General features: G+C 51.7%; 45 protein-coding genes and 3 pseudogenes (1 of these 48 only partly in view). 25 read left to right on the forward strand and 23 right to left on the reverse strand.

All coding sequences use genetic code 11. The annotated features are described in order from the left end of the window. Together ACLJXE_RS12445 and ACLJXE_RS12450 are read right to left on the reverse strand one after the other, a co-directional pair. Positions 1 to 2,126: the 5' portion of a virulence factor SrfB gene (locus ACLJXE_RS12445; protein WP_410750998.1), read on the reverse strand. It extends 853 nt beyond the left edge of the window; the window shows 2,126 of its 2,979 coding nt (coding positions 1-2,126); it begins with the start codon at positions 2,124 to 2,126; its stop codon lies beyond the left edge, outside the window. Positions 2,127 to 2,130: 4 nt separating this feature from the next. Further along, complete coding sequence (locus ACLJXE_RS12450; protein WP_410750999.1) at positions 2,131 to 3,441, reverse strand: SrfA family protein; 1,311 nt, start codon at positions 3,439 to 3,441, stop codon at positions 2,131 to 2,133. 282 nt (positions 3,442 to 3,723) lie between these two features. On the opposite strand from ACLJXE_RS12450, the gene ACLJXE_RS12455 reads away from it, so the two are divergent. Further along, complete coding sequence (locus tag ACLJXE_RS12455; RefSeq protein WP_410751000.1) at positions 3,724 to 5,322, forward strand: ABC transporter substrate-binding protein; 1,599 nt, start codon at positions 3,724 to 3,726, stop codon at positions 5,320 to 5,322. Positions 5,323 to 5,339: 17 nt separating this feature from the next. Next, positions 5,340 to 5,573 (forward strand): YdcY family protein, encoded by a 234-nt coding sequence (locus tag ACLJXE_RS12460; protein ID WP_286630224.1) that lies wholly within the window; start codon positions 5,340 to 5,342, stop codon positions 5,571 to 5,573. Positions 5,574 to 5,654: 81 nt separating this feature from the next. Here ACLJXE_RS12460 and ACLJXE_RS12465 read toward each other — a convergent pair whose 3' ends face one another. Continuing rightward, complete coding sequence (locus tag ACLJXE_RS12465; protein ID WP_286630225.1) at positions 5,655 to 6,104, reverse strand: DMT family transporter; 450 nt, start codon at positions 6,102 to 6,104, stop codon at positions 5,655 to 5,657. Then, positions 6,101 to 6,619, reverse strand: a complete 519-nt coding sequence (locus ACLJXE_RS12470; RefSeq protein ID WP_410751001.1) for a GNAT family N-acetyltransferase — start codon at positions 6,617 to 6,619, stop codon at positions 6,101 to 6,103. The genes ACLJXE_RS12465 and ACLJXE_RS12470 overlap by 4 nt, the downstream gene beginning before the upstream one ends. 37 nt (positions 6,620 to 6,656) lie before the next feature. Between ACLJXE_RS12470 and ACLJXE_RS12475 the strand changes: the two genes are divergently transcribed. The 4 genes from ACLJXE_RS12475 to ACLJXE_RS12490 all read left to right on the forward strand — a co-directional run bounded on the left by ACLJXE_RS12475 (position 6,657) and on the right by ACLJXE_RS12490 (position 10,069). After that, positions 6,657 to 7,232, forward strand: a complete 576-nt coding sequence (locus ACLJXE_RS12475; protein ID WP_286630227.1) for a helix-turn-helix domain-containing protein — start codon at positions 6,657 to 6,659, stop codon at positions 7,230 to 7,232. Positions 7,233 to 7,301: 69 nt separating this feature from the next. Next, positions 7,302 to 8,336 carry an NADP-dependent oxidoreductase gene (locus tag ACLJXE_RS12480; protein ID WP_410751002.1) on the forward strand — a complete coding sequence of 345 codons (1,035 nt, stop codon included), beginning with the start codon at positions 7,302 to 7,304 and terminating at the stop codon, positions 8,334 to 8,336. Between the two features lie 313 nt (positions 8,337 to 8,649). Continuing rightward, positions 8,650 to 9,711 carry a YncE family protein gene (locus ACLJXE_RS12485; RefSeq protein ID WP_286630230.1) on the forward strand — a complete coding sequence of 354 codons (1,062 nt, stop codon included), beginning with the start codon at positions 8,650 to 8,652 and terminating at the stop codon, positions 9,709 to 9,711. A 136-nt stretch (positions 9,712 to 9,847) separates the two neighbouring features. Next, positions 9,848 to 10,069 carry a YgdI/YgdR family lipoprotein gene (locus ACLJXE_RS12490; protein ID WP_043016274.1) on the forward strand — a complete coding sequence of 74 codons (222 nt, stop codon included), beginning with the start codon at positions 9,848 to 9,850 and terminating at the stop codon, positions 10,067 to 10,069. 44 nt (positions 10,070 to 10,113) lie between these two features. On the opposite strand, the gene ansP is transcribed toward ACLJXE_RS12490, so the two are convergent. Beyond that, entirely contained in the window at positions 10,114 to 11,556 is a 1,443-nt protein-coding gene (gene ansP, locus ACLJXE_RS12495; protein ID WP_137381821.1) for an L-asparagine permease, read from the reverse strand. A gap of 276 nt (positions 11,557 to 11,832) precedes the next feature. Continuing rightward, positions 11,833 to 13,374: a methyl-accepting chemotaxis protein gene (locus ACLJXE_RS12500; protein ID WP_410751003.1), complete on the reverse strand. Its 1,542-nt coding sequence runs from the start codon at positions 13,372 to 13,374 to the stop codon at positions 11,833 to 11,835. A gap of 531 nt (positions 13,375 to 13,905) precedes the next feature. Between ACLJXE_RS12500 and ACLJXE_RS12505 the strand changes: the two genes are divergently transcribed. The 7 genes and pseudogenes from ACLJXE_RS12505 (at position 13,906) to ACLJXE_RS12535 (ending at position 21,275) form a co-directional block, all read left to right on the forward strand. Then, the gene (locus tag ACLJXE_RS12505; protein WP_410751004.1) at positions 13,906 to 14,904 is read left to right on the forward strand and encodes an MsnO8 family LLM class oxidoreductase; all 999 of its coding nucleotides are present in this window, start codon (positions 13,906 to 13,908) and stop codon (positions 14,902 to 14,904) included. Beyond that, positions 14,904 to 16,025, forward strand: a complete 1,122-nt coding sequence (locus ACLJXE_RS12510; protein WP_410751005.1) for an amidohydrolase — start codon at positions 14,904 to 14,906, stop codon at positions 16,023 to 16,025. The genes ACLJXE_RS12505 and ACLJXE_RS12510 overlap by 1 nt, the downstream gene beginning before the upstream one ends. 24 nt (positions 16,026 to 16,049) lie before the next feature. After that, positions 16,050 to 18,308 (forward strand): annotated as a pseudogene (locus tag ACLJXE_RS12515) (NtaA/DmoA family FMN-dependent monooxygenase). A gap of 10 nt (positions 18,309 to 18,318) precedes the next feature. Next, on the forward strand, positions 18,319 to 18,828 hold the full coding sequence (locus ACLJXE_RS12520) for a GNAT family N-acetyltransferase (RefSeq protein ID WP_410751006.1): 510 nt from the start codon (positions 18,319 to 18,321) through the stop codon (positions 18,826 to 18,828). Positions 18,829 to 18,837: 9 nt separating this feature from the next. Then, the gene (locus tag ACLJXE_RS12525) at positions 18,838 to 19,764 is read left to right on the forward strand and encodes an amino acid ABC transporter permease (protein WP_410751007.1); all 927 of its coding nucleotides are present in this window, start codon (positions 18,838 to 18,840) and stop codon (positions 19,762 to 19,764) included. Continuing rightward, positions 19,748 to 20,521 carry an amino acid ABC transporter ATP-binding protein gene (locus tag ACLJXE_RS12530; protein ID WP_286630236.1) on the forward strand — a complete coding sequence of 258 codons (774 nt, stop codon included), beginning with the start codon at positions 19,748 to 19,750 and terminating at the stop codon, positions 20,519 to 20,521. Before ACLJXE_RS12525 ends, ACLJXE_RS12530 begins: the two co-directional genes overlap by 17 nt. A 136-nt stretch (positions 20,522 to 20,657) precedes the next feature. Next, a complete protein-coding gene (locus ACLJXE_RS12535; protein WP_286630237.1) occupies positions 20,658 to 21,275 on the forward strand; it encodes a glutathione S-transferase family protein in 618 nt (205 codons plus the stop codon). A 12-nt stretch (positions 21,276 to 21,287) separates the two neighbouring features. Here the strand turns inward: ACLJXE_RS12535 and ACLJXE_RS12540 are convergent, their stop codons facing one another. Beyond that, entirely contained in the window at positions 21,288 to 22,202 is a 915-nt protein-coding gene (locus ACLJXE_RS12540) for a LysR family transcriptional regulator (RefSeq protein WP_410751008.1), read from the reverse strand. A 345-nt stretch (positions 22,203 to 22,547) separates the two neighbouring features. Here ACLJXE_RS12540 and ACLJXE_RS12545 point away from each other — a divergent pair, with 345 nt between their 5' ends. The 5 genes from ACLJXE_RS12545 to pptA all read left to right on the forward strand — a co-directional run bounded on the left by ACLJXE_RS12545 (position 22,548) and on the right by pptA (position 27,164). Next, a complete protein-coding gene (locus ACLJXE_RS12545) occupies positions 22,548 to 23,516 on the forward strand; it encodes a hydroxyacid dehydrogenase (protein ID WP_410751009.1) in 969 nt (322 codons plus the stop codon). A gap of 26 nt (positions 23,517 to 23,542) precedes the next feature. After that, entirely contained in the window at positions 23,543 to 24,241 is a 699-nt protein-coding gene (locus ACLJXE_RS12550) for an RraA family protein (RefSeq protein ID WP_410751010.1), read from the forward strand. Positions 24,242 to 24,295: 54 nt separating this feature from the next. Beyond that, complete coding sequence (locus ACLJXE_RS12555) at positions 24,296 to 25,717, forward strand: SLC13 family permease (RefSeq protein WP_410751011.1); 1,422 nt, start codon at positions 24,296 to 24,298, stop codon at positions 25,715 to 25,717. Between the two features lie 109 nt (positions 25,718 to 25,826). Next, on the forward strand, positions 25,827 to 26,768 hold the full coding sequence (mdh, locus tag ACLJXE_RS12560; protein ID WP_410751012.1) for a malate dehydrogenase: 942 nt from the start codon (positions 25,827 to 25,829) through the stop codon (positions 26,766 to 26,768). A gap of 168 nt (positions 26,769 to 26,936) precedes the next feature. After that, a complete protein-coding gene (pptA, locus tag ACLJXE_RS12565) occupies positions 26,937 to 27,164 on the forward strand; it encodes a tautomerase PptA (RefSeq protein WP_271455047.1) in 228 nt (75 codons plus the stop codon). A gap of 37 nt (positions 27,165 to 27,201) precedes the next feature. Here pptA and ACLJXE_RS12570 read toward each other — a convergent pair whose 3' ends face one another. Further along, complete coding sequence (locus ACLJXE_RS12570; protein ID WP_410751013.1) at positions 27,202 to 29,178, reverse strand: alkyl/aryl-sulfatase; 1,977 nt, start codon at positions 29,176 to 29,178, stop codon at positions 27,202 to 27,204. A gap of 215 nt (positions 29,179 to 29,393) precedes the next feature. Then, on the reverse strand, positions 29,394 to 29,966 hold the full coding sequence (locus ACLJXE_RS12575; RefSeq protein ID WP_286630244.1) for a flavin reductase family protein: 573 nt from the start codon (positions 29,964 to 29,966) through the stop codon (positions 29,394 to 29,396). A gap of 158 nt (positions 29,967 to 30,124) precedes the next feature. On the opposite strand from ACLJXE_RS12575, the gene nhoA reads away from it, so the two are divergent. Then, positions 30,125 to 30,970 carry an N-hydroxyarylamine O-acetyltransferase gene (gene nhoA / locus ACLJXE_RS12580; RefSeq protein ID WP_410751014.1) on the forward strand — a complete coding sequence of 282 codons (846 nt, stop codon included), beginning with the start codon at positions 30,125 to 30,127 and terminating at the stop codon, positions 30,968 to 30,970. A 51-nt stretch (positions 30,971 to 31,021) separates the two neighbouring features. Here the strand turns inward: nhoA and ACLJXE_RS12585 are convergent, their stop codons facing one another. From ACLJXE_RS12585 to ACLJXE_RS12615, 7 genes are all read right to left on the reverse strand, one after another. After that, a complete protein-coding gene (locus tag ACLJXE_RS12585; RefSeq protein WP_410751015.1) occupies positions 31,022 to 31,915 on the reverse strand; it encodes a PhzF family isomerase in 894 nt (297 codons plus the stop codon). 97 nt (positions 31,916 to 32,012) lie between these two features. Beyond that, positions 32,013 to 32,693, reverse strand: coding sequence for a respiratory nitrate reductase subunit gamma (gene narI, locus ACLJXE_RS12590; protein ID WP_410751016.1), 681 nt, complete (start codon positions 32,691 to 32,693; stop codon positions 32,013 to 32,015). After that, positions 32,690 to 33,385, reverse strand: a complete 696-nt coding sequence (narW, locus tag ACLJXE_RS12595; RefSeq protein WP_410751017.1) for a nitrate reductase molybdenum cofactor assembly chaperone — start codon at positions 33,383 to 33,385, stop codon at positions 32,690 to 32,692. The genes narI and narW overlap by 4 nt, the downstream gene beginning before the upstream one ends. Next, the gene (gene narH / locus ACLJXE_RS12600; RefSeq protein ID WP_410751018.1) at positions 33,385 to 34,929 is read right to left on the reverse strand and encodes a nitrate reductase subunit beta; all 1,545 of its coding nucleotides are present in this window, start codon (positions 34,927 to 34,929) and stop codon (positions 33,385 to 33,387) included. The genes narW and narH overlap by 1 nt, the downstream gene beginning before the upstream one ends. Beyond that, positions 34,926 to 38,666 (reverse strand): nitrate reductase subunit alpha, encoded by a 3,741-nt coding sequence (locus ACLJXE_RS12605; RefSeq protein ID WP_410751019.1) that lies wholly within the window; start codon positions 38,664 to 38,666, stop codon positions 34,926 to 34,928. The genes narH and ACLJXE_RS12605 overlap by 4 nt, the downstream gene beginning before the upstream one ends. Positions 38,667 to 38,703: 37 nt before the next feature. Continuing rightward, positions 38,704 to 40,089 (reverse strand): NarK family nitrate/nitrite MFS transporter, encoded by a 1,386-nt coding sequence (locus ACLJXE_RS12610; protein ID WP_410751020.1) that lies wholly within the window; start codon positions 40,087 to 40,089, stop codon positions 38,704 to 38,706. Between the two features lie 207 nt (positions 40,090 to 40,296). Beyond that, positions 40,297 to 40,875 carry a TetR family transcriptional regulator gene (locus tag ACLJXE_RS12615; RefSeq protein WP_410751021.1) on the reverse strand — a complete coding sequence of 193 codons (579 nt, stop codon included), beginning with the start codon at positions 40,873 to 40,875 and terminating at the stop codon, positions 40,297 to 40,299. 117 nt (positions 40,876 to 40,992) lie between these two features. Here ACLJXE_RS12615 and ACLJXE_RS12620 point away from each other — a divergent pair, with 117 nt between their 5' ends. Next, positions 40,993 to 42,480 (forward strand): MFS transporter, encoded by a 1,488-nt coding sequence (locus tag ACLJXE_RS12620; RefSeq protein WP_410751022.1) that lies wholly within the window; start codon positions 40,993 to 40,995, stop codon positions 42,478 to 42,480. Here ACLJXE_RS12620 and ACLJXE_RS12625 read toward each other — a convergent pair whose 3' ends face one another. The 3 genes from ACLJXE_RS12625 to yddG form a co-directional block, all read right to left on the reverse strand. After that, entirely contained in the window at positions 42,481 to 42,861 is a 381-nt protein-coding gene (locus ACLJXE_RS12625) for a GFA family protein (protein WP_286630422.1), read from the reverse strand. A gap of 143 nt (positions 42,862 to 43,004) precedes the next feature. Further along, positions 43,005 to 44,084 (reverse strand): porin OmpD, encoded by a 1,080-nt coding sequence (gene ompD, locus ACLJXE_RS12630; RefSeq protein ID WP_410751023.1) that lies wholly within the window; start codon positions 44,082 to 44,084, stop codon positions 43,005 to 43,007. A 456-nt stretch (positions 44,085 to 44,540) separates the two neighbouring features. Next, positions 44,541 to 45,422: an aromatic amino acid efflux DMT transporter YddG gene (gene yddG / locus ACLJXE_RS12635; protein WP_410751024.1), complete on the reverse strand. Its 882-nt coding sequence runs from the start codon at positions 45,420 to 45,422 to the stop codon at positions 44,541 to 44,543. A 286-nt stretch (positions 45,423 to 45,708) separates the two neighbouring features. On the opposite strand from yddG, the gene fdnG reads away from it, so the two are divergent. From fdnG to fdnI, 3 genes are read left to right on the forward strand one after another with little or no spacing between them, the layout of a single operon-like run. Continuing rightward, positions 45,709 to 48,756, forward strand: a complete 3,048-nt coding sequence (gene fdnG, locus ACLJXE_RS12640) for a formate dehydrogenase-N subunit alpha (protein WP_410751025.1) — start codon at positions 45,709 to 45,711, stop codon at positions 48,754 to 48,756. 12 nt (positions 48,757 to 48,768) lie between these two features. Then, complete coding sequence (gene fdnH, locus ACLJXE_RS12645; RefSeq protein WP_115258486.1) at positions 48,769 to 49,653, forward strand: formate dehydrogenase N subunit beta; 885 nt, start codon at positions 48,769 to 48,771, stop codon at positions 49,651 to 49,653. After that, on the forward strand, positions 49,646 to 50,302 hold the full coding sequence (gene fdnI / locus ACLJXE_RS12650) for a formate dehydrogenase-N subunit gamma (protein ID WP_410751026.1): 657 nt from the start codon (positions 49,646 to 49,648) through the stop codon (positions 50,300 to 50,302). The genes fdnH and fdnI overlap by 8 nt, the downstream gene beginning before the upstream one ends. 119 nt (positions 50,303 to 50,421) lie before the next feature. On the opposite strand, the gene ACLJXE_RS12655 is transcribed toward fdnI, so the two are convergent. The 4 genes and pseudogenes from ACLJXE_RS12655 to ACLJXE_RS12670 form a co-directional block, all read right to left on the reverse strand. Then, positions 50,422 to 52,137, reverse strand: a complete 1,716-nt coding sequence (locus ACLJXE_RS12655) for an ABC-F family ATP-binding cassette domain-containing protein (protein ID WP_410751027.1) — start codon at positions 52,135 to 52,137, stop codon at positions 50,422 to 50,424. Between the two features lie 308 nt (positions 52,138 to 52,445). Further along, a complete protein-coding gene (maeA, locus tag ACLJXE_RS12660; RefSeq protein WP_410751028.1) occupies positions 52,446 to 54,143 on the reverse strand; it encodes a malate dehydrogenase in 1,698 nt (565 codons plus the stop codon). Between the two features lie 179 nt (positions 54,144 to 54,322). Further along, complete coding sequence (gene sra / locus ACLJXE_RS12665; protein ID WP_410751029.1) at positions 54,323 to 54,463, reverse strand: stationary-phase-induced ribosome-associated protein; 141 nt, start codon at positions 54,461 to 54,463, stop codon at positions 54,323 to 54,325. 195 nt (positions 54,464 to 54,658) lie between these two features. After that, positions 54,659 to 54,972, reverse strand: a pseudogene (locus tag ACLJXE_RS12670) (Tn3 family transposase); the annotation flags it as partial. A 139-nt stretch (positions 54,973 to 55,111) separates the two neighbouring features. Between ACLJXE_RS12670 and ACLJXE_RS12675 the strand changes: the two are divergent. Further along, entirely contained in the window at positions 55,112 to 55,804 is a 693-nt protein-coding gene (locus ACLJXE_RS12675; RefSeq protein WP_410751030.1) for a hypothetical protein, read from the forward strand. A 235-nt stretch (positions 55,805 to 56,039) separates the two neighbouring features. Continuing rightward, a pseudogene (locus ACLJXE_RS12680) lies at positions 56,040 to 56,252 on the forward strand (type VI secretion system tube protein Hcp); the annotation flags it as partial. Positions 56,253 to 56,342 lie beyond the last annotated feature (90 nt).

Genomic DNA, 56,342 nt, shown 5'->3' on the forward strand with positions numbered 1-56,342 from the left:
TCGATAGCCTGTTGGATATAGTTCATCACATTGCGTGTCGGACGCTGTGAAAGCAGTTCGCCAAAGGTGGCGTGTAACCCCGCGACGGGATCGTTAATATCGCTTTGCTCCCAGGCACTTAGCACCGCATGACCCAGTGGCATGAAGAGTTGCAATGCGGTTTGTTGCCGCAAAATAGCCTGAGTATCGATCCGCCCGGAATCACCAAACAGTGTGGCCAGCAGGGCGGCGGCATCGGTCACGCCAGCCTGTTGTAAGCGGGTTTGCAGGGCGGGCAGTATGCAGCGTTGTATGACATCCAACAACATGTCATCCCCGGCGACTTTGAAGCCTTCTCGAAACAGCAGATGCGGCGTAATTTTGACATTCGCCCCAACGCCGTCATCCAGTTGATAATGGACCACGGCCATATCCGTTGTGCCGCCGCCAATATCGATGGAGGCGACGCGCAGAGCACGACCTCTAACTTCACCGGGCTCTGGCTGGCGGTCAGGACGGGCGAGGGCGTTAAAGAACGATTCTGTGTGCCCGTCATAGTGTGAAATCGCTTCGTTGTACAGCCAAACCAACTGTCCGCAGCTGGCCTCATCCCACTCCATCTGGATCTCAGGTACGGGAACGACGCTTTTTTCCTGCTGTTTGCGGGTGGTAAAGTCTTCGTCCTGGGGGTGCCAGCCCATTGCTTTCCAGACCAGAGCAATGGCTTCAAACATCCGCAGACGGAAGATCTCACGTTCCTGTTTTGGCATGGCTGACGGCAGAGTGAGGATCAGCGTGCGCAACTGGCGTGGAGAGGCCGGGAAACCGAGACGCAGCCGCGTCGCTACGCTGTTAATTTGTCCCAGCGCCTGGGCCAGAATCTCGCACAACATATGTGTCATCAGCGTGCTGCGGCTGTATTGGGGTGAGAACACCGGCAGCCGGTCATCTTGTGGCAGGCTGAACAGCGGTTGACCGTCATCGTTCATCAGATTCATCAGCGGGAAGGCGGTAGCCAGCGGCTCACGCTGCGTTTTACTGTTCATCTGGCTAAAGCGCCAGTCGTGTAACACGGGGGTTTCATCCCATAAGTACCGACGTGGGCTGGAGATCCCACTGCTGCCTTCCGTTCCCATACGCTGCATCGCCAGCTTACGGGCTTCATCCCCAACGCGGACAATCGACGGCCAGATAAAGGCATCATCGCGACCGCTCTCAACGGAGAAATGTTGCTTACCAAAGCGCGCCTCGGAAAACTCCAGTCGGCTGGTGAACAGTGGATCGTTGAGGAACTGGGGTTCGCTTAATGAACGCACCTGCAATTCAGCGGTCTGACGCAGACCGTCATTGGCATCGCCATGATCTTCAATCAACACGCCGCAGGTATGCGTATTGCCAATATCCAGAATCAGATCGACAGGAATAGCGGGTGTGCTGAGCGTATGGGTCACCAGCTTCACTTCCGGGACGGAAAGTTGTTCGCCTAACAGGGTCAACACATTCAGCCAGTGCGCCTGGTATTCAAAATTTCGTAGAGCTTGTTGGATCTCCTGCTCAGAACGGTTTTCTTGCTGCGTGACGTGCTGTAAAAAGGACTCGCGTAGCCAGCCATCAATCCACGTCTGGTCGAGGAAATCTGCGATCTCATTATCGTGCCAGGCCAGCGCAAATCGCGTGCCATTCAGCAGATCGTTCTCATTTGGCGTCAATGCTGCCGGGGCGTCAGTCAACTGACTGTCCAGCGCCACCGTGACACGGTGAGTATTGCCGGCACTGTCCGGTTGCGCGAGTTTTCGCACCTGGACGCGCGCCCAGTTATCCGGGCCTTCAACAAATGTGCGCGGCGGGTTAAAACGCAGGAACGGCAGGGGCAACCAGACACCGTCAAGTACGTCCAGAGAATAATGCAGCGTCTGCGTGCTTTCCGGTTTCACTACTTCGGGTTGACCACCGGTATTGCCTGGCAGGGTATAGCGTCCCGATGCCAGATCGAAATCCAGACGCAGTAGGGGACCGTTTGCCGTTTTACGAACAAAACGACCGTGGTGCGCAGATTCCTGTGGTGTCAGCCCAAAATCCAGAAATTGCACACCGCTATTGGCGATGAGCGTTACGCTCTGTTTGTAATCACACAGATTCACCAACATAAAATCAGGCACCTATCTTTTTGATCGTCAAAGGGACTTCCGCGTGTTCGTCATAACGCGCGGTACAAGCTGCGACGTCGTTTGTTCCTGCTTTACAGGTGATTTCGGGCATAGGGTATCGCGAACCGTCCGTGCAACGAGCATTCCCGCGACTCTTAATCATTAATTCGCCCGATTGATGCAGACCAGAGAAAATTTCGGCGCGGCAAACGATATTGTCGCCATGCACGACGCGGGCAGTGCCCTTATTGGCCTGGATTTGATAACGCAGCGACGGGGCTTTACCACTGACGGGATCTTTTATATCGACCAGCACACGCCAGTTGCCGTTAAGAAAACGAGTTGTACCTGCCTTCATCTGGTTAGCATCCATTACCAGTGCATCTTTCGGGATGGCGGCAATCACCACCGGCCCTTCTACGGGCTTCTCTTTTTTCACCGGTGGAATAACTTCAGCCCGATGCAGCGGCAGTGAAGGTGTTAGTTCAGGTAGTTGTTTACTCTCTACCTTTGCAACGTCAATGGGGGCAACCGCAGGTGCGGGAGATTCTGAGTACTGTTTCCACAATAGCGGCCCAGCAATGGCGGCAATCACTGCCGCAGCAACGGGCAGACTCCACAGCGGCAGGCGACGCGTGGGCTTACGCTGTACTGGCGGCGGCGCGATCTCTGGCTCACTCACGATGACCGGGGGAGGGAGTTCGGGTTCAGCGAGTTTCGGTAGCTCGATAGCCGTTGTCAGCAGCGGGGTATCGGCCTCGGCGAAAGTGATTTCCGCCGGGATTTCTTCGGCTTGCGGCTCCGGTTCAGGTGCCAATACAACCGGCGGAACATCGGTATGGCGCAGGCAATCAAGTACATCGTCACGGGTGTTTTCATTCAGATTGACGAAGCCCCAGAACGTAATGACGGGTTTGCCATCAACCAGGAACACGTGGTTCTCACCCGGAAACTGGATGGCTTTGTCGAGTAGTGAACCAAACAGTTGCAGGGACGTTTTACCCGATTGCAGGCTTTTTCGACTCAGAGTCGCGGCATTCTCCAGCGTACTGGACAGATAGCGCAGAGCCCGAAAACGCGCATCTTCATCAGCGGCTTTCCACGCGACAGCCTTTCCTTCAACCGGGGAATACCAGTCCACCCGATCGCCACTGTCGTTAACTTGTGGGATTGCCAGACAATCCGCCATCGCCTGTTGTTTACGCAGACGAAGCGTTTCACGAATTTGTAGTGCTGAATCAAACACGGCCTGACCACCGCCACCCACGGCCTGATAGTCATCCAAATTGCCGCTGCGCAAGAGAGTTTTTGCCACGTAATTGCCCCTTAGACTTCTTCACACATCTACTTTACGGGGAATAAAAGTAAGCAAACGTCGGAAGAGAGGCAAAAAGGGGCGAATTTTCATGGCATAGAGTATCGGGAAAAATCTTGACGTTTTGAAAAAGACTTAAGGTAAATTATTTCGCCTGCGATGATGAATTAATCAGCGAAAACCACCAGATTAGAATAACCTGATAGAGATTTGTTATTAGTGCGTCTTTGCCAGCTATGCTCTGATAGACGAGTAAATAATAAAAGAAGAAGGCTTATAACCATGATTGCAAGGAAAACGCTGCTCGCGCTGGCACTCAGCGCCGTTTTACCAACAGGTGCGGCATATGCCGCCAGTACTGATACCATTGTTTACTGCTCTGAAGCATCACCGGAATCATTTAACCCCCAAATTGCCAGTTCAGGTCCGTCGTTTGTCGCCAGTTCACAGGTGTTGTACAACCGATTGATCAACTTCGATCCGGTCAAAAATACCCCGGTCCCGTCTCTGGCAACGGAGTGGACAATTTCCCCAGACGGCAAGACCTACACGTTTACCCTGCGTCAGGGCGTGAAGTTCAATAGTAATAAGTTCTTTAAACCTACCCGTGATTTCAATGCCGATGACGTCGTTTTCTCTGTATTACGCCAGAAAGATGCCGATCATCCGTACCATAAGGTTTCACAGGGTAGCTATGAATATTTCAACGATGTTGGCCTGGACAAACTGATTAAAGAGGTTAAGAAGGTTGATGATTATCACGTTCAGTTTGTCCTGAACGAGCCCAACGCTGCATTTCTTGCTGACTGGGGGATGGATTTTGCCTCCATTCTTTCGGCAGAATATGCCGATGTGATGCTGAAAAAAGGCACGCCGGAAAACGTCGATAACTGGCCGATTGGTACCGGGCCTTATGTCTTGCAACAGTACAAGCAGGATTCACAAATCCGCTATCTGGCAAACCCGAACTACTGGGATGGAGCGGTGCCAACGAAACATCTGATTTTCTCCATCACACCAAACGTACAGACACGACTGGCGAAACTGCAAACCAACGAATGCCAGATTATTCCCGCGCCAGCACCGGTGCAGTTTGATGAAATCAAAAAGAACAAGGATCTGACGCTGCATTCGGTCGACGCGCTGAACGTCGGTTATCTGGCGTTTAATACGGAGAAAAAGCCGTTTGATAACGTACTGGTGCGCCAGGCGCTGAACTATGCGACAGATAAAAAAGCCATTATTAATGCGGTCTTTTTAGGTTCCGGAACGGTGGCGAAATCGCCAATCCCGCCGAATATGATGGGCTTCAATAAAGACCTGAAAGATTATGATTACGACCCACAGAAAGCGAAAGAACTGCTGAAGAAAGCGGGGCTGGAAAACGGTTTTGAAGCGACATTGTGGTCTATGCCAGTGCAGCGCCCATATAACCCGAACTCTCGTCGTATTGCTGAGATGATTCAAAGCGACTGGGCAAAAGTCGGTGTGAAGGCGAAAATCGTCTCCTGGGAATGGGGGGAATATCTCTCCGGGATGCGTAAAGGCGAGCACGATACTGCGTTGTTTGGCTGGATGTCAGATAACGGTGATCCGGATAACTTTGCCGATGTTCTGCTGGGTTGCGACAGCATAAAAACCGGGTCAAACGCCGCGCGCTGGTGTGATAAAGAGTATAATTCACTGGTTCAAAAGGCGAAACTGGTGAGCAAACCGCAAGAACGCGCCGCGCTTTACCAGCAGGCGCAGGAAATTTTCTATCAGCAGGCTCCTTGGATTGCGCTGGCGAATGGCAAAACCTTCTATGCCACACGCAGCAACGTCAGCGGATACAGCGTTAGCCTGATGGGCAGTGATTTTTCAAAAGCGAAATTAAATTAATGAGTTAAGGAGGGAGTATGTCGCATCTGGATGAGGTCAGTGCACGTGTTGATGCCGCCATTGAAGACAGCGTCATTACGCATATGAATGAATTGCTGATTGAACTGAGCGATGATGTTGCGCTGAGCCGGGAAGAACGATACACCCAGCAACAACGTTTGCGTACGGCAATTGCACATCATGGGCGCCAGCATAAAGAAGATATGGACGCTCGTCGTGAGCAACTGACCCAGGGCGGCACGATCCTCTGATTTTTTTCGTTGCCCGATGACGGTGTAAACACCTTATCCGGCCTACGGGCATGTTATCTGTAGGCCGGATAAGCGCAGCAATTAAAACGAACGTCTTGCCACCAGCCAGGCGCCCACTACCAGCAATATCGCACCACATACCGGACCCACTAGCGCGCGAAGCGGTACACCATGGCTACGCAGAATATCCAGCACCAGACCGCCAATAAGCTGGCTGGCGACCAGCACCGCGATGGTGGTGGCGGCGCCTACGTTTTGGTATCCGCTGATACTGGCAAAAACAAAGAACGATCCCAGTAAACCCGGGATCAATGTCCACCAGCGAACGCTGGAAACCAGTTCGCCAAACCCCGCCGCACCTTGTTTAAACCACAGTATGCTGACAAACAGGACGATCCCGACCAGTGAGTTGAGCAACATAGCAATGAGGATTGTCGATGACGTCTGGGTAATGCGCACCATCAAGGTATTTTGCACCACCAGACCAATACCTGCGGCAATCAGAAAGGAGAGGGTCAGCGTCTGGTTCATCCACGCGCATCCGGTTCGCTGCGGTCATCTAACTGCAACTGCATAAAAGTCAGATCCAGCCAACGACCAAATTTCGTCCCAACCTGGGGCATCTGCGCGGTAATAGTGAAGCCCAGCGTGCTGTGCAGGTGGAGCGATGCCTGATTTTGAGACTCGATACCTGCTACCATAACATGCTTGCCACACGCGCGCGCTTCTTCAATGAGTCTGCTGAGCAGCCTGCGTCCCAGTCCTTGTCCCTGATGTTCCGGGTGCACATACACTGAATGTTCGACGGTATGACGGAAACCGTCAAAGTTGCGCCAGTCGCCAAAAGAGGCGTACCCCGTAACGACACCCTTCTCTTCACTTACCAGCACCGGATACCCCATCAGTTGGCGAGCTTCATACCAGGAGATACGGTTTTCGGCATCGACCGTTTGATCGTTCCAGATTGCAGCCGTATGCAGTACGGCGTGATTGTAGATTTCTGCGATGGCGGCGCAGTCGTCTTTGCTGGCAAATCGAATTGACATGTTGAACCTCAGGGGTTGTTCACTATAGTATTACAATATGAATACTATTGAAGACAGCATAAATCAACGGATCAGTGCAAGAATTCGCATTGAGCGGGAATCTCGCGGCTGGTCGCTGACGGAGCTTGCCGAGCGTGCAGGGGTGTCGCGGGCGATGATCCATAAAATAGAACGCACAGAGAGCAGTCCAACGGCGACGCTACTGGGACGGCTTTCCGGTGCGTTTGGTATCAGCATGTCCACGCTGATTGCCCGGGCAGAAATGCAGGAGGGTAAACTGCTGCGTTTCGCCGACCAGCCGGTCTGGCACGATCCGCAAAGCCACTATTTGCGCCGCCACGTTTCTCCGCGCAGCGATCTGCCAATCGATCTGGTGCAAATCGAATTACCGGCTGGCAGTGATATCCCGATGCCCGCCTCTTCTTACGTGCAGGCCCGACAGCTTCTCTGGTTGCAGCAGGGAGAATTGGTGTTTGTGGAAGGTGATACCCGCCACGAAATGAAAGCCGGGGACTGCCTGGAGCTGGGGCCGCCAAATGACTGTCGGTTTATCAATGAAACCGCACAGTCCTGCGTTTATCTGGTTGTGCGGTTAAATCACGCAGGCAATTAATGTGAAAGCATCACAGAGATAGCGCGTCTACTATTGATGGATTCATGCTAAAAGCAGAGGAGAACATCAATGGGTCAACAAATGCAACGCAATCGTCGCTGGGTTCTGGCGTCACGTCCGCATGGCGCACCGGTGCCCGGTAACTTCCGTCTTGAAGAAGAGGCCATCGCGATCCCCGGTGACGGAGAGGTATTACTGCGTAACGTCTACCTCTCACTCGATCCCTATATGCGTGGGCGTATGAGCGACGAGCCGTCTTATTCGCCCCCGGTTGAGATTGGTGCAGTGATGGTGGGCGGCACGGTCAGTCGGGTCGTGGCATCGAATCATACGGATTTTAAACCCGGTGAATGGGTGTTGAGCTATAGCGGTTGGCAGGATTTCGCCATCTCTAATGGTTCTGATTTGGTAACGTTAGGTGATCACCCTGAGCATCCTTCCTGGGCGCTTGGTCTGCTGGGGATGCCGGGCTTTACAGCGTATATGGGGCTGCTGGATATTGGCCAGCCAAAAGCCGGTGAGACACTGGTTGTCGCTGCGGCAACCGGACCTGTTGGCGCAACCGTGGGCCAGATTGGCAAGTTGAAAGGCTGTCGGGTCGTTGGTGTGGCCGGTGGGGCAGAGAAATGTCGTCATGCTATCGACGTGCTGGGCTTTGACATCTGCCTCGATCATCATGCCCCTGATTTCGCACTCCAACTGGCACAAGCCTGTCCGCAGGGTATTGATATCTATTATGAAAACGTTGGCGGTAAAGTTTTTGATGCCGTTTTGCCGTTACTCAACACCTCCGCCCGTATTCCTCTGTGTGGTCTGGTGAGCGGTTATAACGCCACATCACTGCCGACGGGCCCGGACCGTTTACCGCTGCTTATGGCCACATTACTGAAAAAACGTATCCGCTTGCAGGGCTTTATCATTGGTCAGGATTATGGTCACCGCATTCATGAATTTCAGCGAGAAATGGGGCGCTGGGTTCAGGAAGGCAAGATCCACTATCGCGAGCAGGTCACCGAGGGTCTGGAAAATGCACCGGAGACCTTTATCGGTCTGCTGACTGGTAAAAACTTTGGCAAGGTCGTCATTCGTCTTGCTGAAGAGTGATACCGAGGGGGTAAAGACGGTCACAGCCTGATGGCGCTTCGCTTATCTGGCCTGCATAGTGCGTCAATGTAGGCCAGATTTGGCGTCAATGCCGCCATCCGGCACGGGGTATAGAGCCAATCTGTTTTAATATTGATTTCGCCGCAAGCGAGTATTCATGGAGAAAATAAGAAGGTTTTCACCGAAAGTGAATAAACACTCCACTTTGCGATAAATAATGATTACTATTCTCATTCTTAAAAAGCAAAACCATGATTTTGCTCATTGAAGCACTGTGAAGCAGTAACAACTGAATTTATCAAAGGGAGTCGTCATGTCTTTACGTCATCTGTTTTCACCGCGCCTGCGTGGTTCTTTACTGTTAGGTTCACTGCTGGTTGCATCATCATTTAGCACGCAGGCTGCGGAAGAACTGCTGCGCAAAGGCGTAGGTAAAGGCGCCTACGAAATGGCGTACAGCCAGCAGGAAAACGCACTGTGGCTGGCCACCTCGCAGAGTCGTAAGCTGGATAAAGGTGGGATAGTTTACCGTCTTGATCCGGTTACGCTTGAAGTGACTCAGGTTATTCATAACGATCTCAAGCCGTTTGGCGCGACCATCAATAACGCGACGCAAACGCTGTGGTTTGGTAATACCGTGAATAGCGCGGTGACGGCGATTGATGCGAAAACCGGTGAGGTGAAAGGGCGTCTGGTACTGGATGCGCGTAAACGTTCTGAAGACGTCCGTCCGCTGCAACCTCGTGAACTGGTCGCCGATGACGCCACCAATAAGGTATACATCAGCGGAATTGGTAAGGATAGCGTGATTTGGGTCGTGGACGGTGAGACTGTCACACTTCAGGACACGATTCAAAATACCGGTAAAATGAGCACTGCACTGGCCGTCGACAGCAAAGCTAAACGCCTGTATACCGCCAATGCCGATGGTGAATTCATTACCATCGATACCGCCACCAACAAAATTCTCAGCCGCAAAAAATTGCTGGACGATGGCAAAGAGCACTTTTTCATTAACCTGAGCCTTGATACGGCAGGTCATCGTGCGTTTGTCACTGACTCCAAAGCAGCGGAAGTGCTGGTTATCGATACCCGTAACGGCAACGTGCTGGCAAAAGTTGCCGCGCCGGAATCTCTGGCCGTACTGTTCAACCCGACACGCAATGAAGCCTATGTAACCCACCGTCAGGCCGGTAAAGTCAGCGTGATCGACGCGAAAAGCTATAAAGTGGTTAAAACCTTCGATACCCCGACGTTCCCAAACAGCCTGGCGCTCTCTGCCGATGGCAAAACCCTGTACGTGAGTGTGAAACAGAAATCCACACGCGAGCAGGAAGCGACGCAACCGGACGATGTTATTCGTATCGCCCTGTAATTATTCGGAGGGGGCAACCCCTCCTGTCATTTCTCTATACCCCACGATACGCCTCGTTACACCCCATCGGTAGCCTGACAAACTTCAGAGACTTACACTACGCCCTCAACGGCTAACTGAATAACACGGGAATACCATGAAAAAGCCATTAATCTGTCTTTGTGCGGGCGTAATGCTGTTTACGCTGGCTGGCTGTACCACCGATTACGTCATGACGACGAAAAGCGGACAAACTATTACCACCCAGGGCAAACCGAAACTGGATAAAGATACGGGAATGACCAGCTATACCGATCAGGACGGGAATGCGCGGGAAATTAACAGCAATGATGTTGCTCAGCTAATTGAAGCAAACTAAGTCGCTCAAACGGGTAGGCCAGAAATCTGACCTACCTTAAAGCGTTACGGCGCGGTACGGTGGATTTCCGCGACGCGTTTACGTACACCAAACCAGCCAGCAACCAGCAGAATGGCAATCAGCGGTAATGAGGCGATAGTGTAGGTCCCATTCGGATAGTCAAACGCCATCAGCACCAACACAGCCAGTAAAAACAACAGTGTTAACCAGGACGTAAACGGCGCACCAGGCAGTTTGAAGTGAACGTCTGCCGCTTTGCCATCTTTAATGGCCCGACGCAGACGCATCTGACACACCATAATGAATGCCCACGATGCAATGATGCCCAGCGAGGCAAAGTTAAGCACGATCTCGAACACCTGCGAAGGCACCAGATAGTTGAGGAAAACCCCGACGACGTACACGACAAGCGTGGCAAGTATCCCGGCATAAGGTACGTGTTGACGGCTCATTTTGGCCATAAATTTTGGCGCGGAACCGCCCATCGACATTGAGCGCAAAATACGACCGGTGCAGTACAAGCCCGAGTTGAGGCTGGAAAGCGCAGCGGTAAGCACCACGATATTCATAATACTGCCAATATAGGGAACGCCGAGTTTCGAAAAGAAGGTAACAAACGGACTTTGACCTGCCTGATAGGCATTCCACGGCAGCAGCATGACCAGCAACACCACTGAACCCACATAGAACAGGCCAATTCGCCAGATAACGCTGTTAATCGCTTTTGGCACCATCGTTTGTGGATCTTTGCACTCGCCAGCCGCAGTGCCTACCAGCTCAATGGAGGCAAATGCAAAGACGACCCCCTGAACCAGTACCAGCGCTGGCAGCAGCCCATGTGGGAAAAAACCACCATTATCGGTGATCAAATGAAAGCCCGTGGTGTTACCATCCAGCGGTTTTCCCGTTCCCAAAAAAACCGTCCCGACGACCAGGAAGATAACGATAGCCAGTACTTTGACCAGCGCAAACCAAAACTCCATCTCCGCAAACCACTTTACGCCGATCATGTTCATGGTGCCGACAATGGCCAACGCGCCGAGGGCAAACACCCATTGCGGTACATCACCAAATGCGCCCCAGTAGTGCATATACAATGCTACGGCCGTGATATCCACGATTCCGGTCATCGCCCAGTTGATGAAGTACATCCAGCCAGCCACATAGGCCGCTTTCTCACCTAAAAATTCGCGGGCATAAGAGACAAAGCTGCCGCTGGAAGGGCGGTGTAAAACCAGTTCCCCGAGTGCCCGCAGAATGAAGAATGAAAAAATACCGCAGACCAGATAGACCAGTGCTAAAGCGGGTCCGGCCATTTGTAAACGTGCGCCAGCCCCTAAAAATAACCCGGTACCAATAGCACCGCCAATGGCGATCATTTGTACCTGCCGGTTACCCATCGCTTTGTGATACCCCTCTTCGTGAGCATTCAACCAGCGTCGTTTCGCCGCGTGTTGTTCCGCGGCTTGCGTGTTGTGTGTGTTCATTACGTTTCCTGTTAACCTGACGAATTTACAAAATCCTTTTTGCCGCAGCAGCTGCGGCGAAAACAGCGTTACCCTTCATGGTGTTACCGCGGGAAAACTGTCGGCCGAGCATCCTACATTCAATTGAGAAGTGACGCAAAGCCTGGACACGGGGAAGTGGTTTTTTTCTGTGGCCTGAATTGACGGGATGTGGACTCGATTCAGTAAAAATAGATGAGGGGGCAATGTGAAGGTATGCGCTCATCCTGATCGTCAGCAGAATGAGCGCAGTTTGCTTTATGCCGACACGCCAAAGACCTGTACGGCCTGCTGTAATCGCGATGAGCGTTGCGTTAAATCGGCAGTCGCGTCAGTGACACGCTCTACCATCTCGGCATTATTGTGCGTCATGGTACCGACACGCGAAATTGAATCATTAATCAGATCCAGCGCCTGAGTTTGCTCCCGCGTTGCCAGACTAATGTCTTTAATCATCATCGACATCTGTAACACATCGCTGATCATCCCGGTGAGATGCGTTTCTGTCTGTTCAACCATTTTTACGCCGGTATTGACGTTAGCGACGTTCTTCTCGATAAGCTGTTTGATCTCTTTTGCCGCTGATGCCGAGTGTTGTGCAAGATTGCGCACCTCCGCTGCCACGACGGCAAAACCTCGCCCGGACTCTCCGGCACGCGCTGCCTCAACAGCTGCGTTGAGCGCCAGAATATTTGTCTGGAAGGCGATGCTATCAATTACGCCAATGATGTCGACAATCTGGCCATTATCACGAGAGATTGACTGCATCATGGCGATAGTTTGTTTCATAATATCGCCGCCTTCAGCGGCATTGGTGCTGGTTTTATCGGCCATCGTCATGGTATGTGCCGCAGTTTCTGCAGTTTGCTGCACTGCACTACCAATTTCTTCAATGGCGGCAGCTGTTTGCTGAAGGTCTGCGGATGTTTCTTCAGAACGTGTATGTAGCGCGCTACCTTCTTTTGAAACGCGTTGACTGATGGCCCGAATTCCGGATATTTGCGTACTGACATCTTCAACCAGTGAATTTAGATTAAGTCCGGATTGATTAACCAGTCGCATTAACATGCCAATTTCATCTACGCGATTTAAATGGCAGTTATCGGGTTTTCGTCCGGATACGACTTTCTTCATTTGAGTCAATAGTGTATTAACTGGCTGACAAATTTGGCACTTAAGGTAAATGGCAAATAACAGAAATAACGCCAGCAAACCGCCGGATTGAATAAAGTGATTTATGGGGGCGAAGATTAATAACAAAGAGAGCAGGGCAACGACTCCCAAAGCATAATTGACGCGTTGACTAATGCTCAACCATTTAAACATTGAAGTCCATGCCAATATGCCACGGCGAATGATAATACCCTTAAAAAGACGGAACCCGCTAAGTTGTTGATTATTTATTTTTTCATACAACTGCGCACTCTGAGATATTTCGTCTCGCGAAGGAACCGTACGCACGGAGATGTAACCCGTTAACTTTTCATTGTGCCAAACAGGGGTGACGTTGGCTCGTACCCAGTAGTGATCACCGTTTTGACGCCGGTTTTTCACCATTCCCGTCCAGCTGTCACCTTGCTGCAACGTGTACCACATGTCAGCAAACGCGGCTGGAGGCATATCCGGATGGCGAATAATATTATGCGGTTCACCCATTAATTGACTTTCGTTAAAACCACTGGCATCGATAAACGCGGAGTTTGCATAGGTAATATGACTCTCTTTATCTGTCGTCGATAGCAGCGTCGCTTTACCGTTAAGTGTGTGCTCAATTTGTGTAACGGGCATGTTACTTTTCATAAAGGCCCCATGATGGTATGTATAATTCATACAAAGATCCCCGTAATAATGCCAGGGGATATTAAAAAGCTGTTTTAAACCATTTTAATAAGAAACGCTGCATTCTCTACTAATCATCAGTTCTGTGAAAGTATTTAAAATAAAAAAATTAAGGCGTGTAACCTGTGTCTCTTTCATAAAAATGAAACAATCAATACAAGTGCATAACACGGACAGGTGTTTAGTCTGACTTAAATTAAATTCATTACTGAACGGGAGCGTAAAAATAACTCAAACGGAAAAGGATGTTGCCGTCTTTCCAGTATCAATAAAAAACCTATTATATTTTGTAGTATGTAAATACAAGCCATTTTTTCTGCATTGTGCCGCCTTCAACACCGGAAGTTTGACTCCTGTTGGTATGAACGTTATCCCTGATAGCTGCGGGGTTGGTTATCTGTTTTTTAGCTGAGCAAATGTGAATTAAATGTTTCTATATGGTTATTTGATAATTTAATAATACTGACATGTTAACAAATATAGGCCTGCAACATGTCATACCGCCTGAGTATTCTGGACAAAAGCCCCATCGGGGAAGGTGAAACTGCCGTCACCGCACTGGCCCGCACGCTACGCCTGGCACAACATGCTGAAGAGTGGGGATATCATCGTTTTTGGATAGCTGAGCATCACAATACGCCGCAACTTGCCAGCCCATCACCGGAACTGGTGATCGCCTGGATACTGGGACAAACGCAGCGCATTCGTGTGGGTTCCGGTGGCGTCATGCTGCAACACTATAGCCCCTACAAAGTCGCGGAAAACTTTAATCTTCTGGCTTCACTGGCGCCGGGACGTGTCGATCTTGGGGTCGGGAAAGCGCCAGGCGGCTTACCGCTGTCAACGCAGGCATTGCAGTTGGGTCTTCATCAGGAAGAAAAAGGCAGTTTTGCCGACCAGCTTACTCAACTGAACGCCTGGCTGACGCTGACCGGGACCGAAAGCGGGCAGACAGTATTCCCGACACCGCTCCCGCCTGCGCCGCCGCAAAGATTTGTGCTGGGCGCGAGCGTAGAAAGTGCACGCCTGGCGGCAGAGTCTGACTGGAACTTTATTTTCGCGGCGCACCTGAACGGAGATAAAGCGTTACTGCATGAGGTGTTGAGCTTCTGGCAGGCCAACAGTTCACGTCCAACGATTGTTGCAGTGCAGGTTATTGTGGCTGACAGCAGTGATATGGCTGCGCAACTGGCGGAAGATGTACAAATCTGGGGCGTCGAACTGGAGGATGGACAACGCGTCACCGTTGCCAGCGAAGAGCAGGCGCTGGCTTTCGCCGCGCAGGCGGGCAGCGCACCACGAACAATTGCCCGGCGTGAGCAGGCCTTACTGCAGGGGAGTGCCCAGGAGGTGGTGGCAACACTGCGTTCATGGCAGGTGCAATACGGTATTGATGAATTCATTATCGATACGCCGGTTGCCGAAGGTCATGCGCGTCTGACATCGCTACGCCTGTTGGCACAGGCCCACAGTACGATGGAGGTTGTCTGATGTCATTAGCCTCACAGCTTATCGACTGGCGTCGCGAGTTACATCAGCACCCGGAGCTGTCCCTCCAGGAAGTCGCGACAACAGCACGTATTCGTGACTGGTTGCATGCTGCAGATGTCACGCTATTGCCGTTCAATCTGAAAACAGGTGTCGTTGCCGAAATTGGTCAGGGAGATGATGTCATCGCTCTGCGGACGGATATCGATGCTTTACCGATAGAAGAAAACACCGATGTACCGTTTCGCTCCGTCACACCGGGGGTGATGCATGCCTGCGGACATGATATTCACACCAGCGTGATGCTCGGCGCCGCACTGTTACTCAAGCAGGAGGAAAACACACTACCGGGACGCGTGCGTATTTTGTTTCAGCCGGCAGAAGAAAGTTTTGGGGGTGCTAAAACACTGATCCGTGCCGGAGCCCTGCAAAATGTGGCCGCGATTTTTGGCATGCACAACGAGCCTGGACTGGCGGTAGGCGATTTTGCCACCCGAGGAGGGGCGTTTTACGCCAATGTGGATCGCTTTGTGCTGCGTATTACCGGAAAAGGCGCGCATGCGGCACGTCCACACGAGGGAAAAGATGCCATCCTGCTCGCCAGTCAACTGGTGACGGTATTACAAAGTGTCGCCAGCCGTGAGGTCAATACGCTGGATTCGGTGGTGCTTAGCGTAACCAGAATTCAGGGGGGAAATACATGGAACGTACTACCGGAATCCGTTGAGCTGGAAGGGACGCTGCGGACACATCGCGCTGAGGTGCAACAACAGGTCAAATCACGGGTCAGTGATATTGCCGCTGGGTTTGCCCACGCCTTTGGCGCACAGATCGATGTTATCTGGCACGCGGGGCCTACGGCTCTGGTCAATGACGCGCACTGGGCCGATATTGCGACCAAAGTCGCCAGACAGTCCGGTTACACGACGCATCATGCCGACCTGCACATGGGCGGGGAGGATTTTGCCGTTTATTTGCAAAATACGCCTGGTGCGTTTGTTAGCATCGGTAGTGCCAGTGAATATGGATTACATCATCCGGGGTTTAATCCGGATGAACGGTTAATTGAACCTGCCGCCCACTACTTTGCACATTTAGCAAAAACGGCATTCACACACCTTTAATTTACCTGTTGGGTAGGGGTTACTATGGCTGAAAATCGGCAACTACGGCTGGGCACTATTTTGCATGGTGCCTCGGGGAATATGTCAGCATGGCGTCATCCGGCGGCGCGTGCTGATGCCAGTATTAATTTTGATTTTGTAAAAGAGACTGCGCATATTGCGGAGAAAGGGAAACTGGATTTTATTTTTGTCGCTGACGGCCTGTATATTAATGAAAAATCGATTCCACATTTTTTAAATCGCTTTGAGCCGCTGACGGTATTATCTGCGCTGGCAAGCGTCACCCGTCATCTTGGCCTGGTGGGTACGGTTTCTACCTCCTATAGCGAGCCGTTTACTACCGCGCGACAGTTTGCCAGCCTGGACCATCTTAGCCAGGGCAGGGCTGGATGGAATGTGGTGACATCCCCACTGGAGGGTTCGGCTAAAAACTATTCCCGTGCCCAGCATCCTGAGCACGCTCAACGTTATCGCATTGCCGATGAATATTTACAGGTAGTGAAAGGTCTGTGGGATTCCTGGGAAGATGATGCGTTTGTCCGCAATAAAACAAGTGGCGAGTTCTTTAATCCGCAGAAATTGCACACCCTGAACCATCATGGCGATTATTTCCAGGTGGCAGGGCCATTAAATATTGGCCGAACCCCGCAAGGTCGCCCGATTATATTTCAGGCAGGGGCATCACATGATGGGAAAAAATTGGCGGCGCAGCATGCGGACGCTATTTTCACCCATCAGGAATCGCTGTCTGAAGCCAAAGCATTTTATCAGGATGTGAAAAGTCAGCTTGAAGCCGTCGGACGTCATGCCGATGAGCTGCATATTTTCCAGGGCGTCAGCATTATTGTTGGCGACAGTGACGCTGACGTAGAGCAACAGTATCAGAATACCGCAGCACTGGTGTCGATTACCGACGCGCTGAATTACCTGGGACGCTATTTTGAACATCACGATTTTAGCCAGTACCCGCTGGACGCACCGTTCCCGGATCTTGGCACCCTCGGAGAAAACAGTTTTCGCAGCACCACTGACGAGATCAAGCGCAATGCGCGGGAACGGGAATTAACCCTGCGTCAGGTGGCGCTGGAAGCGGCCAGTCCACGTCCACGTTTTAGCGGAACGCCGGCGCAGGTAGCTGATGGGCTGCAGCAGTGGTTCGAGGAGAAAGCCGCCGACGGTTTCATCATTCAGGGGGGAACGCCAGATACCTTTCCACGGTTTGTCGAACAGGTTATTCCCGTGCTTCAGGCACGCGGTTTATTTCGCCACGACTATCCTGGCACGACGCTGCGCGCAAGCCTGGGGCTGGCAACACCTGCAAATCAATTCACACAATAAGAGAAAAACGCTATGCAGAAAAAATCACTACTTCTTGCGCTGTCACTGGCTTTCAGCGCGACTGCCTGGGCAAATGACGTCACCATCAACGGTACCGGCGTGAGCCTGGAGGCCAATAAAACACCGATTCACACGGCCAAAAATCCACAGGCGATTGCACAGTTACCCGCTAATCTGCACCTGGCTGTACCGGGTAAATTCACGGTCGCTATCGCCGGACTGAGCCAGCCACCGCTGACGGTATTTGCCGATGATAATAAAACGCTCATCGGCAGTGAGGCCGATATCGCTCGCCTGGTTGCCGATAGCCTGGGGCTGGAACTGAATGTCGTACCCACTTCATGGGAAGACTGGCCACTGGGCGTGACGTCCGGGAAATACGATGCGGCGATCAGCAATATCACTGTGACTAAAGCGCGTAAAGAGAAGTTCGATTTCGCCACTTATCGTAAGGACTCCCTTGGTTTTTATGTCAAAACCGGCAGCACGCTGACGAAAATTAACCAGGCGGAAGATATTGCCGGACTGCGCATTATTGTCGGTTCAGGGACTAACCAGGAAGCCATTCTGTTGGCGTGGAACGAAGAGAATCTGAAGAAAGGATTAAAACCGTTTACGCCAGTGTATACCAAAGATGATGCGGCTCAGACGCTGGCGCTACAGTCAGGTCGTGCAGATGCTTACTTTGGTCCGAATGTCATTGGGGCCTGGAAAGCAGCGCTCAATGGTAAAACGCAATTGGTGGGCAGCGTCGATGGCGGATGGCCGAAAGCCGCACATATTGCCGTCACGCTGAAAAAAGACAGTGGCCTGGTGCTGCCGGTACAAACTGCCCTTAACGGTGTGATCGGCAATGGCGACTATGACAAGGTGCTGAATCGCTGGGGGGAAGGGGTAGAACGTATCCCACAATCTGAAGTTAACCCGGCCGGTTTAGGCGACTAAGGAGGTCAATGTGAGCGATCAATTCCGTGTTGTCTCGCCCGAAGCCATTGAGCTACAGCCGATCCTCAACGGACTATTTGGTGAATATGCCGCCCGTTATGGTGATTATTTTTCTCGTGATGCGGAAGTGGAGCTAACCGAATGGTATCTGGCCCCACTGGGGATCTTTGTGGTGCTGGAGCGCGACGGCGAAATTATCGCCACCGGGGCCTACAAACCCTATGACAAAGACACTGCTGAAATTAAGCGTATCTGGACTAAAAGCGGCCTGCGTAAGCAGGGGCTGGCAGCACACGTGGTGCAGGAACTGGAGCGCCGGGCATTACTGGCAGGCTATAGCCGTATCTATCTGACCACGGGCTTTCGCCAGCCAGAGGCCGTCCGGCTTTATTTGAGTCAGGGGTACGATCCGCAGTTCGATACAACACGTGATCCAGAAGAGTATAGCCAGCCGCCCTTTGATGGACGACTGCGCTTCACCAAACTGTTGACTATCGCAGGTCAGGCCAAAATTGCCTGAGGAGAGAAGATGAAAACGACTGCAACCATCAAAGTCGTGCCGGCACGTTACCCGATGCGCACCGTAGGGGCGATTATTGCCCTGTTTGTGCTGGCGGCGATTATTCAGTCTGTCGCGTTTAATCCACGCTGGGAATGGGGCGTGTTTGCTCGCTGGTTCTTCGACCCGGTTATCTTGTCTGGACTTGGGCAAACGCTGTTGTTGACACTCATTGGGACATTACTGAGCGTGGTATTGGGTGGGTTGCTGGCGCTGGCCAGACTCTCATCATCCTGGCTGCTAAACAGCCTGGCGTGGGGATACATCTGGTTGTTTCGTTCACTCCCGCTGATTGTGGTGTTGATCATTTTGTACAACTTCTCCTATTTGTACGACACGCTGGCGATCGGCATACCGTTCACTGCTATCCAGTGGGGCAGCTTTGAGACGATTAATGTACTCGGACAGTTTTCCACTGCGGTTGTTGGTCTGACGCTGGTGCAAAGTGCTTATACCGCTGAGATCATTCGCGGCGGGTTTCTTGGTGTTGATCATGGTCAGTATGAGGCGGCAGCCGCACTGGGATTACCCGCCTGGCGCCGCACGCTGCGTATTATCCTGCCACAGGCGTTGCGCACTATTTTGCCCGCCGGGTTCAATGAAATTATCAGCCTGGCGAAAGGGACGGCGATGGTTTATGTGCTGGCTATGCCGGAACTGTTCTACACCATCCAGATGATCTACAACCGCACCCAGGAAGTCATTCCGCTGCTGATGGTTGGAGCCGTGTGGTATCTGGTGATCACCAGCGTTTTGTCATTAATTCAGTATCTGGTTGAACGCGCGCTGGCACGCAGTGAAAGACGATCCGCGATTAACACCGCCAGGGTGAGTCGCACGGCTAAACGTCGTCGCCAGGTTCCACAGCAGGAGGCTATCCATGTCCCACTCGCCTGAAGGTCATATTTCCATTACCGGCGTCAGCAAATATTTTGGTCGCCATAAAGCGCTGGATAACGTATCGCTGGAGATCCCACCCGGTACGGTCACGGTCATTCTCGGGCCTTCCGGTTCAGGTAAATCAACGCTATTGCGGGCAATTAATCATCTGGAGCGTGTCGATGAGGGGTTTATTCAGATTGACGGTGATTATATTGGCTATCGCCTTCAGGGAGACCGGTTGTATGAACTGAAAGAGGCGGAAATCCTGCGTCAGCGCATCAATGTGGGCTACGTATTTCAGAACTTTAACCTGTTCCCGCATTTAACGGTGCTGGAAAACCTGATTGAAGCGCCTGTTGCACACGGACTGGCTTCGCGCAAAGAGGCTATTGAGCGGGCATTTACCTTGTTGGATGCTGTCGGACTGCGGCAAAAAGCCGATGCCTGGTCGCGGCATTTATCCGGAGGCCAGCAGCAACGTATCGCTATTGCCCGCGCGCTGGCATTAAATCCGCGCGTGATGCTGTTTGATGAGCCGACTTCCGCACTCGATCCTGAACTGGTGGGCGAAGTGTTGGATGTGATTAAGTCACTGGCACGGTCGGGAACCACGCTGGTTGTGGTGACACATGAAATTGGGTTTGCCCGGGAAGTGGCCGATCAGGTGGTGTTTATGGTTGACGGCAAAATCGTCGAGCAGGGTAGCAGCGAACAGGTGCTAAATTATCCGCGTCACACGCGCACGCAGCAGTTTTTGTCGAAAGTTCTGTAAATACGCTGCGGCACAGGGTTGTGCCGCACAGCGATTACAGGGTAACGATGATTTTGCCTACCTCTGAAAAGTTAGTCCAGAATTGATCACTTCCCTACATGCTCTACACTTAGGATTTTAACTTTGAGATTGCAGCATGATTAAGCTCTATGGGGTACCGGGCTGGGGATCGGCCATCAGTGAAGTGATGCTTACACTGGCGGAGATCCCTTACACGTTTATTAATGTGGACGGTTTTGACCGCGCTGGGCCTTCTCGGGAGTTACTAAAAAAAATGAATCCACTGTGTCAGATTCCAACGCTCACGCTGGAAAATGGCGACGTTATGACGGAAACGGCGGCAATTGCGCTGATGATTCTTGATCGCAGGCCCGATCTGGCGCCGCCTGTCGGACATGTGGAACGTCAGCAATTTCAGCGCCTGCTGGTTTGGCTGGTGGCCAATGTCTATCCCACGTTCACGTATGCTGACTATCCTGAACGCTGGACTCCGGATGCCCCGGCGCAGTTGAAAACGGGCTGTATTGAGTATCGTAAATCGCTCTATATGTGGCTGAATGACCAGCTAAGCGCCGAACCGTACGCGTTTGGCGATCAGCTCACGTTGCTGGACGTTTATATTGCCGTTATGCGCACCTGGGGGCCCGGACATGACTGGTTCCAGGACAATACACCCAATATCAGCGCCATCGCGGACGCGGTTTGTCAAATCCCTCGGCTGCGTACTGTACTGAAAGATAACAGAATTATTTGAAGAGATAGACGCTTAAAACATGTCTTGCCCCTGTTCGCGGATCATCCTGATAAGTCGTTCTGTGATGGGAGAGGGGCTGCGATCCTTAAGTCGACCAAGAATAAAATGACGGGAATTTGCTGTTCCTTCCAGCGGAATTTCCCTCAATTGTTTATATACTACGCCGCCCCTGGTTAAATTACGGCGGGGTATGAAGCCCAGTAATTCTTTATTTGCCGCAAGGATTTTTGGCATAAGATGGAACGATGATGTTTCTATCTGGGCTCGTGGCGGCGGAAGCCCCCGGCTAATAAAGAACTGATCAATCCAGCGTCGGGAGGCCGTATTTTTCCCCGATAACAACCATCTGTATTCGACGAGGTCTTTAGGCGTAATTGACTTCAACTCTTGTGTAAAAATAGGATGTTCGCAGCTGCCGACTAAAACCACAGCATCCTCCATTATTGGGTAAATAATGGCGTTCTCATAGCTAATCGTTTTAGTGACAATAATAATATCTAACTGATAATTCTGCAGATTATCCCATAGATAATTATTCACTCCGGGAACAATCTCGAGCATAGCGAGGGGGTTTTCTGTCAGAAAAGCCTGACAAAGTTTAGGAATGAGATATTCAGCGACAGTAGGTACACAACCTATACGTATCTTCCCTGACACCCCGCGAACATAGTTTTCGAGGTCCTGTTCCGTTTGCTCCATAAAAAAACAGAGCTTTCTGGCCCGTTCGCGCATTAACTCGCCCGCGGCGGTAAGCGTTATACCGTGCCCGCTGCGGGTCAGCAATTGTGTACCAACTTCCTCTTCCAGACGCTGGATGCATTTTGACAGCGCAGGTTGCGAGCGCCCAAGGCGTTCTGAGGCTTGAGCGAGGCTACCCACTTCTGCAATAGCATGAAAAAACTTCAAATCGCGAATATTGAGATTCATGACTCACCAGCACCTTTTCCCATCCGCCCGGTATTAGCGTCACAGCATAGTAGAGAATGACGCGCCATTATTTTTTGACCTGACAGTAAAAAGATAACGTTTTCTCTTGCATAAAAAGTAAGAAAATACGGCGAAATTTGTGAACCAGGCCGCCTGTTAGTTCTGCATTATTCCGCAATAACATTCCAGGGAATTAATATAATCAATTGTATTTTATGATGTTTTTAAATTTATTTTGCTTTTTTACTCTTTAACGAAAAGTTATTGCCGCTATCAATATTATTGCCTGTTGCGTCACCTTGTCCTGGGTTAAAAATCTCCTACCCCGACTATGGCAAGGAGAAGATGATGCGTTTTACCGTTTTAATGACGGCACCAAAACTGGCGCCGAAGGGTGTTAAAAAACTAACAGATGCTAACTGTAAAATAATATATGTAAATGATTCAACGGATCCGCAGGCGATCCTGTCGATTTTATCCACTGAGCCTGTTGATGCCGTCATTTCACGCACGATGACGCTAACCGGCGAAGCTATCCGTGCTTGTCCAACGCTGAAAGTCATCACGAAACATGGCGTAGGCGTAAGCAACATTGATGTCGATGCGGCGACGGAACGAAATATTCCCGTCCTGGTGACGCCGGGGACAAACTCACAATCGGTTGCCGAACTGGCATTAGGGCTCATGCTGGCGGCCGCCAGACGCATTGCATCCTATGACCGGGATTTACGCACAGGGAACTGGAGCCGCGCCGGAAACGGCCAACAATTAAGTGGACGCACTTTAGGATTGGTGGGTTTTGGCCAGATAGGACAAACGCTGGCTCAATTCTGTATAGCGCTGGGCATGAAGGTCGTCGCTTACGATCCCATGCTCAAGGCCAGCCCAATCGAACAGGTCACACTGATCCACGATTTACCGGCGTTGCTTCGCCAAAGCCAGGTGCTCAGCCTGCATTGCCCGCTGGTTCCCGCTACCCGAAATCTGATTAACGAAGAGGCGCTTTCACTACTGCCTGATGGTGCAATTCTGGTTAATACCGCCAGAGGGCCGCTGATTGATGAAAGTGCGCTGGTAGCTGCCTTGCAGAGTGGAAAACTTGCAGGTGCAGGTCTGGACACTTTCGTTAATGAACCACTGCCCCTCAGCGATGCCATTGCCTCACAGCCCAGCGTTGTTATGACCCCGCATGTTGGCGGGTCCACACCTGATGCGTTGGACGCGATGGCTGAGCATGCCGCGGACAACGTGATTAATTTCCTTAACGGAAAACCGTTATCCCCGAGTCTGTGTGTTAACCACCTGATTAAATAATATTTACGACGTACTGGAGAACTAAAATGTCTATTGGATTCAGAGTATTTACCCAACGTGAACTGCCTACAGCTGATGTTATCGATGGTTTCAAAACCATACCTGCAGCAAACATTGCCGACTGTATGGGGCGCCTGAGTGCGATGAATTGCCGCATCCGTCGGATGACGGCACCTGCGGAGCAAAATATGGTTGGCGTCGCGCTGACGGTAAAAGCGCGTCCGGGCGACAATCTGATGATGCACAAAGCGCTGAACATGATTAAACCTGGCGACATTCTGATCGTTTCCAACGAAGGGGACAGCAGCCAGTCGCTGATGGGCGAGATCATGGTCGCCTATGCCAAATCTCAAGGCATTGCGGGTATCGTGCTGGACGGGCCAATGCGTGATCTTGATACCATCTATGCAATGGGGGTTCCCGTTTATGCGACAGGTCATACCCCTGGCGGCCCATTCAAAGAAGGTCCTGGTGAAGTCAATGTTCCAGTCGCCTGTGGCAATATTCACGTTATGCCGGGCGATATTATCGTCGGTGACAGCGATGGCGTCATTGTGATCCCTAAACACGATGCGGCAAAATTGCTGGAAGAAGCTCGCAAGTTTTCTGCCAACGACCATGCAAAACTGGTTGCGGCGCAGACCGGAAAAGCCGATCGCAGTTGGGTGGATAAAGCGCTCGCGGCGAAAGGCTGTGAAACGATTGACGCTGTTTATCCGGGTTAACTTTACAGATGCCAGCCACGTTTGTGGCTGGCTTGCTCAAATAGGCTAATAATAATGGCAGAAAAAATAAAAACGTTGTCGTTTAAGAAACGGTGGGGAATTCCGTTAGCGATTCTGGCGATGGCGATTACTTATACATTTCCCATGGCCGGACTCTCTATGGAGGGGAAGCATGCGCTGGTATTGTTTGCGGGTGTTTTTATCCTGTTCTTATCCGAACCTATCCCCATTGTTGTTTCAAGCTTGCTGATTGTTCCTGCAGCTGTATTATTAAAAGTATGCAGCTTAAAAATGGCGCTATCGGGTTTTTCATCATCTTCATCTTATCTTCTGGTCGGCGCATTTATTATGGCTGTGGCGCTAACCAAAACGCGATTAGCGGAACGGATTACTTTTTTAATTCTTAAATTTACCGGCAGTAGTGTGCGTAATTTAACACTGGGGGTAACAATTGCTAATATTGTGCTGGCGTTCTTTATTCCGTCATCCACGCCAAGAGTCGCGATCCTGCTACCCATTTGTCTGAATTTAATTGCGTTATTTAAAGAAGAAGGGCGAACGAAATTTGCAGTAAATTTACTGCTTACCATGTCGTTTACTAATTCCACGATCAGCGGCGGTATTTTGACAGCCAATTTACCGAACCCCATTACCGTTGAGTTTATTCACAATGCCGGCGGGCCAATGATCTCCTATCTTGATTTTTTGATCGTCGGATTCCCGCCAGCGTTACTGATGACGTTTATTACCTGGATCTACCTGCAGTTTGCTTATCCGCCTGAGCAATCGCATATCCCCGGCGGAGAGCGGTTGATTAAAGACAGCCTGGACGGGATGGGAAAAATGTCTGCGGCTGAGTGGAAAACGTTGTGGATTTTCCTCGGCGTGGTCTTCCTGTGGGTCACCGGCGATTGGATAGGTGTCGATTCTACCACGGCCTGTATGCTGGGGGCTTGTCTGCTCTTTTTCCCTAAAATTGGCGTTATTAATTGGTCGGAAGCCAATAAAGGCGTGTCGTGGCAAGTGCTGTTCATTTGCGGCGGTGGTGTCAGTATGGGGGCTATTTTGATGAAAACCGGTGCGGCAGAATGGATATCGATGTTGATCTTTAACCATCTGGGTTTATCCACGCTGAGTACCATCGCCTTGCTGATTGTCGTGCTTATCGTCGTGCAATACATGCATATTTTCTTTGTGGGCACTACGGCGATGGCGGCAGCAATGTTGCCTGTATTGATTGGTATTGCCCATGCTGCAGGTTTGCCACCGGCAATGCTGGCGTTACCGGGTGGGATGATTATTGGGGCTTATCCATTGTTGATGTTTTATAACACCATTCCGGGTGTGTTGGTTTTTGGTACCGGGAAGGTTGCTATCAATGATTATCCGCGCGTGGGTATTGTGCTGTGTGCGATTGCTTGTCTGATTTATGCATTGTGCGCATTGTATTATTGGCCAATGCTTGGCGTATTTTAATTTTCAGAAATAATTACTTATTTGTTGTTAACGATTATTTTACCGTGGTGTTCATCTGAGCCATCGCGTGGTTAATTATATCTATCGATAACCCTGTAAAGGATATTATATGAAAGTTACACTTCTTGGCGCTGCCGGAGGAATAGGGCAGGCTTTGTCGTTACTCCTTAAATTACACATGCCAGAGGGGTCTGAACTAGCACTATACGATATATCAACAGCAACACCAGGGATTGCTGTTGATTTAAGCCATATTCCAACCGATGTGCATATTCACGGATATTGTGGCGCTCAGATCCAACATGCGTTAGAAGGTGCAAATATTGTTATTGTCTGTGCCGGTATTGCCCGTAAGCCGGGAATGGATCGTTCTGATCTCTTCAGTATTAATGCCAATATTATTCATCAGCTTATTGGTGATGTCGCAAAGATATGCCCGGATGCCTGTATTGGTATTATTACTAACCCTGTCAATACCACGGTGGCGATTGCCGCTAATGTCCTGCAAAAGGCTGGCGTCTACGATAAAAACAAGCTCTTTGGTATCACCACGTTGGATGTCATTCGCGCAAATACGTTTGTCGCACAAATGAAAGGCTGCAGCGTTCGGGACATTGAGGTTCCGGTTATCGGTGGACATTCTGGCGTCACGATCCTGCCGTTGTTCTCGCAGCTTACGGAGATAAAACTATCCGATGACGATATCCGTGCGCTGACAGACCAGGTACAAAATGCCGGGACTCGGGTAGTCGAAGCAAAAGCGGGAGCCGGGTCGGCCACATTATCAATGGGGCAGGCAGCCGCACGTTTTTGTTTGTCGTTACTCCGTGCACTGAATGGGGAACAAGGCATTGTGGAATGCGCATATGTAGAAGGCGGCAGCCAATACGCCCGTTTTTTTGCCCAGCCAGTCGAATTGGGCGTCAACGGAGTATCTCGCGTTATTGCGCTAACTGACCTGAGCCGCGCTGAGCAGGATGCACTCGAGGCAATGCAAAGCGAACTGCGTAAAGATATTGCGTTTGGTGAGCGGTTTGTTTGTAAGAATTAACCGTGGCGGTTTTTAAAAAGCCGATCATCGAAATCGGCTTTCAACGTTTGCCAGGCCGGTAACGTTGTGCATCTGAGCATCATTGCAGACGAATGACGTCTGGAGGAATTTTGCTAACTGGCGCATATTACGTTATCGCTTTTTTGCCAAAACAATAAGGAACCTGCAATGCCGCATATCGATATTAAATGTTTTCCTCGCGCCCTTACCAACGAACAAAAAACCGCACTGGCGGCGGATATTACAGATGTCATTATTCGCCATTTGCAAAGCAAAGACAGCTCAGTCAGCGTGGCGTTGAATGAAATTGAGCCTGAGGCGTGGCAAGCCGTATGGGATGCGGAAATCGTGCCGCAGATGGACACGTTGATTAAAAAACCCGGTTACAGTATGTGAGAAAAACGGGCGAGTGATTCGCCCGTTTTTAATGCTGTTATGGTGTGACAATATTGAACCAGAATTCAAATTTATCCATGTAACCGAGCATGGCGTCGAGCCTGGCGCTGTCACCGGTAATTTTCACGTCACCGCTGTCCTGCGCCTGCTTCAGCGTCACTTCCTTGAGGATGATTTTGTTCAGCGTATCGCGATTGAGCGCGATAGTGGCATCCGCATCTTTCGCTTCGGAATTCGCGGTATGGTTCAGAACACCGTTTTCCAGCTCCAGTTTGTATTTACCACCATCGCTACCAAGGTCGATATTGAATACTGATTTCGCATCACCCGCTTTCTGCCCGTTAATATGTACCGCCAGGTAGTCGAAGAACATTTCTGGCGTCATGGCGCGGACGGTATCCGGACTGGCCGTATTCGGCGTCGGGCCTTTCACCACGCCGTTGCGCAGTTCTTGTGCGCCCGTCAGGTAGAAGTTACGCCACGGACCAGACTCTGCCTGATAGCCTAATTGTTCCAGCGCATCGGCTTCCAGATTACGTGCGGCCTGGTTGTTCGGATCGGCAAATACGACTTTGCTCACCACCTGAGCCACCCAGCGATAGTTACCCTGGTCGTAGTCAGCTTTCGCTTTTTGCAAAATGGCATCTGCACCGCCCATATAGTCGACGAATTTCTTCGCCGCTTCTTCCGGCGGCAGTTCATCAAGTGTGGCTGGGTTGCCGTCAAACCATCCGAGGTACAGCACGTAGGTGGCCTTCACATCGTGGCTGACGGAGCCATAGTACCCGCGGTTTGCCCAGGTGTGTGCCAGTGAATCCGGCAACGTAAAGTTCGCCGCGATTTCATCACGGGTCAGACCTTCGTTGGCCATGCGTAGCGTCTGGTCGTTAATATAACGGTACAGATCGCGCTGGCTCTTCAGCAGTTTCACCACCTTGTCATTACCCCAGGTCGGCCAATGGTGCTGCGCCATCAGAATTTCCGCTTTATCACCCCAGCGAACAATCGCTTCGTTGATATATTTGGACCACGGCAGCGGTTCACGGATTTTTGCACCGCGCAGAGAGTAGGTGTTGTGCAGGGTATGGGTGACATCTTCAGCCGATTCGATGAGTTTTTTCTCTTCGATGTACCACAGCATTTCTGAAGGCGCTTCGGAGCCCGGAGCCAACATGAAGTCATAGGTCAGGCCATCGATAACCTCTTTTTGCCCATCTTTCTCGATGATATTCGTTGGCGCAATCAGAGTAACCGTTCCTGCGGAGGTGGTGGTTCCCAGCCCCGCGCCGACCTGACCTTTAGCATCAGGTTTTAGCAGGTTGCCGTACATGTAGCTGGCGCGGCGGCTCATGACGTTACCGGCCATGATGTTTTCAGCAACCGCAGCTTCCATAAAGCCGGCAGGCGCATAGACCTTCACTTTGCCTGCTTTAACATCGGCTTCATCAACAACGCCGCGCACACCACCGTAATGGTCGACGTGGCTGTGGGTATAAATCACCGCGACAACCGGTTTTTTGCCACGGTTTTTAAAGTAGAGCTCCATGCCTGCCCTGGCCGTTTCTGCCGACACTAATGGGTCAACAACGGTGATGCCTTCTTTACCTTCGATGATGGTCATATTCGACAAATCGAGGTTACGGATCTGATAGACACCCTCCGTGACTTCAAACACCCCGCTGATATTGATCAACTGAGACTGGCGCCACAAGCTCGGGTTTACCGTATCCGGCGCCTTATCGCCTTCCTTAATAAACGCATACTGTTGCGGATTCCAGATTACGTTGCCTTGTTCACCTTTAATCATGTCCTGAGGAATCGGGGCGATAAAGCCTTTGTGCGCGTCGGTAAAGTCGGTGTTATCAGAAAAGGGGAGTTGATTGTAGAGTGCATTGTTGGCTTGTTGCGTGGCTGCCGTAGCCTCTTTCGAGGCTTCAGCAGACATGACGGGGACAGCAAAAGACGTTAATAACCCAGCAAGCATAAAGCTTTGTGCGATTCTATTAAGTTGCATCGTAAAACCTCTCTGATACTTCATAAGTACAGTTCTGGGGGATGCTGCTTTAATGGATTGCGTTTTGAATCAATATTTGACTTAGTGCACGATTAACTATAATTCACATGAATGATTCAGCAAGGTAAGGGAAACGATTTATCTGGCTGGTTTTTCGGGAGTTTTGAGAAGGATGATGGGGATGACAGGCGGATCTGCCATCCGTTTGTCTGTGATTATTTACCGGCAGTAACCTGTTTTCCACTGGTGATAAATGTGCCTGCGCCAAGATGGTGCAAAGTATTGAGTTTGCCATCATCAAACTGCCATCGTCCTTGCACAAATACCCGCTCATCGGCAGCGGCAGAAACCACTTCTCCAAACAAGGTGTCATATTTGTCCTGAGCCGCTGTGGCAGGAAGCAGGCGGCATTCCATCCAGGCGAGACACTTGGTTTCTATTAGCGGCAATCCCAATACCGGGCCTTTGACCACCGGAATGCCGTAGCAGTTGAACTTATCTTCTATTCGACCGGAAACACTCCCCACGGCATAGGTCCAGTTCGTCGCGGCAACACCTGGAATAACAATACCAAATTGACCGCTGCGTTCGATCAGTTCGCGCGACCAGGCGGTCTTGTCGACAACAATGGCCACCCGCGGCGGATCAAATTCCACGGGCATTGACCACGCGGCCGCCATCACATTACGCCGTTCTGTATTCGCGTCACGACTGGTTATCAAAATGGTGGGGCCGTGATTAAGCAGTCGGCAGGCGTGTTGTAATTCAACCGGACGAAAATGACTCATAGCGACTCCTCGGCAGAATAAAAATGACATCACAATAAACATAGATATTAACGGGATTAGCGATTTTGTCGCCTCATCGGGGTGAGTAGCGCACAAAAGCGACCGCGTAAAATTAAAAATGCGTTATAAGTACAGCATTCAACAAACAGGAATCCCGTATGACGCCTTTTTTAAACGCTTATTTTGCCCGTATTGGCTGGTCAGATGTGCCCAACGTCGATATTGGAACTTTGAGAGCGCTGCACTTACTGCATAACAGTGCCATACCCTTTGAAAATCTTGATGTGCTGCTGCCGCGTGAAATGCAGCTTGACGATGTGTCCCTTGAAGAGAAGTTGGTCACTGCCCGCCGCGGTGGTTATTGCTTTGAACAAAATGGTGTATTTGAACGGGCGCTACGCGACATCGGCTTTACCGTACGTAGTTTGCTGGGACGCGTGGTATTGGCGAATCCGTCAAGTCTGCCGCCGCGTACACATCGCCTGTTACTGGTTGAATTACAGGGTGAACAGTGGATCGCTGACGTTGGATTTGGCGGACAAACGCTGACGGCCCCCATTCGTCTGCAGGCTGATCTTGAACAGCAAACGCCGCACGGAAACTATCGGCTGGTTCAGGAGGGTGAAGACTGGATATTGCAGTTCCGCCATCATGATCACTGGCAGTCAATGTACCGATTCGATCTGGTGGTGCAACATCACAGCGATTATCTGATGGGTAACTTCTGGTCTGCACACTGGCCACAGTCGCATTTTCGCCATCACCTGCTGATGTGCCGTCATCTGCCGGACGGCGGTAAGCTGACCCTGACCAACTTCCATTTTACTCACTATGAAGATGGCCATGCGGTAGAGCAGATTAACTTACCAGACGTTGCGAGCCTGTATGCGCTGTTGCAGGACCGCTTTGGTCTGGGGGTTGATGACGTCAAACATGGCTTTACTGAGGCTGAACTGGCGACGGTAATGGCAGCGTTTGACACGCATCCGGAGGCGGGGAAATAGGGTGTTTTTGCCGGATGGCGACACAAGCGCGACATCCGGCAATGCGTTTATTTAAAAATCAATTTTCCATTCGGCGTGGAACAGGATGACTGCTGCGCCGGAAATTGTCACTTTCTCCGGCTGGTTGTCGCAGATGGTGACCGCCACATCAACAATACCGTCGCGTCCCAGCGCGCGGCCCTGATGCCCCTGAACATGCAACGTTTTTCCGTCATGCGCCATCAGATTGTGGTGCACCAGCCATGCCCCCATTGGACCGTTGGCGTTACCCGTGACCGGATCCTCCACAATGCCGATAGCCGGTGAAAACATCCGCCCATCGGTGGCGTTTTCTCCAGGGCGGATCTGGAACGGGAAGAAGCCATTGCAGCCAATGTGCTGGCTGAGCGTGGTTAATGCCGACAGGTCTGGGGACAGGGCGTCCAGATCGACTTCTGGCTTCAGCGGGATCATCACTTTCGAATGCCCAGTGGACGCAATCTGGACTGGCAGCCCCGGCAGCATATCGTCCTCGGTCAGGTGCAGGGCCGCGATGATAGCTGCACGCGTTGGCCCCTCCAGCGGCGGTTCAAAACTCGGCTTCCCCTGTTCCAGACTGATACGATAGTTACCACCTTCAGCATGAATTTCAACGCGGTGACGCCCGGCGAGTGACGTTTGCCAGACGGTCGTATCACCAAGCCCCAGCACGCTGGCGCGAACATAGTGCGCGGCAACGGTGGCATGCCCACAGATAGGTACTTCGACCGTTGGGGTGAAGTAGCGAATGCGTACATCGCTGTCGTTGCTGGACAGCAGAAAAGCGGTTTCCGAATGGCGCAGCTCACGCGCAATCAGCTGCATCTGCGCATCACTCAGCCCGTCCGCATGCAACACAACGCCTGCGGAGTTGCCGCGAAACGGTTCTGACGTAAAGGCATCGACGTGGTAAACCTGTGGTTTCATTGACGTTCTCCCTGGAATGGAGAAGCATCATAGCGCACAAAAAGTGGTATAGCGATGTAGCCCGGTAAGCATAATCGCCACCGGGCATCAGAGACACTTAACGGCGGGAACGGACGATCTGGTAACGGCGGGTGAAATACTCAACCGGTGCGCTCCAGACATGAACCAGGCGGGTGAACGGGAACAGCAGGAAAATCGTCATCCCCAGAACCAGGTGTACCCGGAAGATCAACGCCACGCCATCCAGATGGGCAGACGCGCCACCCTGAAAGGTGACTACTGACTGCGCCCAACCCACCAGTTTCAGCATTTCACTGCCGTCCGGATGTTGCGCCGAGAACGGTATCGTGGTTAACCCGAGGATGCACTGAACCAGCAAAATGCACAGGATCAGAATATCCGCCGTCGAAGAGGTGGCCCGCACGCGCGAGTTGGTCAGACGACGCACCAACAACCCCGCGCCGCCGATCAGCGTCAGCACACCACAAATCCCGCCCGCAATCATCGCCATTTGCTGCTTTACCGCAATAGGTAGGAACCAGGCATACATCCAGTGTGGGGTTAACATGCCGAACAGGTGTCCAAAGAAGATCCCCAAAATGCCGATATGGAACAGGTTTGACCATAGCACCATACCGCGTTTATCCAGCATCTGGCTGGAGGATGCACGCCAGGTGTACTGTCCGTAGTCATAGCGTAACCAACTACCGAGGATAAACACGGTGCCGCACAGATACGGGTAGATGTCGTAAAAAAAGACGTTCAGATACTGTATCATTTCGGGCCTCCCGCGCTGACGTCGACATACTGTGGTGCCACGTCCTGGCTAAAGCGTCGTTGATAGTTTTGTAACGGTGAACTGTCACAGGCGGTCGCATTATCCTCAATAAACTTCACCTGTTCCTCTTCCCATACGGCATCGAGCGCCTGACGGGTATCGTCACGGGTTTCTGCGCCGACCTGTTTCGTGACACTGTCACTTGAGAGTGGACTGCCCGCCAGCGTGAGCAGGGCGTCAAACAGTTGATACCAGGGTGTTTCTCGCTGCTTCAGGCGACCACCAAGCAACGCCAGGATCGGCGCGACGTTCTGCAATCCTTCTTTGACCTCCGCTTCCGGCAGCACGCTTAAATATTCCAGATACAGCGGCAGGTGATCCGGCAGTTCGCGACAGTCGAGTTGTAGGCCGACTTTTTCGTACTGGGCCAGCAAGTCGACCATCGCCTGGCCGCGATCGCGGGATTCCGCATGAACGTGTTCGAACAGCAGCAGTGAGGTGGCGCGGCCACGGTCAAATACCTCGCACCATTCGGCTTGCTTATCCAGCAGCGGGGCATTTAACAGTTCGTGAGTGAATGCGCTCAGCATCGGCGCATCGCTGGCGACAAGCGCCAGCGCATCGTCCTTGCATTCCCACAGCAGTTCGTCCGGATACTCCATCAGCAGACCGATAACCTTGAGGATTTGCATTATTGCCCCTCCGTTTTATCGCGCACTTCGGTGATGTCGATAGCGTCAATGCGGCTGCTGTTGAACAAGTTGAATTTAGTGTCGGAACCATGGCAGCCGTCGCCGAAGGTAAAGCCGCAGCCGTTGCGCTCCCCGAAAGCGTCGCCCGCCATTTCCCGATGACTGGTCGGGATAACGAAGCGATCTTCATAGTTGGCGATGGCCAGGTAGCGATACATTTCTTCGACCTGTTCAACGCTCAAACCGACTTCTTCGATGGCTCGGGTATCCGTAACGCCTTCGACAGTTTGCGAGCGCATATAGTGGCGCATCGCCATCATGCGTTTCAGGGCGCGCAGCACCGGGCCGATATCGCCCGCGCTGAGCATGTTGGCGAGGTACTGCACCGGAATACGCAATGACTCTACCGCCGGCAGGATATTGCCATTGTGCGGCAGGCCACCGGCGTCGGCGACCGACTGAATCGGTGACAATGGCGGCACGTACCAGACCATCGGCAGGGTACGGTATTCAGGGTGGAGCGGCAGCGCCAGCTTCCAGTCCATCGCCATTTTATACACAGGTGAACGTTGAGCCGCTTCGATGACGTTGTGCGGAATACCCTGTTTTAGCGCTTCTTCAATTACCGTCGGATCGTTCGGGTTGAGGAACACGTCGCACTGGCGCTCGTAGAGATCGGTTTCATGCTCGGTGCTGGCTGCTTCTTCAATACGATCGGCGTCATACAACAATACACCGAGGTAACGAATGCGCCCGACGCAGGTTTCTGAACAGACCGTTGGCTGGCCGGATTCGATACGCGGATAGCAGAAAATACATTTTTCTGACTTGCCGCTCTTCCAGTTAAAGTAGATTTTTTTATACGGACAACCGCTGATGCACAAACGCCAGCCGCGGCATTTGTCCTGGTCGATCAGCACGATGCCATCTTCTTCACGCTTATAGATGGCTCCGCTCGGGCAGGTGGCGACACAGCTTGGGTTCAGGCAGTGTTCGCACAGGCGCGGCAGATACATCATGAAGGTATTTTCGAACTGGCCGTACATCTCCTTTTGCATCTTCTCGAAGTTACGGTCACGGGCGCGTTTAGAAAACTCGCCGCCAAGCAGTTCTTCCCAGTTCGGTCCCCAGATAATCTTGTCCATCCGCTTGCCGTCAATCAACGAACGCGGACGGGCGGTGGGTTGATGCTTACCTTCCGGCGCGCTATGCAGATGCTGGTAATCGTAGGTAAACGGCTCGTAGTAATCATCGATTTGCGGGATCACCGGGTTGGCGAAGATTTTGGTGATCACGCCCATCTTGCCACCCAGGCGCGGTCTGATCTTACCGTTAACATCGCGCACCCAGCCGCCTTGCCACTCTTCCTGGTCCTCCCAGTTTTTTGGGTAACCAATGCCTGGTTTGGTCTCGACGTTGTTAAACCACGCATATTCCATCCCTTCACGCCCGGTCCAGACGTTTTTACAGGTAACGGAGCAGGTGTGGCAGCCGATGCATTTATCCAGATTCAGAACCATGCCTACCTGTGAGCGTATTTTCATTTTTTCGCCTCCTGTACCTGATCGCGACCTTCATCATCCAGCCAGTCAATATTTTTCATTTTTCTAATCATGATGAACTCATCGCGGTTAGAGCCGACGGTACCGTAGTAGTTGAAGCTCCAGGCCAGCTGCGCATAGCCGCCAATCATGTGGGTCGGTTTAGGACACACTCGGGTGACGGAGTTATGAATACCGCCGCGCATGCCGGTGACTTCAGAACCGGGAATATTCATGATTCGTTCCTGTGCGTGGTACATCATGGTCATTCCAGGCGGTACACGCTGGCTGACCACCGCTCGTGCGGTCAGCGCGCCGTTAGCGTTGAAGGCTTCAATCCAGTCGTTATCCTCAATCCCCAGTTCTTTGGCGTCGGTTTCACTGATCCAGACAATCGGCCCGCCACGCGACAGCGTCAGCATCAGCAGGTTTTCACTGTAGGTAGAGTGGATGCCCCATTTCTGGTGTGGCGTCAGGAAGTTCAGCGCTTTTTCCGGGAAGCCGTTCGGCGGGACCTCGCGCATTCCACTCACGCTACGGGTGTCAATGGGAGGGCGATAAGCCACCAGACTCTCGCCAAAAGCACGCATCCACGCATGGTCCTGATACAGCTGCTGGCGCCCGGACAGCGTGCGCCACGGGATCAGTTCGTGAACGTTGGTGTAGCCTGCGTTGTAGGAAACATGCTCGCTTTCAAGACCCGACCAGGTGGGACTGGAGATGATTTTGCGCGGCTGCGCCTGAATGTCGCGAAAACGAATCTTCTCATCTTCTTTGTTCAGCGCCAGATGCGTATGGTCCCGACCGGTCATCGCGCCCAACGCTTCCCATGCCTTCACCGCTACCTGACCGTTGGTTTCTGGCGCCAGCGCGAGGATCACTTCAGAGGCGTCCAGTGCGGTGTCGATCAGCGGTCGGCCTTTTGCCGGGCCTTCGCGTTTGGTGTAGTTCAGCTTGCCAAGGAAATCGACCTCAGTCTGGGTATTCCAGGAAATGCCTTTCCCGCCATTGCCCAGCTTATCCATCAATGGACCCAGCGAGGTGAAGCGCTCGTAAGTGGCAGGGTAGTCGCGTTCCACAACGGCAATATTCGGCGCGGTTTTACCTGGAATAAGATCGCATTCACCCTTACGCCAGTCCTGTATATCAAACGGCTGCGACAGTTCCGCCGGGGAGTCATGCTGGAGCGGTTGCAGTACCACGTCGGTTTCCAGCCCCAGATGACCGACGCAGACCTCGGAGAACACTTTGGCAATGCCCTTATAAATCTCCCAGTCACTTTTGGATTCCCAGGCAGGATCAACCGCCGCCGACAACGGGTGAATAAACGGATGCATATCCGAGGTATTCATGTCGTCTTTTTCATACCAGGTCGCGGTAGGTAACACGATGTCGGAGAACAGGCAGGTGCTGGACATGCGGAAATCGAGCGTCACCAGCAGGTCAAGCTTGCCTTCGATTGCCGCCGATTGCCATTCCACCTCTTCAGGTTTAATGCCGTCGGTTGCGCCCAGCGCTTCGCCCTGAATGCCGCTTTCAGTACCCAGCAGGTATTTGAGCATATATTCATGCCCTTTACCGGAAGAACCCAACAGGTTAGAACGCCAGACGAACAGGTTACGTGGATGGTTTTTGCCGCTGTCAGGTTGTTCGCAGGCAAAGCGGATATCACCGGACTTCAGCGCCTGCGCGGTAAATTCAGCAGGGGATAATCCTGCTTGTTGTGCCTTTGCTTTTACTGTGAGTGGGTTAAGGTTGAGTTGCGGAGCAGAAGGCAGCCAGCCCATCCGCTCGGCGCGGACGTTGAAGTCAATCAGATGTCCGGTAAATTTCGCCGCGTCTGCCAGCGGAGAGAGCAGCTCCTGGGCGGTGACTTTTTCATAGCGCCACTGGCTGGAGTGGTTGTAGAAAAACGAGGTACTGTTCATCTGACGTGGTGGGCGGTTCCAGTCCAGCGCAAAAGCCAGGGGGAGCCAGCCGGTCTGCGGACGCAGTTTCTCCTGGCCGACATAGTGTGCCCAGCCGCCGCCGCTTTGTCCGACACAGCCACAGAACACCAGGATGTTGATCATCCCTCGATAGTTCATGTCCATGTGGTACCAGTGGTTCACACCAGCACCGAGGATGATCATCGAGCGACCGTGGGTTTTGTGTGCGGTATCGGCAAATTCACGGGCGATCTGTTCAATGTGATGTGCAGGAACACCGGTGATTTGCTCGCCCCAGGCCGGGGTGTAGGCTTTAACCTCGCTGTAATCGCGGGCAGAGAGATCGTCATCGAGTCCACGGTCGAGACCGTAGTTCGCCAGCACTAAATCATAAACGCTGACCACCGGACAACGACGTCCATCTGCGAGGGTAAGGTGCTTAACCGGTAACTTACGCACCAGCACCGGTTCCTGCTTCACGCTGCGAAAATGCGGGTTCTCGTTACCGCCAAAATAGGGGAACGCGACCCCAGCCACGTCGTCGTGCTGACCGAGCAACGACAGGGACAGCTCGGTTTCTGTACCGGCAGCCAGCGATTCGAGATTCCATTTGCCTTTCTCACCCCAACGAAAACCGATAGAGCCATTGGGGACTACCAGTTCGCCGGCGCTGTTAAAGGCCACGGTTTTCCATTCAGGATTATTGCTTTCACCCAGTCCGTCGACGAGGTCAGAGGCGCGCATCATCCGTCCTGGTACGAAGCTACTGTCTTCACGGGCATCCAGCAGCACCAGCATTGGCATATCGGTGTAGCGGCGGCAGTAATTGAGGAAGTAATCGCTGGGTTTGTCGAGGTGAAATTCTTTGAGGATCACGTGGCCCATGGCCATAGCCAGCGCGCTGTCGGTGCCTTGCTTCGGCGCCAGCCACTGGTCGCACAGTTTGGCAACTTCCGAGTAATCCGGCGTAATGGCGATGGTCTTGGTGCCTTTGTAGCGAACTTCGGTAAAGAAGTGGGCATCTGGCGTACGGGTCTGCGGGACGTTAGAACCCCAGGCGATGATATAGCTGGAGTTATACCAGTCGGCGGATTCCGGCACATCGGTCTGTTCGCCCCAGGTCATTGGGGAGGCGGGCGGTAAGTCACAGTACCAGTCATAAAAACTCAGGCAGGTTCCGCCGAGCAACGAGAGATAACGTGTACCCGCTGCGTAGGAGACCATCGACATGGCAGGGATGGGGGAGAATCCCACGACACGATCCGGGCCATAGGTTTTCACCGTCCAGACGTTGGCAGCGGCGATCAGTTGATTCAACTCTTTCCAGTTTGAACGAATAAACCCGCCGCGCCCGCGCACCTGTTTGTAGCTCTGGCACTTTTGCGGATCGTTCATGATGGACTCCCACGCCAGTACCGGGTCGGGCTGGCGGGAAAGGGCATCACGCCACAGTTCGATCAGACGTTTACGCACCAGCGGGTACTTCAGGCGGTTGGCGCTATAGAGATACCAGGAATAGCTGGCACCGCGCGGACATCCACGGGGTTCATGGTTGGGCAGGTCCGGACGGGTGCGCGGATAGTCAGTTTGCTGGGTTTCCCAGGTGACCAGACCGTTTTTAACGTAGATTTTCCAGCTGCAGGAGCCGGTGCAGTTGACGCCGTGAGTCGAGCGTACAATTTTATCGAACTGCCAGCGCTGACGATAGCTGTCTTCCCAGCCCCGGTTGGTGTGCATCACTTGCCCGTGTCCGTCGGCAAACGTGTCGCCCTTTTGTTTAAAGTAACGAAAGCGATCCAACAGTTTACTCATGACATTTCTCCTGCTCCATTATGTGTCAGGGGTGTTGTTATTTTTTTTGTGATTTACGGCCATAGACCAGCCAGGTCACCAGCACGCAGACGATGTAAAACACGAGGAAAATTTTCATTGCCCCCACCGGAGAACCCGTCAACGCCAGCGATGAACCAAACGCTTTCGGGATAAAGAAACCACCCACCGCGCCGATAGCTGAGATAAACCCGAGAGCCGCGGCGGTATCGGTCACCGCCTCTCGCTGGGCCTGTTCTTCTGTACCACCGTGCAGTTTCACGCGGTAGATGGTGATTTTGCGAAAGATCACCGCAATCATCTGGAAGGTTGAGCCGCTGCCCAGACCTGCGGTCAGGAACAAGCCCATGAACACCAGATAGAAGGCAACAAAATTTCCTTCTCCTGAGCCGGGGAGGGTAAGAAACAGCAGCGCACTAAACAGCGCCATGAAGATGAAGTTGATTAACGTGACCCGTACTCCGCCGAACTTGTCGGAGATAACGCCGCCCGCCGAGCGTGCCAGTGCGCCAATAAACGGCCCAAAGAACGCCAGCTGCAGAATATTCACGTCAGGGAACTGGGTTTTTGCCAGCATGGCAAACCCGGCGGAAAAACCGATAAACGATCCGAACGTCGCGAGATACAGCAGACTTAACAGCCACAGATGAAAACGCTTCAGCACCGGTAATTGCGAGGCGATAGAGGCTTTAGAACTGGCGATATCATTCATGCCGATTCCCGCCGCCAGGGTGGAGAGCAGCAGCAACGGCACCCAAATCCAGGCGGCGTTGGCCAGCGACAGTAACGAGCCATCAGGTTGTGGCACACCCTGTACGCCCAGGAAGGTAAAAATAGGCAGAAAAATCACCAGCGGGGCGATCAATTGCATCACGCTGACGCCAAGATTGCCGAGTCCGCCATTCACACCCAGCGCGCTGCCTTGCTTCGCTTTTGGGAAGAAGAAGCTGATATTGCCCATACTCGAGGCAAAATTGGCACCGGCAAAACCACACATCAGCGCAATGATGATAAATACACCGAAAGGAGTAGCGGTATTTTGCACCGCGAAGCCGAGCCAGACACAGGGAATAACCAGGATTACCGTACTAAAAACGGTCCAACGGCGGCCGCCAAATATAGGCACCATAAAGGAGTAGGGGACGCGTAATATTGCGCCAGACAGAGAGGGTAATGCCGTTAATAAAAAGAGTTGATCGGTAGTGAAATTAAAACCAATTTTATTTAAATTTACCGCAACCGCACTAAATAACATCCAGACGCAGAACGCAAGCAGTAAGCAACTCACTGATATCCAGAGGTTTCTTCGTGCTATGTGCTTGCCTTTATTTTCCCAAAAATCGGGATTTTCTGGTTTCCAGTCAGTCAAAAGATAACGATTATTCTTCTCATTTGATGATGGCATATTTTCCTCGCATGCACACGTCGTTCAATAAATAAACGCCTATGGTTCCGCACAGGTCCTGATTAGAAATTATTGAAAGGTTTTAGGAATATTGACTGAAAGGATAGATAAAAAAGCGCAATAACGCGGCGCGGCAGGGGAATAACGCGTTGCTTAAGTGTTACTAATTGTAAATTAAAAGGATGCGTTGTTAATTCATGTATAACATCAAATAAATAACTCCAGCGTTATCATGCGATCCAGGTGGCGATCGAAAGCCGGATCGGCCATCTCGGCAATGCCCAGCATATACATCCCATCCAGTCCGCAAACCAGCGCAATTAAACGCCAGGCTACGTCGGCTGCATCAGGCCTTGAGGAGAACTCGCCGGCTTTCTGCCCGTGGGTAATGATCGCAGCAGTTTCTTCATGCCACATACGCATTGTGAGCAGGTAAGCGCTTTTGATTTCCGGGTCCTTATCGGCCAGGATCTGCGCTTCGCGCCAGAGCTTGATATACGGTTCGAATCCACCGTCATCACTTCCCAACATGGCATGAAGTCGTTCACGGTAAGTTGCGTTTTCACTGACCAGTTCGGCATCAAGAAGGGTGCGGATAAGGCGGACAAATGCCTGGGATTTAAGCTCACCGGCAGAGGTAAAATGATGATGCAGTTGCCCGGTAGCTACCTGAGCCTCTGCGGCAATGCGTCTAACGGTCATGGCGGTAAATCCTTCTTCAAGCGCCACGCGCATGGCTGCCTGCAGGATCACTTCCCGACGTTCATCCCGATTCATATAGCTCATACTTCCTCCCTATATTCATATTATTGGCAGTGTAACAAAAAGTTGGACATATGTTCAATTTTCCGTAGGATCGCTAAAGCTGGACATGTGTCCAGTTTTCGTTTTGTAGGGAGTTTTATGTTTCGTCAGTGGTTAACGTTAGTGATTATTGTGCTGGTCTACATCCCTGTTGCGATTGATGCAACGGTGCTGCACGTTGCCGCGCCCACGCTGAGTATGACGCTGGGTGCCAGTGGTAACGAGCTGCTGTGGATCATTGATATCTATTCTCTGGTGATGGCCGGTATGGTGTTACCCATGGGCGCGCTCGGCGATCGCATCGGCTTTAAACGTTTGCTGATGCTGGGTGGTGGGTTATTTGGTCTGGCATCGCTGGCTGCCGCGTTTGCTCACAGTGCCGCCTGGCTAATCGCGACCCGGGCCGTGCTGGCCATTGGTGCGGCGATGATCGTTCCCGCGACGCTGGCAGGTATTCGCGCCACCTTTTCCGAACAACGTCATCGCAATATGGCGCTTGGCGTCTGGGCAGCGGTTGGTTCCGGCGGTGCGGCATTTGGTCCATTAGTCGGTGGTATGTTGCTGGAGCATTTCTACTGGGGCTCAGTGTTCTTAATCAATGTTCCGATTGTGGTAGTGGTGATGGCATTGACCGCGCGTTACGTGCCACGCCAGACCGGGCGTCACGATCAGTCGTTAAATTTTGGTCATGCGATTATGTTGATCGTGGCGATTTTACTGCTGGTTTACAGTGCTAAAACGGCACTAAAAGGGCATATGGCAACCGGAGTGATCGCATTGGCGCTGTTAACCGGAGCAGTGCTGTTGTGGACATTTGTTCGTATTCAACTTGCGGCCTCACGTCCGATGATTGATATGCGACTGTTCACCCATCGCATTATCTTAAGCGGTGTGGTAATGGCGATGACTGCGATGATCACCCTGGTTGGTTTTGAACTGTTGATGGCTCAGGAGCTGCAGTTTGTACACGGGCTAACGCCGTACCAGGCGGGTCTGTTTATGCTACCGGTGATGTTGGCGAGTGGGTTCAGCGGACCGATTGCCGGGATGTTAGTGTCACGTCTGGGATTACGCTGCGTGGCGACGGCGGGCATGGCGCTTAGCGCCATCAGCTTCTACGGGCTGGCAATGACCGATTTTAGCACCCAGCAGATACAAGCCTGGATATTAATGGCCCTGTTAGGGTTCAGCGCCGCCAGCGCGCTGCTAGCCTCAACGGCTGCCATCATGGCGGCTGCGCCAGCAGAAAAAGCCGCTGCCGCCGGGGCCATCGAAACCATGGCCTATGAACTGGGTGCCGGCCTTGGGATCGCGATTTTTGGTCTCTTGCTAAGCCGTAGTTTTTCCGCGTCGATTTTACCGCCTGCCGGCCTCAATGCGCAGGAGATGGAACGTGCTTCATCGTCAATGGGTGAGGCGGTGCAATTAGCACATTCACTTTCGCCGTCTCTTAGCGACGCGTTGCTTGCAGCTGCCAGAGAAGCATTTACCTGGTCGCACAGCGTGGCATTGAGCAGCGCTGGCAGCATGCTTATCGTATTAGCGGTAGGGATGTGGTTCAGCCTGGCAAAGGTGAACCGTCAATAACTAGTGAGCTAAATGACAGGGGTAATCCATCGCTTCGACTTCTTTTCCACTCAGGCGAGCGTATTGCCCCGTCAACCTCCAGAAAGCAGGCTGTGTTTCGGTATAGATTTCAGCCGCCAGAATCAGACGGCGGCGATCGACCTCATTCAGTTCCAGCAATGTCCACGGAATAAAGTAGCGATCGCTATCGATCAGCGTAAACCACAAGGGGCATCCACAGCCGGAACAGAAGAAACGTTCTCCGCGCGTTGATGAGGGAAAGTGCGAAGGTTCTGCTGAATCAGGGGAAAGTAGTGGATGACCGCTGGCTTCCAGATACATGGCGATACCACCGGACCATTTCTGGCACAGCGTGCAGTGGCAGGCATAGACATCAAGCATTTCGACGTTTACGGTAAAATGACTCTGTCCGCAAAGACAACGACCAGTGAACGTCTGCACGGCATACTCCTTATGACCGAGTCTACATCAAGAGAAAAAGCCAGCCCTGGATGGACTGGCTTTGTATTCAACTTACAACAAAATTAGAACTGGTAGTTCAGACCAACAGCAACGACGTTGTCAGTGCTAACACGTGCGTCAGAAGTGAATTTGTTGTCGTCCAGCAGGTTGATTTTGTAATCAACGAAGGTAGACATGTTTTTGTTGAAGTAGTAGGTCGCACCCAGGTCGATGTATTCAACCAGATCCTGGTCGCCGTAAACACCCAGATCTTTACCTTTGGATTTCAGGTAAGCGATGGACGGACGCAGACCGAAGTCGAACTGGTACTGAGCAACAGCTTCAAAGTTCTGAGCTTTGTTCGCGATACCGTCAACTTTACCGAACGTGGTCATGTTGCGGGTTTCAGAGTAGGTGGTTGCCAGGTAGATGTTGTTCGCATCATATTTCAGGCCAGCAGCCCATACTTCTGCGTTTTTACCGGAAGCGTAGAATTCGTTGTTGCCATTACGCATCTGGTCATCAGTACGGTCAGATTTCGCATAGGTCGCACCGATGCCGAAACCTTCGTATTCATAAGTAGAAGACAGACCGAAACCGTCGCCGTTCGCTTCAACGTCGCTGCTGCGGTCGTTTTTGCCCTGATACTGAGCAGCAAAGTTCAGACCTTCAACCAGACCGAAGAAGTCAGTGTTACGGTAAGTTGCAACGCCGGTAGCACGCTGAGTCATGAAGACGTCAGTCTGGGTCCAGGTATCACCGCCGAATTCTGGCAGGACGTCAGTCCATGCGCCGATGTCGTAGGCTACGCCGTAGTTACGACCGTAGTCGAAAGAACCGTATTCAGCGAATTTCAGGCCAGCGAATGCCAGACGGGTTTTGTCTGCTTCGGAACCTTGATCTTCAGAACGGTTGCCTTTGAATTCATATTCCCACTGGCCGAAACCAACCAGTTGGTCGTTGATCTGAGTTTCGCCTTTGAAGCCCAGACGCGCGTAAGTTTTGTCACCATCACTGCTGGTATCGTCAGAGAAGTGATGCTGAGCGTGAACTTTACCGTACAGATCCAGTTTGTTACCGTCTTTGTTATAAATCTCAGCTGCGTTTACCGCACCTGCTGCCAACAGGGTAGTCACTGCCACTGCAACTAATTTAAGTTTCATTCTAAATAATCCTTATAATTTTTTCTTGGTGTGTTTCCTAAACCATTGCTAAACGAGGCCGTTCATCAATGACGAACTATTTTTAAATGACGATGTGGTATTAGTTCAATAATAAGTTTCATAATATTGCGGAATATTTGGATTTGTGTGATCCAGATCTACATAATACAGACGATTATATTAATCTTAATATGTGACCTTTTGCTGGGGTATATTCTCGGCGGGGACTATTGTGCTGATTATGGTTTAGTAATCGTTAGTAACCTATGTAAAATATATACAACCAGAGGGTTATAAGTAAACATATAATATTTTCGGTTGTTGATTAATTACCAGTTGCTTAACATTTAATTAAACAAATAAAAACATAAAACACAAGCGGAATGTACAATTATTATCCGTTAACTGACCAGAGTGTAGCCGGGTTTATCTGTATGCAGAAACCCGGCATGATTTCTATGCCCGACGTGTTGCCAGCCAGCACAGCAGCGAGCCAGCACAGACCATCAGTGCGCCTTGCCAGAACGAGAACGACAGTGGGGCGCTGAGCAATACGGCAGCCAGTGCAGAAGAAAGCACTGGAGTGAAATAAGACCCTACCGCCATGACAGTGACATTACCGTGCAAAATTCCGATATTCCATGCTGCATAGGCAAATCCTAGCGTTAATGCAGCCGTGAACATCTTAATGGTCACCGGTGTGCTGAAAACCATTTCTGGTTGTGGCGTTATAAAATAGTAGACCCACAAACTTGTCGCTGTCAGTAAAACAAAAACGGTAATGCCGTTAAACCCTTTCGCAAATTTATTAGTGACGGTGCAATACGTTGCCCAGATAAAAGCGCCCAAAAATGCGAGAAAATAACTCAGCGGACTACTGGCAATGTTGCTGATAATTTCACCTGGATTTAGACCGTTGTCGCCACCTAAAACCCAGCAGACTCCGGTCAATGCGAGAATTAATCCTGGAATAATCATCCAGTTTGTTTTTTGACCATTAAATAATATAGCAAACAAAATCGTCAGACTTGGCCAGAGATAATTGACCATTCCTACTTCTATTGCCTGGTGTCGGGTAGCGGCATAACCTAATGCCAAAGCCAGGCAAATTTCATAGCTGACAAACAGCACGCTACCGGCGATTAAATAACGAACAGGTATTTTTCTAATGTTTGGGAATCCGACGGTAAATATCAACAGCAGGCCGCTTAGCGAGAAGATCATCGCTGCGCCGCCCGCGGGCCCAAGACCTTCGCTTACCCCACGAATCAACCCCACCATCGTGCTCCACAGCACAATGGCGATGAGCCCGATTAACGTTGCTTTTTGTTTTGTCATGCTGTTTGTCTGTCCGTCGTCCTGGCAAAAATGAAGCTGAAATTTATAGCACTTTTACGTCAGCACGGGCTAACTAATTAGCTTTTAGCTAACTCCTTGTGGGTACACAGGTTACACAAACTGCACTATTTAGTAGCGGAACCGTTTCGTTATTGATTTGACGCAAAAAAAATATGGATATAGCTGTTAGTTTCGTCGCGAAGTTGTACATGTCATCTTTCAGACTGCCGCGCTGGCGCAAGGTGAAAGATGTCTTGTACGAACCCCTGTAAAAAAGAGGAAAGCAATGGACGTCAGCCGCAGACAATTCTTTAAAATCTGCGCGGGCGGTATGGCGGGAACAACAGTGGCCGCACTGGGTTTTGCACCCAAAATGGCACTGGCTCAAGCGCGAAACTACAAACTGTTACGCGCAAAAGAGATCCGAAACACCTGCACATACTGTTCCGTAGGTTGCGGGCTATTAATGTATAGCCTTGGTGATGGAGCAAAAAACGCCAAAGAGTCGATTTATCATATCGAAGGGGATCCGGATCATCCGGTGAGCCGTGGGGCACTTTGTCCTAAGGGCGCAGGATTACTGGATTACGTGCACAGCGAAAGCCGTTTACGCTATCCGGAATATCGCGCTCCCGGTTCCGACAAATGGCAACGCATCAGTTGGGATGAAGCTTTTTCCCGCATCGCAAAACTGATGAAAGCCGACCGTGACGCCAACTTTATTGAGAAAAATGAGCAGGGTGTTACGGTAAACCGCTGGCTTTCAACCGGGATGCTGTGTGCATCTGCGGCGAGTAATGAAACCGGCATGCTGACGCAAAAATTCGTGCGCTCACTCGGCATGCTGGCGGTAGACAACCAGGCACGCGTCTGACACGGACCAACGGTAGCAAGTCTTGCTCCAACATTTGGTCGCGGTGCGATGACCAACCACTGGGTTGATATTAAAAATGCTAACGTCGTGATGGTGATGGGCGGTAACGCCGCTGAAGCACATCCGGTGGGATTCCGCTGGGCGATGGAAGCTAAAAACAACAATGATGCCACGCTGATTGTTGTCGATCCCCGTTTTACACGTACAGCCTCCGTCGCGGATATCTACGCGCCGATTCGCTCCGGTACGGACATTACGTTCCTGTCCGGTGTATTGCTGTATCTGATTGAAAACAACAAAATTAACGCTGAATACGTTAAGCATTACACCAACGCCAGCCTGCTGGTGCGGGATGATTTTGCATTTGAAGATGGCCTGTTCAGCGGTTACGACGCGAAAAAACGTCAGTACGATAAGTCGTCCTGGAACTACCAGTTCGATGAAAATGGCTACGCGAAACGCGATGAAACCTTAAGCCATCCACGTTGCGTGTGGAACCTGCTCAAACAGCACGTTTCCCGTTATACGCCGGACGTGGTGGAAAACATCTGCGGTACGCCGAAAGCCGACTTCCTGAAAGTGTGTGAAGTGCTGGCATCCACCAGCGCGGCCGATCGTACGACGACCTTCCTGTACGCGCTGGGCTGGACGCAGCATACCGTTGGGGCGCAGAACATCCGCACCATGGCGATGATCCAGTTGCTGCTCGGTAACATGGGGATGGCCGGCGGCGGTGTAAACGCATTACGCGGTCACTCCAACATTCAGGGCTTAACCGACCTGGGTCTGCTGTCTACCAGCCTGCCCGGTTATCTGACGCTACCGTCAGAAAAGCAGACTGATCTGCAAACCTATCTGGCTGCCAATACGCCAAAAGCGACGCTGGCCGATCAGGTGAACTACTGGGGAAACTATCCTAAGTTCTTCGTCAGTTTGATGAAGTCTTTCTACGGCAATGCGGCGCAGAAAGAAAACGACTGGGGCTTTGAATGGCTGCCGAAGTGGGATCAGTCCTACGACGTCATCAAATATTTCAACATGATGGATAGCGGGAAAGTCACCGGCTACATCTGTCAGGGCTTTAACCCGGTTGCGTCCTTCCCGGACAAAAACAAAGTGGTGCAATGCCTCAGCAAACTGAAGTATCTGGTGATTATTGATCCGCTGGTGACAGAAACCTCAACGTTCTGGCAAAACCACGGCGAATCCAACGATGTTGATCCGGCGTCGATTCAGACTGAAGTTTTCCGTCTGCCATCCACCTGCTTTGCAGAAGAAGACGGCTCGATTGCTAACTCTGGCCGGTGGCTGCAGTGGCACTGGAAAGGTCAGGATGCACCAGGTGAAGCACGTAATGACGGCGAAATTCTGGCGGGTATTTACCATCGTCTGCGCGAAATGTACCGCACTGAAGGTGGTAAAGGCGTAGAGCCGGTGCTGAAAATGAGCTGGAACTACAAGCAACCGGATGAACCGCATTCCGAGGAAGTGGCCAAAGAGAACAACGGCTATGCGCTGGAAGATCTCTATGATGCCAATGGCGTGCTGGTGGCGAAAAAAGGTCAGTTACTCAACAGCTTTGCCCTCCTGCGTGATGACGGTACAACGTCATCTTCCTGCTGGATTTATACCGGTAGCTGGACCGAGCAGGGCAACCAGATGGCCAATCGCGATAACGCCGACCCATCAGGTCTTGGTAATACGCTGGGTTGGGCATGGGCATGGCCACTGAACCGTCGTGTACTGTACAACCGCGCGTCGGCAGATCTGCAGGGTAAACCGTGGGATCCGAAACGAATGTTGATCCAGTGGAACGGTACTAAGTGGACCGGTAATGATATCCCTGACTTCAACAACGCCGCACCGGGCAGTGGCACCAATCCGTTTATTATGCAGCCAGAAGGGCTGGGGCGTCTGTTTGCCATCGATAAGCTGGCGGAAGGGCCGTTCCCGGAACACTACGAGCCGATGGAAACGCCGCTGGGTACTAACCCGCTGCATCCGAACGTGATCTCCAACCCGGCAGCACGTCTGTACGAGGCGGATGCATTGCGTATGGGGACGAAGCAGGACTTCCCATACGTCGGGACCACCTATCGTCTGACCGAACATTTCCACACCTGGACCAAACACGCATTGTTGAATGCGATTGCCCAGCCAGAGCAGTTTGTGGAAATCAGCGAAACGCTGGCGTCAGCAAAAGGTATCGGTAACGGCGATTACGTGAAAGTCAGCAGCAAACGTGGATTTATTCGTGCGGTTGCGGTGGTCACCCGCCGTCTGCAAACCCTGAACGTCAACGGCCAGAAGGTCGAAACCGTAGGGATCCCGATCCACTGGGGCTTTGAAGGAGTCGCGCGTAAAGGCTTTATCGCCAACACCCTGACGCCGAATGTCGGTGATGCAAACTCGCAAACGCCGGAATACAAAGCGTTTTTAGTTAACATCGAGAAGGCGTAAGGGGGCGAATATATGTCTATGGAAACGCAGGACATCATCAAAAGGTCCGCAACAAACTCCATCACGCCGCCACCTCAGGCCCGTGATTACAAAGCCGAAGTCGCAAAACTGATCGACGTTTCCACCTGCATAGGCTGCAAGGCCTGTCAGGTGGCCTGCTCAGAGTGGAACGATATCCGTGATGAAGTGGGGCATTGCGTCGGGGTGTATGACAACCCCGCCGATCTCAGCGCCAAGTCCTGGACGGTGATGCGGTTTACCGAAACCGAACAGAACGGCAAGCTGGAATGGCTGATACGTAAAGACGGCTGTATGCACTGTGAAGATCCGGGCTGCCTGAAGGCATGCCCGTCTGCCGGAGCAATCATCCAGTACGCCAACGGGATTGTTGATTTCCAGTCAGAGCATTGCATTGGTTGCGGGTACTGTATTGCCGGGTGTCCATTTAATATTCCGCGCCTCAATAAAGAGGATAACCGCGTGTATAAATGTACGCTGTGTGTGGATCGCGTCAGCGTTGGGCAGGAACCTGCTTGCGTGAAAACCTGTCCGACCGGGGCGATACACTTTGGTACTAAGCAAGAGATGCTGGAAATGGCCGAGCAGCGCGTGGAGAAGCTGAAATCACGCGGCTACGAACATGCTGGTGTCTACAACCCGCAGGGTGTGGGCGGTACGCATGTCATGTACGTCCTGCATCACGCCAACCAGCCGGAGTTGTACCACGGTTTGCCGAAAGACCCGCAGATAGATACCTCTATCAATCTGTGGAAAGGGGCGCTGAAACCGTTGGCCGCCGCCGGATTTATCGCCACCTTCGCCGGACTGATTTACCACTACATTGGTATTGGCCCGAACAAGGAAGTGGACGACGACGAGGAGGATCATCATGAGTAAGTCGAAAATGATTGTGCGCACGAAATTTATCGACCGCGCCTGTCACTGGACGGTGGTGATCTGCTTCTTTCTGGTGTCGCTGTCGGGGATTTCGTTTTTCTTCCCGACGTTGCAATGGCTGACGCAAACCTTCGGTACGCCGCAGATGGGGCGTATTTTGCACCCGTTCTTTGGTCTGCTGATCTTCGTTGCGCTGATGTTCATGTTTGTGCGCTTTGTGCACCACAACATCCCGGATAAGAAAGATATTCCGTGGCTGAAAAACATTGTGGAAGTGCTGAAGGGCAATGAACACAAGGTGGCGGATGTCGGTAAGTACAACGCCGGACAGAAAATGATGTTCTGGTCGATCATGAGCATGATTTTTGTGCTGCTGGTGACCGGGGTGATTATCTGGCGTCCGTACTTTGCGCAGTTCTTCCCGATGCAGGTAGTGCGCTATAGCCTGCTGATCCACGCTGCGGCGGGCATTATTTTGATGCACGCTATCCTCATCCATATGTACATGGCATTTTGGGTGAAAGGATCGATTAAAGGCATGGTCGAAGGGAAGGTCAGCCGCCGCTGGGCGAAGAAGCACCACCCGCGCTGGTATCGCGAAGTTGAACGCGAAGAGGCGAAGAAAAAGAACGAGGAAGGGTTACAATAATCCATTAACGTTCTGCTGATAAAAATGGCGCTACATCGGTAGCGCCATTTTTTTGCCCAAACGTCGTTCTGCGTCTAAAAAGAGTTGCCGAAAGACGCGAGCTTATCCGGCAATACGGTTTACTCCAGTTGTGAATTCAGACGCTCAATCTCCTTACGCCATTGCGTCTGTAACTGCGGTTTCTGATGCTTGGGTTTGCGTGCGAGGTCGTCGGCCAGCCGCTGCTCCAGCTCAAGAAGTTTCTCCAGTATGTCGTCTCCATTACGCTGGGAATCAGGAACAACCTGTGCCACGGTTTTGGTCGCCGTTAACTCACTGGCGGTATCCTGAATACGCTTGTTGATCGCCTCCAGGTCATGCCATTCGCTAAGCTCACCCTCGTCGATAAACCAGAAGCGGTTACAGCTTTGGCTGATCAGTTGACGGTCGTGACTGACCAGCAGCACGCCGCCGCTGAAACTTTGTAGCGTCTGCGCCAGCGCTTCTTTACCTTCCATATCCAGATGGTTGGTTGGTTCATCGAGCATCAGCAGGCTATAACGCGCAAGCGTCAGCCCAACAAACAGCAGCCGCGAACGTTCACCCCCACTTAAGGTGCTGACCCGTTGCGGGTGGCGGACCCACGGGAAACCTGCGCTTATCAGCGCCATCTTGCGAACATCCGGCTGCGGAGCAAACGGTTCGAGCGCATCAAACAACGTGTCGTCATCTGCGAGCTGGTGTAGCGTCTGATCGTAATACCCCAGTGTGACGCGAGGGTGCAACACCAGTGATGTCGAGGCCATTTGCGTCTGATATTGCTGCCAGATAAGCTTTAACAGCGATGATTTCCCGCAGCCGTTACGCCCGACAATCGCCACGCGATCGCCGCTTTTAATGCGAATACCCGCAATGGAAAACAACGTTGCTGCATCAGGTGCCGGAGAGACTGGCAGATTGGTCATTTCCAGCAGGCGGTCGGCACGCAGGGCATCACCCTGCAATGTTAGTGTCCACTGACTTCCTGCGGTCACTTCCGTCTGAACGTCTTTCAGCCGTAGCACCTGTTTTTCCATCTGCCTGGCTTTGCGGGACAAATCTTCGTTGTCGTAGACCCGTCCCCAGGTAGCCAGACGTTTGGCGCTGGCGGTGACGCGATCGATTTCCTTTTGCTCCGCTTTATGGCGCAGGGCGTCGCTGGCATCTCTGTCCACCAGCGCCTGGCGCGCCGCGCTACAGGGAAGATCAAAAGCGTGCAACGTGCGATCGCGCAAGATCCACGTTCCGTGCGTCACCGCATCCAGCAGCTGCGGGTCGTGAGAAACCACCACGAAGCTGCCAGACCAGTTCTGTAAGAACTGCTCCAGCCACAGCAATGTGGGCAAATCCAGATGGTTTCCCGGCTCATCCAGCAGCAACAGGTCCGGATTGCGCATCAGTGCACGGGCTAACAGCAGGCGCGTGTGCTGCCCGCCGCTCAGGGTCTGTGCAGTGAGGTGAAAATTCTCCGACGTAAAACCCATTTCGGCGAGCAATGCTTCAACCCGCCACTGCTGGCTGGCGCGTTCATGCTCGGGAAGCTGGGCCAGTACCGCCTCCTGCAACGTAAGTGACAGTATATCGTCCGGCAAGTGCTGCTCCACGCGGGCGAGGTGGCAGTGATTCGCCTGCGCAATGGTTCCACTGGTGGGGGGGATTGTGCCATCAAGCAGCTTTAACAGCGTGCTTTTGCCGCAGCCGTTGTAGCCGATAAGTCCGATGCGGTCGCCTTTTTTCAGCGTAAAGGTGAGATCGTCAAACAGCGTGCCGAATGCCGTATCAACGTGTAAGGATTGTGCGGTTAGTAATGTGCTCATTGTTGCTTACTCAAGAGTTACAGGCGCAAAAACGCCTCGTCAAACATCGCTGACGATAACCCGGTAAGCCCGAGAGAAGGGGATTTAGAAGTTAGCTTCGCTCAAGCAGAAGTTATCGCAGCACGATACCGATAACGCTTGAGCACTGGCGATCGCCAAAAGCATGTGAAACGATGAAACGTTCACAGTACAGCATAAGTATCCTCCTTATATTTTTCCGAATGTTAATCGATGGTGAAAGTGTAATCTCAAGTTGCTGAATTGTGCAAGTGTTGAACACCCGGCGGCAGGCGCCGCCGGGTAAATCGTCAGATAGACGTACGACGGTAGTCGCGATATTCTGCCTGCCAGAAATTGTCGTCGATTGCCTGTTGCAGCGCTTCGGCAGACGTTTTCACCGCCACACCTTGCTGCTGGGCCATTTTACCGACGGCAAAGGCAATGGCGCGGGAAACGGTCTGAATATCTTTCAGCTCCGGTAACACCAGCCCTTCGCCGTTGAGTACCAGCGGTGAGTACTGCGCCAGGGTTTCACTTGCTGACATCAGCATCTCATCGGTAATACGTGAAGCGCCTGAGGCAATGACGCCAAGGCCGATACCCGGGAAGATATAGGCGTTGTTACACTGGGCAATGGGGTAGATCTTATCTTTCCACACTACCGGAGAGAACGGGCTACCGGTCGCGACCAGCGCGTTACCTTCGGTCCAGGCAATAATATCCTGCGGCGTCGCTTCCACGCGTGACGTCGGGTTAGACAGCGGCATAACAATCGGGCGCGGACAATGCTTGTGCATCTCACGGATGATTTCTTCGGTAAACAGGCCCGTCTGCCCGGAAACGCCGATCAGGATGTCTGGCTTGACGTTACGAACAACATCCAGCAGTGACAGCACATCTTCCTGCGTATCCCAGTGTTGCAGGTTCTCGCGTTTTTGCACCAGCTTAGTCTGGAAGGAGAGCAGGTTTGGCATTTTATCGGTTAACAGGCCAAAGCGATCGACCATAAACACGCGTTGACGCGCGGCTTCTTCGCTCAATCCTTCACGCTGGATTTGCGCGATGATCTGCTCGGCGATCCCGCAACCTGCAGAACCGGCCCCAAGGAAAACAATGTTCTGTTCGCTCAACTGGCTGCCGGCCGCGCGGCTGGCTGCAATCAGCGTTCCCACTGTGACTGCCGCAGTACCCTGAATATCATCGTTGAATGAGCAAATTTCGTCGCGATAGCGATTCAGCAACGGCATGGCGTTTTTCTGTGCGAAGTCTTCAAACTGCAGCAGCACCTCTGGCCAGCGATGCTTCACGGCCTGGATGAACTCATCGACGAATTCGTAGTATTCATCATCAGTAATGCGCGGGTTACGCCAACCCATATACAGCGGATCGTTCAGCAATTGCTGGTTGTTGGTCCCCACGTCCAGCACCACGGGCAGCGTGTACGCCGGACTAATCCCACCGCAGGCGGTGTACAGAGACAGCTTACCGATCGGGATACCCATGCCGCCGATACCCTGATCGCCAAGACCAAGGATGCGTTCACCGTCGGTGACAACGATGACTTTGATATTGTGGTTCGGGACGTTTTGCAGAATATCGTCCATGTTGTGACGGTTCTGGTACGAGATAAACACGCCGCGTGCACGACGGTAGATCTCGGAAAAACGCTCACAGGCTGCCCCCACCGTTGGGGTGTAGATGACCGGCATCATCTCATCAAGATGATTATGTACCAGTCGGTAGAACAGGGTTTCGTTGGTGTCCTGGATGTTGCGCAGGTAGATATGTTTGTCGATTTCTGTTTTGAATCCCTGATATTGGATCCAGGCACGTTCCGCCTGTTCTTCAATCGACTCGACAACTTCCGGCAGTAACCCCAGCAGGTTGAAGTTACGGCGTTCTTCGATGCTGAAGGCACTCCCTTTGTTCAGAAGAGGAAACTCAAGCAGTACCGGGCCAGCGTAAGGGATGTAAAGGGAACGCAGTTTTTTAGTTTCGTTTTCCATGTCACTCACTCTTTTTTGAATAACCGTCCCTGGCACTCTTTATGATCGTATGTGGCCTGTCCGCCAGGGAAACGGGCGAAGTATAAAGCATTGTGAATGGGTTAAGGGGTTTTATAAGCAAAAACACCACTGCGGTTGCAGTGGTGTTTATCTCGTTAATCCGTATGTCGTGCGGGAAATTACTTGCTGTCAGCGCGGCGCTTTCTTCCGGTAGGATTGTTGACCACGCTGGTTTTGTCGCCTTCGGTCACGGCTTTACGTTGATTGGAGATTTTGTGGTCCAGTCCAAGAATATGACGGGCCTGACGGTTCGATTTCATTCTAACTCCTTAATCCTGTTACTGGTTTCAAGGGTGAGCCCGTATGAGAACGGACGAAATACAACCTGATAGAAAGCCGATGTTTAAAATAACGGCTTTCTGGATGGTCGGTCATTTAATCTGAAAGGTCAATGCTTAAGCGGTAAATGCAGGACTATCTATTAGCGGTTCTACGTCGGAATCACCGAAATTTCATTACCCTAAGTTCAACCCGGCAACCAGCACATCCAAGCTAATAATTTCATTGCTGCTCTGGACGGTATAATGTCCGTTCAGCATAATGTGCGGCCAGGCCCTGGTCAGAGCCTCAATGTCCTTGTCGTTACCCTCTGCTTCCAGTCGTTCAAGTAGTCGTGACAGGAGCGCGGAGCTGTAATAAACGATCGCGTTTGAGATCAAACGCCCGCACTGATTACTGATGTTTGTTTCAATGTCATTTATCCCCCGACTTTGGCGACTACTGCACGTAGCTGGTGATAAGATTCAATCCGGTTCTGGGAGCGGCGGATGCAGGATGCACGGAAGTGGTGAGCATTCCATCAGCGATCTGGCTGAATTATTCTCCGTTTTACGACCAACTGTTTACGGACTCTTCCCCGTGGAAAAAAATGATACACTGGATTTAATAAAAATAAGCAAGGAGCGGTTATGTACAACAACAATGAAGTCATCAGTTACCTACAGGCCAACAAAATTCTTGCACTGAAGCTCGACCACGCATTAACAGGTGTAGGAAACGCTGTATCAAATCAGATTGAAATGATCGGCGCAGGTGCAACGCGTGTGCTGTATTATACATCCTGCTTTACTGATGAATATCAGGACGTATGCCAGAAACAAAAGTCCGAAGATATCCGATTTACTAAAGGCGTTTATCATATTATAAGGCATGGGGATATTGTGTATGACATGCTTAAAATATACTTTGAAGAAGTGTTCCGATACAAAACGTCCAATCAACTGGAGCACATCAAACAACTGTTAATGGCAGTAAATGTTCATATTGCCGCAAGCTCACTCACCAACACAGGATTTGCTTTAGCAACAGCATCATTTGTCGCTACAGGCTTGAATTTAAGTCTTGAACTCAGTGCGCTGGCTGGGCGAAGAGCGGGACAGGTTGTTGGGGGGATTGGCATATATGGTATTGTCCAGAAAGCGGCAGATAGCGCGCATCGTCTTCATATTACTTATCCAGCGTACTACTCAGCGCTATACGCTCAGGAGCTGGAAATGATGTACTTCCTGATAGAGCCATTGTTTGAGCGGGCTGAGGCATTTAAAGCGCAATGGGTATCGGATGGTGAGATTGCAGACATCATTACCAGGATGATTCGATAGTCATGATGAATATTATTAAAAGGTTTTTCAGACGCATATTCAGGTCATTGATATCGATGTACGGCCCTGCCTTACTGACACTTTTATTTGCAGTTGTCCTTTTTCAATTTTTCCCTGACGGTCCAATATGGCCTGTCCCCATATTCTTTGTGTTTTTGATGGTTGTTTTATCTATATACGAAATTGTAAAGCTCAAACGTTAGCATTATCGTGAATTTATTTATAAGGAAATACTATGTCTACACCCGCACATTTATGGCTTGAAGATGAAAATGGTTCGCCGATTGTTGGCAGTTGCCTGATGCCACTTCGCCTGGGTTCTATCGAGTTAAAATCATTCTCTCACGGTGTCACTATTCCGGTTGACCCGAGCTGGGGAAAACTTACAGGTACACGCGTTCACCGCCCTATAACGATAGTGAAAGAATTTGATCAGACAACACCACTTGGACTGACCCCATGACTGTAGACATATCCTGACCTCACGACGAGGCCTGTTCAAAGGCCTCCGGACTGACCCCGCCGAGATGACTGTGGC

The sequence above is a fragment of the Citrobacter sp. U14242 genome (assembly GCF_046555775.1).
In the GTDB taxonomy this organism is placed as follows: Bacteria; Pseudomonadota; Gammaproteobacteria; order Enterobacterales; family Enterobacteriaceae; genus Citrobacter.

Excerpts from the sequence above, each read along its gene's own strand:
- ACLJXE_RS12575 (WP_286630244.1), bottom strand. The coding sequence starts at position 29,966 with ATGAGTCATTTTCGTCCGGTTGAATTACAACACGCCTGCCGACTGCTT.
- pptA (WP_271455047.1), top strand. The coding sequence starts at position 26,937 with ATGCCGCATATCGATATTAAATGTTTTCCTCGCGCCCTTACCAACGAA.
- yddG (WP_410751024.1), bottom strand. The coding sequence starts at position 45,422 with ATGACAAAACAAAAAGCAACGTTAATCGGGCTCATCGCCATTGTGCTG.
- ACLJXE_RS12490 (WP_043016274.1), top strand. The coding sequence starts at position 9,848 with ATGAAAAAGCCATTAATCTGTCTTTGTGCGGGCGTAATGCTGTTTACG.
- ACLJXE_RS12525 (WP_410751007.1), top strand. The coding sequence starts at position 18,838 with ATGAAAACGACTGCAACCATCAAAGTCGTGCCGGCACGTTACCCGATG.
- ACLJXE_RS12625 (WP_286630422.1), bottom strand. The coding sequence starts at position 42,861 with ATGCTTGATGTCTATGCCTGCCACTGCACGCTGTGCCAGAAATGGTCC.
- ACLJXE_RS12535 (WP_286630237.1), top strand. The coding sequence starts at position 20,658 with ATGATTAAGCTCTATGGGGTACCGGGCTGGGGATCGGCCATCAGTGAA.
- ACLJXE_RS12655 (WP_410751027.1), bottom strand. The coding sequence starts at position 52,137 with ATGAGCACATTACTAACCGCACAATCCTTACACGTTGATACGGCATTC.
- ACLJXE_RS12555 (WP_410751011.1), top strand. The coding sequence starts at position 24,296 with ATGGCAGAAAAAATAAAAACGTTGTCGTTTAAGAAACGGTGGGGAATT.
- ACLJXE_RS12550 (WP_410751010.1), top strand. The coding sequence starts at position 23,543 with ATGTCTATTGGATTCAGAGTATTTACCCAACGTGAACTGCCTACAGCT.
- fdnI (WP_410751026.1), top strand. The coding sequence starts at position 49,646 with ATGAGTAAGTCGAAAATGATTGTGCGCACGAAATTTATCGACCGCGCC.
- ACLJXE_RS12605 (WP_410751019.1), bottom strand. The coding sequence starts at position 38,666 with ATGAGTAAACTGTTGGATCGCTTTCGTTACTTTAAACAAAAGGGCGAC.
- sra (WP_410751029.1), bottom strand. The coding sequence starts at position 54,463 with ATGAAATCGAACCGTCAGGCCCGTCATATTCTTGGACTGGACCACAAA.
- ACLJXE_RS12455 (WP_410751000.1), top strand. The coding sequence starts at position 3,724 with ATGATTGCAAGGAAAACGCTGCTCGCGCTGGCACTCAGCGCCGTTTTA.
- ACLJXE_RS12615 (WP_410751021.1), bottom strand. The coding sequence starts at position 40,875 with ATGAGCTATATGAATCGGGATGAACGTCGGGAAGTGATCCTGCAGGCA.
- ACLJXE_RS12545 (WP_410751009.1), top strand. The coding sequence starts at position 22,548 with ATGATGCGTTTTACCGTTTTAATGACGGCACCAAAACTGGCGCCGAAG.
- ACLJXE_RS12570 (WP_410751013.1), bottom strand. The coding sequence starts at position 29,178 with ATGCAACTTAATAGAATCGCACAAAGCTTTATGCTTGCTGGGTTATTA.
- ACLJXE_RS12485 (WP_286630230.1), top strand. The coding sequence starts at position 8,650 with ATGTCTTTACGTCATCTGTTTTCACCGCGCCTGCGTGGTTCTTTACTG.
- ACLJXE_RS12510 (WP_410751005.1), top strand. The coding sequence starts at position 14,904 with ATGTCATTAGCCTCACAGCTTATCGACTGGCGTCGCGAGTTACATCAG.
- ACLJXE_RS12610 (WP_410751020.1), bottom strand. The coding sequence starts at position 40,089 with ATGCCATCATCAAATGAGAAGAATAATCGTTATCTTTTGACTGACTGG.
- ACLJXE_RS12505 (WP_410751004.1), top strand. The coding sequence starts at position 13,906 with ATGTCATACCGCCTGAGTATTCTGGACAAAAGCCCCATCGGGGAAGGT.
- mdh (WP_410751012.1), top strand. The coding sequence starts at position 25,827 with ATGAAAGTTACACTTCTTGGCGCTGCCGGAGGAATAGGGCAGGCTTTG.
- narH (WP_410751018.1), bottom strand. The coding sequence starts at position 34,929 with ATGAAAATACGCTCACAGGTAGGCATGGTTCTGAATCTGGATAAATGC.
- ACLJXE_RS12460 (WP_286630224.1), top strand. The coding sequence starts at position 5,340 with ATGTCGCATCTGGATGAGGTCAGTGCACGTGTTGATGCCGCCATTGAA.
- ACLJXE_RS12585 (WP_410751015.1), bottom strand. The coding sequence starts at position 31,915 with ATGAAACCACAGGTTTACCACGTCGATGCCTTTACGTCAGAACCGTTT.
- ompD (WP_410751023.1), bottom strand. The coding sequence starts at position 44,084 with ATGAAACTTAAATTAGTTGCAGTGGCAGTGACTACCCTGTTGGCAGCA.
- ACLJXE_RS12470 (WP_410751001.1), bottom strand. The coding sequence starts at position 6,619 with ATGTCAATTCGATTTGCCAGCAAAGACGACTGCGCCGCCATCGCAGAA.
- ACLJXE_RS12540 (WP_410751008.1), bottom strand. The coding sequence starts at position 22,202 with ATGAATCTCAATATTCGCGATTTGAAGTTTTTTCATGCTATTGCAGAA.
- ACLJXE_RS12620 (WP_410751022.1), top strand. The coding sequence starts at position 40,993 with ATGTTTCGTCAGTGGTTAACGTTAGTGATTATTGTGCTGGTCTACATC.
- maeA (WP_410751028.1), bottom strand. The coding sequence starts at position 54,143 with ATGGAAAACGAAACTAAAAAACTGCGTTCCCTTTACATCCCTTACGCT.
- ACLJXE_RS12465 (WP_286630225.1), bottom strand. The coding sequence starts at position 6,104 with ATGAACCAGACGCTGACCCTCTCCTTTCTGATTGCCGCAGGTATTGGT.
- ACLJXE_RS12675 (WP_410751030.1), top strand. The coding sequence starts at position 55,112 with ATGTACAACAACAATGAAGTCATCAGTTACCTACAGGCCAACAAAATT.
- ACLJXE_RS12480 (WP_410751002.1), top strand. The coding sequence starts at position 7,302 with ATGGGTCAACAAATGCAACGCAATCGTCGCTGGGTTCTGGCGTCACGT.
- nhoA (WP_410751014.1), top strand. The coding sequence starts at position 30,125 with ATGACGCCTTTTTTAAACGCTTATTTTGCCCGTATTGGCTGGTCAGAT.
- ACLJXE_RS12475 (WP_286630227.1), top strand. The coding sequence starts at position 6,657 with ATGAATACTATTGAAGACAGCATAAATCAACGGATCAGTGCAAGAATT.
- ansP (WP_137381821.1), bottom strand. The coding sequence starts at position 11,556 with ATGAACACACACAACACGCAAGCCGCGGAACAACACGCGGCGAAACGA.
- ACLJXE_RS12530 (WP_286630236.1), top strand. The coding sequence starts at position 19,748 with ATGTCCCACTCGCCTGAAGGTCATATTTCCATTACCGGCGTCAGCAAA.
- narW (WP_410751017.1), bottom strand. The coding sequence starts at position 33,385 with ATGCAAATCCTCAAGGTTATCGGTCTGCTGATGGAGTATCCGGACGAA.
- narI (WP_410751016.1), bottom strand. The coding sequence starts at position 32,693 with ATGATACAGTATCTGAACGTCTTTTTTTACGACATCTACCCGTATCTG.
- ACLJXE_RS12500 (WP_410751003.1), bottom strand. The coding sequence starts at position 13,374 with ATGAAAAGTAACATGCCCGTTACACAAATTGAGCACACACTTAACGGT.
- fdnH (WP_115258486.1), top strand. The coding sequence starts at position 48,769 with ATGTCTATGGAAACGCAGGACATCATCAAAAGGTCCGCAACAAACTCC.